The 57,671-nt window shown below is 71.0% G+C and carries 48 protein-coding genes and 1 pseudogene (2 of these 49 cut by a window edge); 26 read left to right on the top strand and 23 right to left on the bottom strand.

Features of this window, described 5'->3' with window-relative positions; all coding sequences use genetic code 11:
* Window positions 1-2,255, bottom strand: partial view of a M48 family metalloprotease gene (locus CLV68_RS27070; RefSeq protein ID WP_121393705.1) — the 5' portion only. 793 nt of this gene lie to the left of the window's left edge; 2,255 of the gene's 3,048 nt are visible here — the first part of the coding sequence; its start codon is at window positions 2,253-2,255; its stop codon lies beyond the left edge, outside the window.
* A gap of 88 nt (window positions 2,256-2,343) precedes the next feature.
* Window positions 2,344-2,784 (bottom strand): hypothetical protein, encoded by a 441-nt coding sequence (locus CLV68_RS27065; protein ID WP_121393704.1) that lies wholly within the window; start codon window positions 2,782-2,784, stop codon window positions 2,344-2,346.
* 506 nt (window positions 2,785-3,290) lie between these two features.
* Between CLV68_RS27065 and CLV68_RS27060 the strand changes: the two genes are divergently transcribed.
* The 5 genes from CLV68_RS27060 to CLV68_RS27040 all read left to right on the top strand — a co-directional run bounded on the left by CLV68_RS27060 (window position 3,291) and on the right by CLV68_RS27040 (window position 9,714).
* Window positions 3,291-5,126, top strand: coding sequence for a S8 family serine peptidase (locus tag CLV68_RS27060; RefSeq protein ID WP_121393703.1), 1,836 nt, complete (start codon window positions 3,291-3,293; stop codon window positions 5,124-5,126).
* Between the two features lie 547 nt (window positions 5,127-5,673).
* Window positions 5,674-6,120: a Fur family transcriptional regulator gene (locus CLV68_RS27055; protein ID WP_121393702.1), complete on the top strand. Its 447-nt coding sequence runs from the start codon at window positions 5,674-5,676 to the stop codon at window positions 6,118-6,120.
* A gap of 10 nt (window positions 6,121-6,130) precedes the next feature.
* Window positions 6,131-8,365: a catalase/peroxidase HPI gene (gene katG / locus CLV68_RS27050; protein ID WP_121393701.1), complete on the top strand. Its 2,235-nt coding sequence runs from the start codon at window positions 6,131-6,133 to the stop codon at window positions 8,363-8,365.
* Window positions 8,366-8,461: 96 nt separating this feature from the next.
* On the top strand, window positions 8,462-8,758 hold the full coding sequence (locus CLV68_RS27045; RefSeq protein WP_121393700.1) for a PspA/IM30 family protein: 297 nt from the start codon (window positions 8,462-8,464) through the stop codon (window positions 8,756-8,758).
* Window positions 8,759-9,315: 557 nt separating this feature from the next.
* Window positions 9,316-9,714: a hypothetical protein gene (locus CLV68_RS27040; RefSeq protein ID WP_121393699.1), complete on the top strand. Its 399-nt coding sequence runs from the start codon at window positions 9,316-9,318 to the stop codon at window positions 9,712-9,714.
* Window positions 9,715-9,916: 202 nt separating this feature from the next.
* Here the strand turns inward: CLV68_RS27040 and CLV68_RS35795 are convergent, their stop codons facing one another.
* A complete protein-coding gene (locus tag CLV68_RS35795; RefSeq protein WP_281274702.1) occupies window positions 9,917-11,974 on the bottom strand; it encodes an NB-ARC domain-containing protein in 2,058 nt (685 codons plus the stop codon).
* 1,144 nt (window positions 11,975-13,118) lie between these two features.
* Between CLV68_RS35795 and CLV68_RS34260 the strand changes: the two genes are divergently transcribed.
* The 4 genes from CLV68_RS34260 to CLV68_RS27015 all read left to right on the top strand — a co-directional run bounded on the left by CLV68_RS34260 (window position 13,119) and on the right by CLV68_RS27015 (window position 17,230).
* Window positions 13,119-14,324, top strand: a complete 1,206-nt coding sequence (locus CLV68_RS34260; RefSeq protein ID WP_170224606.1) for a hypothetical protein — start codon at window positions 13,119-13,121, stop codon at window positions 14,322-14,324.
* A gap of 270 nt (window positions 14,325-14,594) precedes the next feature.
* A complete protein-coding gene (locus CLV68_RS27025) occupies window positions 14,595-15,788 on the top strand; it encodes an MFS transporter (protein ID WP_121393698.1) in 1,194 nt (397 codons plus the stop codon).
* 241 nt (window positions 15,789-16,029) lie between these two features.
* Window positions 16,030-16,779: a methyltransferase gene (locus CLV68_RS27020; protein ID WP_121393697.1), complete on the top strand. Its 750-nt coding sequence runs from the start codon at window positions 16,030-16,032 to the stop codon at window positions 16,777-16,779.
* 43 nt (window positions 16,780-16,822) lie between these two features.
* Window positions 16,823-17,230 carry a RidA family protein gene (locus tag CLV68_RS27015; RefSeq protein ID WP_121393696.1) on the top strand — a complete coding sequence of 136 codons (408 nt, stop codon included), beginning with the start codon at window positions 16,823-16,825 and terminating at the stop codon, window positions 17,228-17,230.
* 68 nt (window positions 17,231-17,298) lie between these two features.
* On the opposite strand, the gene CLV68_RS27010 is transcribed toward CLV68_RS27015, so the two are convergent.
* Together CLV68_RS27010 and CLV68_RS27005 are read right to left on the bottom strand one after the other, a co-directional pair.
* Window positions 17,299-18,750 (bottom strand): NAD(P)/FAD-dependent oxidoreductase, encoded by a 1,452-nt coding sequence (locus CLV68_RS27010; protein WP_121393695.1) that lies wholly within the window; start codon window positions 18,748-18,750, stop codon window positions 17,299-17,301.
* A gap of 159 nt (window positions 18,751-18,909) precedes the next feature.
* Complete coding sequence (locus tag CLV68_RS27005; protein WP_121393694.1) at window positions 18,910-19,488, bottom strand: helix-turn-helix domain-containing protein; 579 nt, start codon at window positions 19,486-19,488, stop codon at window positions 18,910-18,912.
* A gap of 93 nt (window positions 19,489-19,581) precedes the next feature.
* Between CLV68_RS27005 and CLV68_RS27000 the strand changes: the two genes are divergently transcribed.
* A complete protein-coding gene (locus tag CLV68_RS27000) occupies window positions 19,582-20,505 on the top strand; it encodes an NAD(P)/FAD-dependent oxidoreductase (RefSeq protein WP_211346779.1) in 924 nt (307 codons plus the stop codon).
* A 587-nt stretch (window positions 20,506-21,092) separates the two neighbouring features.
* Here the strand turns inward: CLV68_RS27000 and CLV68_RS26995 are convergent.
* From CLV68_RS26995 to CLV68_RS26975, 5 genes are all read right to left on the bottom strand, one after another.
* Entirely contained in the window at window positions 21,093-21,557 is a 465-nt protein-coding gene (locus CLV68_RS26995) for a group II truncated hemoglobin (RefSeq protein WP_121393692.1), read from the bottom strand.
* A gap of 27 nt (window positions 21,558-21,584) precedes the next feature.
* Window positions 21,585-22,727 carry an acyl-CoA dehydrogenase family protein gene (locus tag CLV68_RS26990; protein WP_121393691.1) on the bottom strand — a complete coding sequence of 381 codons (1,143 nt, stop codon included), beginning with the start codon at window positions 22,725-22,727 and terminating at the stop codon, window positions 21,585-21,587.
* Window positions 22,728-22,741: 14 nt separating this feature from the next.
* Window positions 22,742-23,485, bottom strand: a complete 744-nt coding sequence (locus CLV68_RS26985) for a thioesterase II family protein (RefSeq protein WP_121393690.1) — start codon at window positions 23,483-23,485, stop codon at window positions 22,742-22,744.
* A gap of 3 nt (window positions 23,486-23,488) precedes the next feature.
* Window positions 23,489-25,069 (bottom strand): GMC family oxidoreductase, encoded by a 1,581-nt coding sequence (locus CLV68_RS26980; RefSeq protein ID WP_121393689.1) that lies wholly within the window; start codon window positions 25,067-25,069, stop codon window positions 23,489-23,491.
* Between the two features lie 73 nt (window positions 25,070-25,142).
* On the bottom strand, window positions 25,143-28,385 hold the full coding sequence (locus tag CLV68_RS26975; RefSeq protein ID WP_246010132.1) for a non-ribosomal peptide synthetase: 3,243 nt from the start codon (window positions 28,383-28,385) through the stop codon (window positions 25,143-25,145).
* Window positions 28,386-28,806: 421 nt separating this feature from the next.
* On the opposite strand from CLV68_RS26975, the gene CLV68_RS26970 reads away from it, so the two are divergent.
* Window positions 28,807-29,385: a flavoprotein gene (locus tag CLV68_RS26970; protein ID WP_121393687.1), complete on the top strand. Its 579-nt coding sequence runs from the start codon at window positions 28,807-28,809 to the stop codon at window positions 29,383-29,385.
* A gap of 241 nt (window positions 29,386-29,626) precedes the next feature.
* Here CLV68_RS26970 and CLV68_RS26965 read toward each other — a convergent pair whose 3' ends face one another.
* Window positions 29,627-30,616 carry a ParB/RepB/Spo0J family partition protein gene (locus tag CLV68_RS26965; RefSeq protein WP_211346778.1) on the bottom strand — a complete coding sequence of 330 codons (990 nt, stop codon included), beginning with the start codon at window positions 30,614-30,616 and terminating at the stop codon, window positions 29,627-29,629.
* A 105-nt stretch (window positions 30,617-30,721) separates the two neighbouring features.
* Window positions 30,722-31,741, bottom strand: a complete 1,020-nt coding sequence (locus CLV68_RS26960; protein WP_121393686.1) for an NAD(P)/FAD-dependent oxidoreductase — start codon at window positions 31,739-31,741, stop codon at window positions 30,722-30,724.
* 77 nt (window positions 31,742-31,818) lie between these two features.
* Between CLV68_RS26960 and CLV68_RS26955 the strand changes: the two genes are divergently transcribed.
* Entirely contained in the window at window positions 31,819-32,490 is a 672-nt protein-coding gene (locus CLV68_RS26955) for an ArsR/SmtB family transcription factor (RefSeq protein WP_121393685.1), read from the top strand.
* 371 nt (window positions 32,491-32,861) lie between these two features.
* Complete coding sequence (locus CLV68_RS26950) at window positions 32,862-34,343, top strand: alpha/beta hydrolase (protein WP_121393684.1); 1,482 nt, start codon at window positions 32,862-32,864, stop codon at window positions 34,341-34,343.
* A 44-nt stretch (window positions 34,344-34,387) separates the two neighbouring features.
* Here the strand turns inward: CLV68_RS26950 and CLV68_RS26945 are convergent, their stop codons facing one another.
* A complete protein-coding gene (locus CLV68_RS26945; RefSeq protein ID WP_121393683.1) occupies window positions 34,388-34,762 on the bottom strand; it encodes a DoxX family protein in 375 nt (124 codons plus the stop codon).
* Window positions 34,763-34,870: 108 nt separating this feature from the next.
* Between CLV68_RS26945 and CLV68_RS26940 the strand changes: the two genes are divergently transcribed.
* Window positions 34,871-35,341 (top strand): MarR family winged helix-turn-helix transcriptional regulator, encoded by a 471-nt coding sequence (locus CLV68_RS26940; protein ID WP_170224605.1) that lies wholly within the window; start codon window positions 34,871-34,873, stop codon window positions 35,339-35,341.
* A 672-nt stretch (window positions 35,342-36,013) separates the two neighbouring features.
* On the top strand, window positions 36,014-37,108 hold the full coding sequence (locus tag CLV68_RS26935; protein WP_121393682.1) for an AI-2E family transporter: 1,095 nt from the start codon (window positions 36,014-36,016) through the stop codon (window positions 37,106-37,108).
* A gap of 92 nt (window positions 37,109-37,200) precedes the next feature.
* Here CLV68_RS26935 and CLV68_RS34255 read toward each other — a convergent pair whose 3' ends face one another.
* On the bottom strand, window positions 37,201-37,848 hold the full coding sequence (locus CLV68_RS34255) for an SMI1/KNR4 family protein (protein ID WP_170224604.1): 648 nt from the start codon (window positions 37,846-37,848) through the stop codon (window positions 37,201-37,203).
* Window positions 37,849-37,907: 59 nt separating this feature from the next.
* On the opposite strand from CLV68_RS34255, the gene CLV68_RS26925 reads away from it, so the two are divergent.
* Window positions 37,908-38,813 carry a nucleoside-diphosphate kinase gene (locus tag CLV68_RS26925; RefSeq protein WP_121393680.1) on the top strand — a complete coding sequence of 302 codons (906 nt, stop codon included), beginning with the start codon at window positions 37,908-37,910 and terminating at the stop codon, window positions 38,811-38,813.
* Window positions 38,807-39,375, top strand: a pseudogene (locus CLV68_RS26920) (phosphopyruvate hydratase family protein); the annotation flags it as partial. The gene CLV68_RS26925 and the pseudogene CLV68_RS26920, both read left to right, overlap by 7 nt.
* Window positions 39,376-39,510: 135 nt before the next feature.
* Here the strand turns inward: CLV68_RS26920 and CLV68_RS26915 are convergent.
* Window positions 39,511-40,452, bottom strand: coding sequence for a helix-turn-helix domain-containing protein (locus CLV68_RS26915; protein WP_121393679.1), 942 nt, complete (start codon window positions 40,450-40,452; stop codon window positions 39,511-39,513).
* A gap of 91 nt (window positions 40,453-40,543) precedes the next feature.
* Here CLV68_RS26915 and CLV68_RS26910 point away from each other — a divergent pair, with 91 nt between their 5' ends.
* On the top strand, window positions 40,544-41,491 hold the full coding sequence (locus CLV68_RS26910) for an NAD(P)H-binding protein (RefSeq protein ID WP_170224611.1): 948 nt from the start codon (window positions 40,544-40,546) through the stop codon (window positions 41,489-41,491).
* Window positions 41,492-41,526: 35 nt separating this feature from the next.
* On the opposite strand, the gene CLV68_RS26905 is transcribed toward CLV68_RS26910, so the two are convergent.
* From CLV68_RS26905 to CLV68_RS26880, 6 genes are all read right to left on the bottom strand, one after another.
* Complete coding sequence (locus CLV68_RS26905; RefSeq protein ID WP_121393677.1) at window positions 41,527-42,738, bottom strand: multidrug effflux MFS transporter; 1,212 nt, start codon at window positions 42,736-42,738, stop codon at window positions 41,527-41,529.
* Window positions 42,735-43,718: an alpha/beta hydrolase gene (locus CLV68_RS26900; RefSeq protein ID WP_121393676.1), complete on the bottom strand. Its 984-nt coding sequence runs from the start codon at window positions 43,716-43,718 to the stop codon at window positions 42,735-42,737. The genes CLV68_RS26905 and CLV68_RS26900 overlap by 4 nt, the downstream gene beginning before the upstream one ends.
* The gene (locus CLV68_RS26895) at window positions 43,715-44,629 is read right to left on the bottom strand and encodes an alpha/beta hydrolase (RefSeq protein ID WP_425454883.1); all 915 of its coding nucleotides are present in this window, start codon (window positions 44,627-44,629) and stop codon (window positions 43,715-43,717) included. The genes CLV68_RS26900 and CLV68_RS26895 overlap by 4 nt, the downstream gene beginning before the upstream one ends.
* Window positions 44,630-44,718: 89 nt before the next feature.
* Window positions 44,719-45,672, bottom strand: coding sequence for an aldo/keto reductase (locus tag CLV68_RS26890; RefSeq protein ID WP_121393675.1), 954 nt, complete (start codon window positions 45,670-45,672; stop codon window positions 44,719-44,721).
* 19 nt (window positions 45,673-45,691) lie between these two features.
* The gene (locus tag CLV68_RS26885; RefSeq protein WP_121393674.1) at window positions 45,692-46,798 is read right to left on the bottom strand and encodes a zinc-binding dehydrogenase; all 1,107 of its coding nucleotides are present in this window, start codon (window positions 46,796-46,798) and stop codon (window positions 45,692-45,694) included.
* Between the two features lie 703 nt (window positions 46,799-47,501).
* The gene (locus CLV68_RS26880) at window positions 47,502-48,224 is read right to left on the bottom strand and encodes an SDR family NAD(P)-dependent oxidoreductase (protein ID WP_121393673.1); all 723 of its coding nucleotides are present in this window, start codon (window positions 48,222-48,224) and stop codon (window positions 47,502-47,504) included.
* 281 nt (window positions 48,225-48,505) lie between these two features.
* On the opposite strand from CLV68_RS26880, the gene CLV68_RS26875 reads away from it, so the two are divergent.
* The 7 genes from CLV68_RS26875 (at window position 48,506) to CLV68_RS26845 (ending at window position 56,354) form a co-directional block, all read left to right on the top strand.
* Window positions 48,506-49,483 (top strand): methyltransferase family protein, encoded by a 978-nt coding sequence (locus CLV68_RS26875; protein ID WP_121393672.1) that lies wholly within the window; start codon window positions 48,506-48,508, stop codon window positions 49,481-49,483.
* 231 nt (window positions 49,484-49,714) lie between these two features.
* Window positions 49,715-51,265 (top strand): ABC transporter substrate-binding protein, encoded by a 1,551-nt coding sequence (locus CLV68_RS26870; protein ID WP_121393671.1) that lies wholly within the window; start codon window positions 49,715-49,717, stop codon window positions 51,263-51,265.
* A gap of 62 nt (window positions 51,266-51,327) precedes the next feature.
* Window positions 51,328-52,269, top strand: coding sequence for an ABC transporter permease (locus CLV68_RS26865; protein ID WP_121393670.1), 942 nt, complete (start codon window positions 51,328-51,330; stop codon window positions 52,267-52,269).
* Entirely contained in the window at window positions 52,266-54,083 is a 1,818-nt protein-coding gene (locus CLV68_RS26860) for a dipeptide/oligopeptide/nickel ABC transporter permease/ATP-binding protein (protein WP_121393669.1), read from the top strand. Before CLV68_RS26865 ends, CLV68_RS26860 begins: the two co-directional genes overlap by 4 nt.
* Window positions 54,080-54,913 (top strand): ATP-binding cassette domain-containing protein, encoded by an 834-nt coding sequence (locus CLV68_RS26855; RefSeq protein ID WP_121393668.1) that lies wholly within the window; start codon window positions 54,080-54,082, stop codon window positions 54,911-54,913. The genes CLV68_RS26860 and CLV68_RS26855 overlap by 4 nt, the downstream gene beginning before the upstream one ends.
* A gap of 25 nt (window positions 54,914-54,938) precedes the next feature.
* Complete coding sequence (locus CLV68_RS26850) at window positions 54,939-55,529, top strand: TetR/AcrR family transcriptional regulator (protein WP_121393667.1); 591 nt, start codon at window positions 54,939-54,941, stop codon at window positions 55,527-55,529.
* A 99-nt stretch (window positions 55,530-55,628) separates the two neighbouring features.
* Window positions 55,629-56,354, top strand: a complete 726-nt coding sequence (locus CLV68_RS26845) for an alpha/beta fold hydrolase (protein WP_121393666.1) — start codon at window positions 55,629-55,631, stop codon at window positions 56,352-56,354.
* A gap of 50 nt (window positions 56,355-56,404) precedes the next feature.
* Here the strand turns inward: CLV68_RS26845 and CLV68_RS26840 are convergent, their stop codons facing one another.
* Together CLV68_RS26840 and CLV68_RS26835 are read right to left on the bottom strand one after the other, a co-directional pair.
* A complete protein-coding gene (locus tag CLV68_RS26840) occupies window positions 56,405-56,596 on the bottom strand; it encodes a hypothetical protein (protein ID WP_147460179.1) in 192 nt (63 codons plus the stop codon).
* A 59-nt stretch (window positions 56,597-56,655) separates the two neighbouring features.
* Window positions 56,656-57,147 carry a hypothetical protein gene (locus CLV68_RS26835; protein WP_121393664.1) on the bottom strand — a complete coding sequence of 164 codons (492 nt, stop codon included), beginning with the start codon at window positions 57,145-57,147 and terminating at the stop codon, window positions 56,656-56,658.
* A gap of 149 nt (window positions 57,148-57,296) precedes the next feature.
* On the opposite strand from CLV68_RS26835, the gene CLV68_RS26830 reads away from it, so the two are divergent.
* Window positions 57,297-57,671 carry the 5' portion of an RNA polymerase sigma factor gene (locus tag CLV68_RS26830; RefSeq protein ID WP_121393663.1) on the top strand. The gene runs 213 nt beyond the window's last position, so the window shows 375 of its 588 coding nt (coding positions 1-375); it begins with the start codon at window positions 57,297-57,299; its stop codon lies beyond the right edge, outside the window.

The raw sequence follows: 57,671 nt of genomic DNA, 5'->3' as shown, positions 1-57,671 counted from the left end.
TCCCCGCACCGCGCCACCTGCGCCGCCCGGTCGTCCTCGGCCATCCCGAAGAACGCCCGCGACTGCGCCTGCACGACGTCGTTGAGCAGCGCCACTCCCCCACCGTGCGACCAGATGAACAACGCCCGCTGCGGGTCGACAAGCCCGACCGTTGGCTGCGGCGGCAACAACGCCACAGCGGACGACGTGGTCACCGGGAACGGAACCACCACGACCGCGGTCAGCACGACAACAGGGACCAACACCACCCGCGACACCGACGCCGCCCACCAGGAGTTCCGCCCACCACCCCCCATCGCCACCGCCCGCGACCCAACCACCGAGCCAGACGACGACGCCATCCCGTCACGAGGGCCCACCCGACGCGACGCCGCTAGGCGTCCCGCCACGACCACCAGGGCCGCGGCGACGAGGGCGGTGAACGGCAGGATCCGCATCGGTTGCCTGGCCAGGACCGCGTCGACCCCGCCAGCCGACCAGTGCGCGCCCCAGATCGCCACGCACCCCGCCACGCCCGTCAACCAGGCCGCCACCACAGCCGCGACGACCCCGGCCCGGCGCGCCACCCACGCGGCCACGAGTTGGACGACGGCGATCGCCACCAGTTGCCACGCGGTCGCCACCAGCGGGTCCGAGCCGCCGATCGCGAACACGGCCAACGCCGCCACACCCATACCCGCCGCGCCCACGATGAACGCTGCCCGCGGCGGACGGCCCAGGAGCGCCGGTACGAGCCACACCAAGCCGAGCGCGATCGTCGCCAATGCCCGGTCCGCGTCCGCGAACAGCGCGACGGACGCGGCCCCGACGACCACCGCGTCCGCTCCCCCGCCCGCCAGGTCACCGAGCCGTTCGAACGCGGGGACGATCATCGAGTCCCACAGCCCGGCGTACCCGTACGCGTTGGGCAGCCACCCCAGACAGCTCCAGCACACAACGAATACCGCGAGGGCCACCGCGGCCCGGTGGACCTTGGTCCTGGCGAGCGACACGCACCAGGTGGCCCACGCGCACACCAGCACCGCCACGACCACGCCGACGGCCCGCAACACCAGGGTCAGCGGGGCGAAGTGGAGTCCCATCGGGTCGAGGACGACCATCGGCACGACCAGCCCGCCGAGTCCCAGCCCGAGGCCGATCCCCAACCCCGGCCACAGGAACGCCCGACCACCGCCCAGGCGCGCGTACTCAGCGCCCCGCCACGCCGCGACGCCCACAAGCACGGCGGCGCCCGCAGACCACACCAACCGCAGCACGGCAGGTCCGGCCGAGTCCGAGCGCAGCCACAGCCCGCCCAGCGCCATGCCCGCGGTGTTGACGACCACCTGCCAGGTCAGGCCGCCGAGGAAGAACGCCAGGAACCCGGGCCGCAGGAGTACGCGCGGGTCCTGGGTGACCGCGAGCCGGGCCGCGCGGCTGGGGTGCGAGGTGAACCGGGGTGACCGGACGTCCGGCAGCGTCCGGAAGGGGTCGTCGTCGCCGGTCCACTCGACCACCAGCACGTCGGCGTGGTGCTCGCGGACCCGCAGCACCGAGGCCCGCGCTGCGTGGGCGAGCACGACGAGGAGCGGGGACCACACGAGCAGCGTCCACAGCCCCGGGTCCGGCGCCACGATCTGCGACCACACCAGGCTGACGGTGAACGGCAGCACCGCGACCAGCAGCACGGCCCGCCAGACCGCGATGGTGGCGTAGGTGATCGGCACGTCGCGGTGGCGCAGGTGGGCGAGTTCGTGCAGCACGACGGCGTCGAACGCGGGTCGGTCGCGGTCGTGCAGCAGCACCAGCCCCACGTCCAGGCCCACCACGGGCCTGCGGTGGGTGCCGAACGCGACCCCGCCCGCCCTGGTGCTGCCGGGGTCGAGCCGGAACTCGGGCAGCGCGGCCAGCCCGGCCTTGCGGGTGAGCCCGGTCAGGGTCGGTTCGAGGCGCGCCCACAGCGCGGGCACGTCCCGCAGCAGCACGAGCCGCCCGCGCCTGATCCGCCAGACCGGCTGGACGACGTAGAACAGCCACGTCACCACCGCGAGCAGCGCCAGGATCCCGCCGAGCCACAGCAGTTGGCCGCCGCGCAGGGCGTGGAGGCAGTCGTAGTACGCCTGCCACTTCGCCTCATCGGGCTCGACCCGCACCGAGGCGTCCGGGTACACGCCGCTGACCACCTGGCAGCGCAGCCTGGCCAGCCCGTGGTCCGCGCCCGCGATGGACGAGAAGTGGTCGGCCACGTACGCGGCGATCGCCACCGCGATCCCCACCAGCGTCAGGAACCGGAACGTCGTGCCCGCCGGAACACCCCCGGACGGAGCAGGCCCGGGGTCCGTTCTCGCGGGGTCCCCTGCGCCCTCAGGCGGTGTCGTCACGGTCGAGTTCCGCGATGACGACGTCGGCGATCCGGTCGGCCTCCTCCTGCGAGCGGCCCAGTTCCAGCGCGCGGTCGACCACGACCCGGCGGACCTCGGCGGCGGCGTCCTGGTCGCGGCGGAAGACCTTGCGGACCAACTGGACGGTCCCCTTGGCCAGCGACTCGCCCGCCTTGTCCAGCAGGTGCTGGTACACCGAGGCGCCCACGGCGAGGGCGACCGGCGTCACCATGGTCACGACCGTGCCGATCCCGGATCCCAGCAGCGGCGGGCGGCCGCCGTCACGGGCGAGCAGCCGGTCGGGGTCGCGCAGGAACTCCTGCCCGACGACGTCCACCACGACCGCCTCGTCGGGCGCCACCTCGGCCACCACCGCCCGCGCCGTCACCAGCACGAACTCGTCGAACCCAGCGTTGTGTCCCACTCGACTCCCCCTCCGAGAAGACAGCATCGTGGCGCACTCCCGCACTCCCGGTCATTCCGCCGAAGCGGTGACGCCCGTCCACCCGCGTCCGCCCGCCTGATACTCCGTTCGGGGCGGCCCGGTTCCCCGTCCGCCCGCGCGGGCCATCGATACACCTGTCCCCATTCCGGCGCGGTATTTCACAACCAGCCCCGCCAACCGCCATCGGGACGCCGCCGGAGAAGCGAGGTCGGGAATCCGCCAGGCCCGAGAGAAACTCAGCAATAGCATCCGAGATAGTGCCCGTGGGCCATTGCGTAGCACTGGGTACCGTTTGTCGAAACGCTAGGTAGGGATATCCGTACCCACCTCCGAACCATGCGTCGACCTGGGGCTTTACCAACTGTTTTAACTGTGGAAAGCCGGTTCTTGTTCACAGCGTGAATGTGCTCGTAGGGTTTGCGCGGGGTCCGGCCGTCCCACGTTGCCGACCCCACCACCCTGCGAAGTGAGGAATTCGGCTGCTCATGAGAAAAACAACACTGAAGGTGGTCGCCGTCGCGGCCGCCGCTTCGGGGATCGCCGCGTACTTCCTGTCCCCAGGTGCGTCGGCGTCCGAGGCCCAGCAGGTGTCGATCGTGAACGCGAGCTCTGCGGACGCGGTGGCCGGGCGCTACATCGTGGTGTTCAAGAACCAGGGCCAGGGCGCGCAGGCGGTCAGCGCGTCGGCCGCGTCGATGACCCGCCAGTACGGCGGTCAGGTCCGCCACACCTACGACGCCGTGCTCAACGGGTACGCCGCGTCGATGTCCGCGGAGGAAGCGGCCAAGGTCGCCAAGGACCCGAACGTGTCCTACGTGCAGCAGGTGACCAAGTACGCCGCTGTCGACACGCAGACCAACCCGCCGAACTGGGGCGATGACCGGATCGACCAGCGCGACCTGCCGCTCAACAGCGCGTACACCTACCCGACCAACCCCGGTCAGGGCGCTCGGGTGTACGTGATGGACTCCGGCATCAACGCGAGCCACACCGACTTCACCGGCCGCATCGCCCAGGGCTACGACTTCGTTGACGGCGACAGCACCCCGCAGGACTGCCACGGCCACGGCACGCACGTCGCCGGTACCGCGGCGGGCACCTCTTACGGCGTGGCGAAGAAGGCGACCATCGTCGCGCTGCGCGTGCTCGACTGCTCGGGCAGCGCCACCGACGACGACCTGATCGCGGCCATGAACTGGGTCAAGACCAACGCGGTGAAGCCCGCGGTCGTCAACTACAGCATCGGCTGCCGTTCGCGCTGCACCAACCAGACCATCGACAACGCCGTCAAGGCCGTTGTGGACAGTGGTGTGCAGTGGGTGCAGGCGGCGGGTAACTCCAACGACGACGCCTGCTACTACAGCCCGCAGCGACTGCCCGCGGCGATCACCGTCGGCAACAGCACCAAGACCGACACCCGCCGCAGCGACAGCAACTACGGCACCTGCCTCGACATCTGGGCGCCGGGCGACAACATCGTCTCGGCCTCGTACAGCAGCAACACCGGTAGCGCAACCATGTCCGGCACCTCGATGGCCTCCCCGCACGTCGCGGGCGCCGCTGCGGTGTACCTGGCGAAGAACACCTCGGCCACCTCGGCGCAGGTGCGCGACGCCCTGGTGAACAACGGCTCCACCGGCAAGCTGACCGGCATCAACACCGGTTCGCCGAACGTGTTGCTCTACACCGGTTTCCTCAACACCGACACCCCGACCGGGGTCACGGTCGCCAACCCGGGCAACAAGACCGCCACCGTCGGCCAGGCGTTCACCCTGGACAACTCGGCCACCGGCGGCACCTCCCCCTACACCTGGACCGCGACCGGCCTGCCCGCGGGCCTGTCCATCGCGTCCTCGACCGGCCGCGTCTCCGGCACCCCGACCGCCGCGGCCACCGCGAACGTCACCGTGACCGCGACCGACGCCGCCAACAAGTCCGGCTCGGCCACCTTCACCATCACCGTCTCCACCACCGGCGGCTGCGGCCCGGTCACCAACGGCACCGACGTCGCCATCCCGGACAACGCCACGGTGGAGAGCCCGGTCACCGTCTCCGGCTGCACCGGCAACGCCTCCGCCACCGCCACCGTCGCGGTCAACATCGCCCACACCTACATCGGCGACCTCGTCGTCACCCTCGTCGCCCCGGACGGCAGCACCTACGTCCTGCACAACCGAGCAGGCGGCTCCGCCGACAACATCATCAAGACCTACACCGTCAACCTCTCCAGCGAGCCCCGCAACGGCACCTGGAAACTCCGAGTCTCCGACGCCTACGTCAACGACACCGGCAAGATCGACACCTGGACCCTCACCACGTGAGTTCCCCCAGATCCGCGGCCTGACCCCGGAAGGTCCGACACAGACACTTCGGAGTAGACCGCACCCCGTGAGCGCCCGGCGAGTCCCCTCGCCGGGCGCTCACGGCATTCCAGCCCACCTCGGTGCCCCCGGCCCCGCCCGATCGCACCCGACCTGGCAGTCACCGCGAGATCACCCCACACCCCTCACGCACACGTTCCCCCTCTTCCCGGCCCAACCCTCTTAGCCCACCCAAACCTCTTGCGCGCGCACGCGCCTATTGACCCCTGCTCAGCCCCCACCCACTCCGGGGGGCGTCCCTGTGCCAGTGTATCGGTACCCCCCGACAGGCGATCGTGAAACCGGCCCCCCGAAGATCCACATGTGGACAACTTCCGTCCCTGAACCGGGTGAACCTCCAGATCTGCACCACATCTCGACGTGTCGATGTCCAGCCCGGCCGGGGCCACAGAGCCCCGCCGCGACCAAGTCGCCCACGCCACCGTGTCGACACGATGACCGGCAGTGTTAACTTGATTAATTCCAGAAAGACCGGAAGACTGGCCGCGTGCCCACCGCCCCCGAGTTCCGGCAGCTGCTGCGCGACGTGTCGTTGCGGGTCACCGGGCCGCGGGTGGCGGTGTTGTCGGCGGTGCACGGGAACCCGCACGCGGACACGGACTCGATCATCGGGGTCGTGCGTGCGGAGCTCGGCGCGGTGTCGCACCAGGCCGTGTACGACGTGCTGCGGGCCTTGACCGCCGCGGGGCTGGTGCGCCGCATCGAGCCGCCGGGGTCGGTGGCCCGCTACGAGGCCAGGGTCGGCGACAACCACCACCACGTCGTGTGCCGGTCCTGCGGCGCGATCGCCGATGTCGACTGCGCCGTCGGGTTCGCCCCGTGCCTCACCGCCTCCGACGCCCACGGCTTCACCATCGACGAGGCCGAGGTCGTCTACCGGGGACTGTGCCCCCGCTGCTCCACCACGACAACCACACCACCTTTCCCGTCCTGAGAGGATTCGCGTGTCCGAAAGCCCGAACGCCCGCGTTGGTGACATGAATGAGGAGAGCGCAGGCGGGTGCCCGGTCTCCGCGGGGCGGTTCAACCACCCGACCGAGGGTGGCACCAACCACACCTGGTGGCCCAACCAGCTGAACCTGGCCATCCTGCGCAAGCACTCCGCCGTCGCCGACCCGTTCGGCGGCGAGTTCGACTACGCCGCCGAGTTCCAGACCGTGGACCTCGACGAGCTGGCCGCTGACGTCGACGCGGTCCTCACCACCTCCCAGGACTGGTGGCCAGCCGACTTCGGCCACTACGGCCCGTTCATGATCCGGATGGCCTGGCACAGCGCGGGCACCTACCGGGTCCAGGACGGCCGCGGCGGTGCTGGCGCGGGCATGCAGCGCTTCGCCCCGCTCAACAGCTGGCCGGACAACGGCAACCTGGACAAGGCGCGCCGCCTGCTGTGGCCGGTCAAGCAGAAATGGGGCCGCAAGGTCTCCTGGGCCGACCTGATGATCTTCACCGGCAACCGCGCGCTGGAGACCATGGGCTTCACCACCTTCGGCTTCGCCGGTGGCCGCGCCGACGTGTGGGAGCCCGACCAGGACGTCTACTGGGGCCCGGAGCGCACCTGGCTCGGCGACGAGCGCTACTCCGGTGACCGCGACCTGGAGAACCCGCTCGCCGCGGTCCAGATGGGACTCATCTACGTCAACCCCGAGGGCCCCAACGGCAACCCGGACCCGCTGGCCGCCGCGCGCGACATCCGCGACACCTTCGGCCGGATGGCGATGAACGACGAGGAGACCGTCGCGCTCATCGCGGGCGGCCACACCTTCGGCAAGGCGCACGGCGCGGCCGACCCCGACCAGCACGTCGGCGCGGAGCCCGAGGGCGCGGCGCTGGAGGAGCAGGGCTTCGGCTGGAGCAACAGCTTCGGTTCCGGCAAGGGCCGCGACGCGATCACCAGTGGCCTCGAGGTCACCTGGACCGCGACGCCGACCCGCTGGAGCAACAGCTTCTTCGAGAACCTGTTCGCCTACGAGTGGGAGCTCACCAAGAGCCCCGCTGGCGCGCACCAGTGGCAGCCCAAGGACGGCGCGGGCGCCAACACCGTGCCCGACCCGGAGTCCGGTGAGCTGACCCGCCCGCCGACAATGCTGACCACGGACCTGTCGCTGCGGTTCGACCCGATCTACGAGCCGATCTCGCGGCGCTTCCTGGAGAACCCGGAGCAGTTCGCCGACGCGTTCGCCCGCGCCTGGTTCAAGCTGACCCACCGCGACATGGGCCCGATCCAGCGCTACCTGGGCCCGCAGGTGCCGCAGGAGGCGCTGATCTGGCAGGACCGCGTACCGGTGCTCGACCACGAGCTCGTCTCCGCCGAGGACATCGCGGCCCTCAAGCGCGAGATCCTCGACTCGGGCCTGACCGTCGGCCAGCTCGTGCGCACCGCGTGGGCGTCGGCGTCGACCTTCCGAGGCAGCGACAAGCGCGGTGGCGCCAACGGTGCCCGCCTGCGCCTTGAGCCGCAGCGCGGCTGGGAGGTCAACGAGCCCGACGCGCTGGCGGGTGTGCTGAGCACCCTGGAGGGCATCCAGGAGCGCTTCAACGGCGCGCAGACCGGCGGCAAGAAGGTCTCGCTGGCCGACCTGGTCGTCCTCGGTGGCAACGCCGCGGTCGAGCAGGCCGCCAAGGCCGCTGGCCGCGACGTCACCGTGCCGTTCACCCCGGGCCGCACCGACGCGACCGCGGCGCAGACCGACGCCGAGTCGTTCGCCCCGCTGGAGCCGACCGCGGACGGCTTCCGCAACTACCTCGGCAAGGGCCACCGCCTGCCCGCCGAGTACCTGCTGGTGGACCGGGCGAACCTGCTCACCCTGAGCGCGCCGGAGCTGACCGTCCTGGTCGGCGGCCTGCGCGTGCTGGGCGCCAACCACCGCGGTTCCACGGCCGGTGTCCTCACCGACCGCCCGGAGACGCTGACCAACGACTTCTTCGTGAACCTGCTCGACATGGGCACGCAGTGGAAGCCGACCACCTCGGACGCGGACGCCTTCGAGGGCCGCGACCGGGCGAGCGGCGAGGTCAGGTGGACCGGTTCCCGGGTCGACCTGCTGTTCGGCTCGAACTCCGAGCTGCGCGCGGTCGCCGAGGTCTACGCCAGCGCCGACGCGGGTGACAAGTTCGTCACCGACTTCGTCGCCGCCTGGACCAAGGTCACCGACCTGGACCGCTTCGACGTCGCGTAACCGAACGCCCAGCGCGCCCGGTCCCCGTCGCGGGACCGGGCGCGCTGTCGTTCGCGCCTATGCTGGCCGGTGTCCCCCGAGCGGAGAGAGCACCCGATGAGCACACCCCAGCCGGACAACCAGGACGTCGTCGACGCCGAGGTGGTCGAGGTCGTCGACAGCCCCGCTCCCCCGCTCGCCCCCCAGGACTACACCGACGCGGGCGTCCCGACCTTCGACTACGTCCGCGACCGCATCGAGTCCCGTGCCGCCACCGCCACCGGCTCCACCGACCTCGCCGGCCTGGGCGGCACCGGCCCCACCACCGAGTCCCTCGACGACCAGCTGGCCGAACGCGAGGAAGCAGGCCGCGCCCGCCTCGCCGAGATCCGCAAGGCCATGGGCCTGGAGTAGCTCAGACCCGGCGGACCGCGGTCCGCCGGAGCTTGGGCCACAGCACACAAGCGGCCATTCCGCCACGGCAGGATCATGCCACCAGCCGATTCCGGTGACGATGGCAGAAAGCTGCTGTCGCCCGGAATCCCCTGTCGTAGGGCGATAGGGAAATGCCGGTCACCTAACCGCCAACCGGGTGAGAACAGCAATCGAATTCGGACCCGCGCACCGGATTCGGCGACCGGCGCAATCGGACATCCGGTGTGGTCCGCGGGGAAATCCATAGCGGCCGAATGGGCCAGGCGGCCGCGAGGTGCCGCAGGGTGGCACGGAGCACAGTCGGCACTGTGGGTGATCGGGGCGGGTGCGCTGTTCGGTCCCGGCGCACCGTCGGTGGGGGTGATGTTGTTGCTGATCAAAGGGTTTCTGGTCGGGTGGCGCTGCGGGGTGGGGTCACGCTGGGTGTGTGGCGGTGACTGGCAAACATTCCATTTGGGTCTGGGGCGGTCGGTTAACGTCGAGGGCGCAGTGCGGAAATCAGGCCGATCAAACGTTGTGACGACTGGAGGACACCCATGTCCGCAGGTTCTCGGATCGCCGCTGTCGCCGTGGTGGGCGCTGCTGCCGCGGTGGCGCTGGCCGCGCCCGCGTCGGCCTCGACCGACTGGCCGGTGCCGACCGCTTACGTGTTCACCTTTCCCACGCTCGACGAGTGCGTGACCGCCGGGGTGCGGGCGGAGGACGGGAACGTCTTCACCTTCGCCGGGTTCACCTGCAGGCCGGGTATCGCGGGGTACGACCTGATCGGCGAGCCCACCGGGGGCACGTTCACCGACTCCTACCTGTTCACCACCGCCACCCTGACCGAGTGCCAGACCGCGGGCGCCAACGGCGAGGCCGCCTCACCCGCCGCGTGGGGCAGCTACACCTGCCGGTCCGGGTTCACCGGCTACGACCTGCTCGTCAGCAGCTGAGGACGGCCGGGGTCCCCGCGGGTCGCTCGCGGGGACCCCGGTTCGCGTCGCCCGGTTCGCGTCGGGTCAGGTCGCACCGCACCGCGCCGGGCCAGTTCCGGTCAGGTCAAGTCCGGTCGCGACAGCCCGGATCGCGGTTGGTCGGGGCCGCGGCGAGTTCGGTCGCGGTGGGTCAGGTCGCGAGGGGGCGGGTCGCGGCGGGTCAGGTGGTGGTGGGTTCGGTGAGCAGTCGGGCGGCCTTGGGGCTGCCCATGCGCTCGTACGCGGTCGCGGCGGCGCGGCGGTGGGACTCGGCGGCGGCGTGGTCGCCCGTGGCGCGGGCGGTGGTGGCGCGCAGCAGGTGGATCTCGGCCCGCAGCGCGCTGTTGTCGAGTTGGTCGGCCAGGAGTTCGGCGTCGGCGAGGGCGCGGTCGGCCGCGGCGTGGTCGTGGTTCGCGGCGTGGACGGCGGCGGTAGCCAGGATGGACTTGGCCAGGACGCTCTTGGCGTCCGCGGCGGTGGCCAGGCGCGCCGCCTCGGCGAAGGTGTCGAGCGCCTCGGTCGTGCGACCCAGGCCGACGAGGGCACGGCCGACGAAGAGCGTCTGCATCGCGGTGCCGCGCTTGCGGCCCAACGCGATGTTGATGTCGCGGGCGGTGCCGAACCAGTGCAGCGCGTCGTCGAACCGGCCGGTGCGCAGGGCGAGGTTGCCGGTGAAGTCGTAGGTCGACGCACGGAGACGATCGGTGTCGGCCAGGGCGCGGGCCTGGCCGAGCTCGGCCGCGGCGTCGTCGTAGCGCTCGAGTTCCTGGTACGCCTTGGCAAGCAGGCAGCGGCAACGGGACTCGGCGGCGACGTGACCGTCCACTGTGGCGGCCTCGACGGCGAGGCGGCCCGCCTCCACCCAGGACGCCAACGGGCGGCGGGAGTCGTAGTACGCGAAGGTGGCCTCGAAGAGCTGCCACACGATCGCGTGCCACCCCTTCTCGGTGCAGGCGCGCATGGCGGCGGCGATGTTGCCGTGTTCACGCTCGAACCACGCGAGCGCGGACCGGGGGCTCATCGGGAGGTCGGCGCCGCCGAGGAGGAGCTCGGGGTCGTACACGCGCAAGCGTTCGCGCCCGGTGGCGGCGACGTCCGCGGCGGTGGCGCCGAGCTGCCACCAACCGACGGCACGCCGCAGGAGCGCCTCACGCTCCACATCGGACGTCTCGGCGTCGGCGACCCGCAGGGCGTGCGCCCGGACCAGGCGGTGCATGGCGTAGCGGTCGTCGGCGCGTTCCTCGACCAACGCGGCGGCGTTGAGCCGTTCGAGGGTGTCCCGCAGCTCGGCCACGGGCGACTCGACCATCGCGGCGAGCACCTCCAGCCCGAAGTCGTGGCTCACCAGCAGCCCGAGTGCTTTGTAGACGGTCCGGGCGTTGTCGGGGAGGTCGGCGTAGGCCGCGTCGAACACCGCGTTGACCCCACCGAACACCCGGTCAGCGTCGACACCGCGGAGTCCGTCGACCAGTCGCCGCACTGTCCACTTCGGATGGACAGCGAGGCGCGCGCCCACCACCCGCACGGCGAGTGGCAGCAGGCCGCACAGCTGGACCAACTCGACCGCCGCGTCGACCTCGCGGTCGACCCTGCCGTCCGCGCACACCCCGCGCAGCAGGTCGAGCGCGTCGGGGATCGCCAACGGTTCCAACAGGACCGGGACCGCGCCGTCGGCGTGCAGGTCCTCCAGGGTGGTGTTGCTCGCGACCAGCACCAGCCCCGCCGCGGAGTTGGGCAGCAGCGCCTCGACCTGCCCGGCGTCGGTGACATCGTCGAGCACGGTGATGAGCCGCGTCTTGGCCGTCAGCGACTGGAAGAGGTCGCGGCGCTCCTGGAAAGTGGTCGGCATCAACGGATCCGGGACACCGAGCGCCTTGAGCAACCGCCCCAGCGCCTCCGCGGGCGACTGCCCCTCAGCCCCGAAACTCGCGTGCAGCGCCCCATCCGGGAACTCCGCCGCCAACACCGACGCCACCTGCCGCACCAACGCCGTCTTGCCGACCCCCGGCATCCCCCGAACCGCCACCACGACAGGCCGCCCCGGCCGCGGCTCCGCACCGATCAACGACCGAACCGCAGCCAGGTGCTCGACCCGATCGACGAACGCCGCAGGCCCAGCAGGCACCAACGCCGGAACCGCCGCGGGCAACTGCACCGGCAAGAACGTCACCGACCCGATGTCCCGAGCCTGCACAACCTGCCCAGCCACCCCGGCGAGCACATTCCGCACCTCGTCCACAACCCCACCCCCACGCCCCGACCCGGAGCCTCACGGTACTGCACCCCCCTCCCCCACCACCGCCGATCACACCTCTTCCCCCCGCACCGCCGCGCGTCGCCACACGCGAGGCATCCCGACTCCTGCCAGCTCGCGGCTCCCGACCGGGCCCATAGCTCCCCTAGCCGTACGTCCCCCGGACAACCCGGCTCCCGGTCCGCACGTTCCCAGTTCCCGGCACCTGCGACTCCCTGGCCCCACGACCGCCGGATCTTGACTCCCGCAACTCCCGGGTCCCCACGACTCACTGGTCTCGCGGCTCCTGGCTCCTGGCTCACGCACGGCTTGTCCCCACAGCTCCCGCCTCTCCGCCCCGCCCGGCTCCCGGCTCCCGGCTCCCGGCTCCCGGCTCCCGGCTCCCGGCTCCCGGCTCCCGGCGAGGATCACCCGGTTCAGCGACACAAGTTATCCACATGTCGATCTTGAAACCCCCCTGCTCAAGATCCACTGTCGGGGGGTACCGGTAGACTGGGACCTGGGACGCCCCCCGGTGAGGGTGGGGGCTGGGCCGGGTAGGGACCGCGCGCGCGAAGTGGCTGGCGTGGGGTTAGAGAGCGAAGGCGAGCTAGCGCGAGATCGCGGCCTAGAGGGCGTGAGGAGAGCAAGAGCGCAGCCCCTCACCGACGCGAATTGGCTCACCGTGGTCAACCTCCGCCCGTGCGGCCCTCTAGGGCGGCAGAAGAACGCAGCCGAACCTCCGACCCGCGGGGTTGCTACGGTGCGGCAAAGGCGTACCGGTGGGGGATGGGGCTGGACGGTGACCGGCGTGTGGGAGACGGTTCGGGGGGAGCGGCGGGTTTTAGTTGTGGTGCGGACTCCGGCGGCGTGGGGGCGGTTGGGGGATGTGTTGCCGAGTTTGTTGGGGGATCTGAGGGTCCAGGTGGTGTTCACCGTCGATGAGGGGTCGGTGTTCGCGGGTGGCCTAGGGGATCGGCTTCGGGCGGCGGGGGCGGTCGTGGTGCCGTGGGGGCAGGCTTGCCGGGAGAAGTTTGACTTGGCGTTGGCGGCTAGTGACAACGGCGAGTTACACCTCCTCAATGCCCCACTGGTCCTTATGCCGCACGGCGCCGGTTATCACCGGCGGGCGGCGGCGGATCCAACGGCGGTGTCAGGGTTAGCCGGACTAGTCAAGAACGGCCGCGTTGTCCCGCACACTGTCGTTGTCGCGCACGAGCGGCAGGTGGCGGCGCTCAAGTCGGTCGACCCGCGCGTGCGCGCCGTGCTCACCGCCGACCCCTGTCTCGACCGGATCACCGCCAGCGCCACCCACCGCCACCGCTACCGCCGGGCCTTCGACGCCGATGGCAGGCGCATGGTGCTGCTCTGCTCGACCTGGGGGCCGCACTCCCTCTTCGGGACGGATCCCCGCCTCGCCGAACGGCTGGTCTCCTCCCTCCCCGCCGACGAGTACCGCGTCGCGATGACGCTGCACCCCAACGTCTGGCAGCGGCACGGTCCGCTCCAGGTCCGCGCGTGGTTGCGCCAGGCCAGCACCGCCGGGCTCGCGCTGGTCCCGCCGGGGCACGACTGGCGGCAGGCGATGGTCGCGGCCGACGTCGTCATCTCCGACCACGGCTCGCTGACCAGCTACGCCGCCGCCGCGGGCAAACCGGTCCTCCTGGCGGCCGACGGTGGCCCCGAGGTCGTCGCCCCGCCCCTGTCCCGCCTGCTGGCCTCGCTGCCCCGCCTCCCGCCGGACGGGCTGCTCGACACCGTCCCCACCCCGGTCGCCGCGTCGACGGTGGCCACGATCTTCCACCGGCCCGGCACCGCGGCCGCCACCATGAACACCCTGTTCTACCGGATCATGGACCTCCCGCTGCCCGATCCTCGCCCCGCGGAGCCGATTCCCCTGGGGGAGGTCGAACTCAGCGACCCCACGCACTACCGCACCACCGTCCGCGACGCCAGCACCAGCGCCACCGACGCCCGCCTCACCATCCGGCGCACCACCGCGCGCGACGGTGACCCCGGCGGCTCGCTCAGTGCCGCCGACACCACCCCGGACATCGCGCTCCTCGAGTCGGCCTCGGCCATCTGGGCCGATTTCCCCTTCCACAGCAGGGAAAGCGCCACGGCGCACATCAGGTCCTTGCTCTCCCGCCTGCCCGGCGCCAGACTGGCCACCGCGAAGACCCCCGACGGCACGGTCGTCGCCGCGTTGCGCGACGGCTCGCTGATCTCCGCTACGACGACGACCACCTTGTCGGCCACCACCGCCGCGCTGCACTGGTGGTCCACCCAGGCGGGGCGCCCCCGGCGGATCGAAGTGGACGCGGGCGCGGCGTCCGGTGGCGTCGAACCGCGCTAGCCGTCCCGCTTTTGGCAACAAGACTTGTCGGTCCTCGCGCGCCGTCCCCACACTGGGGCCTCGGAGCCGCCCGGCACGACGGGCGGCGACCGGCACACCCCGTGGTCGACGAATCCCGTTGGCGCGCGGGGAAAGCCGCACTCACCGCACCGATCCGAGGAAACGCCAAATGCGCACACGAGCCAGCGAAGTGGCCGCGCGGAAACCCGACGAGTCCCCCACCCCGCACCCGACCGACGTCCCCGCCGCCCCGAGTCGGGGTGCCCGCCGATGAGCGCCGACACGACGACCCCCGTCGAGGTCGCGGGCAAGCGGCTGCCGCTCGGGGTGTACCTGCTCGCGTTCAGCCTGCTCGCCATGGGCAGCGCGGAGTTCCTGGTGGCCGGGGTGCTGCCCGCGATCGCCGACGACCTGGGCATCTCGCTGTCCGCGGCCGGGGCGCTGATCACGGCGTTCGCCATCGCGGTGGTGATCGGTGGGCCGCCGATGGCCGTGCTGACGCTGCGGTGGCCGCGGCGGACGACGCTCGTGGTCACGCAACTGGTGTTCGCGGGCGCGGTCGCGGTCAGCCTGCTGACCGACGACTACGCGGTGATCCTGGTGGCGCGCTTCGTCTGCGGCATCGCCTACGCAGGGTTCTGGGCGGTCGCGGCGGTCACCGCGATCAGCCTGGTGCCACCGGAGAAGACCGCGCGCGCCTCGGGTGTCGTGGTCAGCGGGCTCAGCGTCGCGATGATCGCGGGCGGCCCGGCCAGCGCGCTGCTGAGCCACTTCACCGGCTGGCGCGGTGGGTTCTGGGCGGTGTTCGCGCTCACCCTCATCGGCGCGGCGCTGACCATCGCGGCCGTGCCCGCCACCAAGCCCGCGGCGGAACCCAGTGTGCGGCAGGAACTCCGGGCGATGAAGCAGACCCGGTTGGTCGCGGTGTACGCCGCGACCCTGCTGAGCACCGCCGCCTACATGATCACCTACAACTACCTGGCGCCGCTGCTGACCGACGTCACCGGGCTCGACTCGGCGTGGGTGCCGCCGATCCTGACGCTGTTCGGCATCGGCGCGTTCGTCGGGATCTCCATCGGCGGTCGGATCTCCGACGTGCGGCCGTTCCACGCGCTGCTGATCGGCGCGGTCGGCATCGGGGTGTGCTCGGTCGCGCTGGCGGTGCTGGCGGAGTACGACCTGGCGGTCATCGTGATCGTGGCGCTGATGGGTGTCGCCGGTTTCGTGTTGAACCCGGCGATCTACGGGCGGGTGTTCACCCTCGCCCACGCCGCACCGACGCTGGCCGGTTCCACGGCGGTGTCGATGTTCCAGCTCGGCATCAGCCTGGTGCCGATCCTCGCGGGCGTGGCGCTGAGCGCGGGCGCGAGCCTGACGGCGATCCCGTGGATCGGCGCGGGACTGGCGGTGCTGACCATCCCGGCGATCCTGGTGGACCAGACCATCACGCGTCGACAGCCGTAGCCCGGTCGGCGGCGAACACGGCCCGGAGACCCCCTGTCCGGGCCGTGTTCGCGCGTCCCGGGCCGTTGCCGTTCCCGGGACGATCATTGACACCCCCAACCGCCCGTGTGACGATCCATTCCGGAGTCAGCCGAGAACCGTTCGGCCACAACGACTCCGACCCACCACTGCTTCGCCGTGCGCCGCGGCACCTGCCGCGAGAGCCCCGCTCAGCTGGTCCCCACGAGGGAGGAACGAGCCTATGTTCAACGAGCTCGGATATGAACTGGGAAGTTGGACGCTGTCGCGCATCGAGGACCCCGACACCCCGTTGCAGAGCACCTTCTCCCTGCTGGGGATGGAGTGGGACCTGCTGCCCGAGGTGTTCCCCCCGTACACCGACCCGGGGCCGGGGCTGTTCGCCTCGTGGGTCCCCTACGTTGCCGGGCAACGGTTCCTGGAGATGGGCTGCGGCGCGGGTGTGTCCGCCGTGCTCGCCGCCCGCGCGGGCTGTGCGCAGGTGGTGGCACTCGACATCAACCCCGCCGCGGCCAAGAACGCCGCCCGCAACGCCGAGCGGCACGGGGTCGACGACCGGGTGACGGCGGCGACCAGCGACCTGTTCGAGGCGCTGGAGCCGACCGAGACCTTCGACGTGATCTTCTGGAACAGCCCGTTCATCGAGGCGCCGGAGGACCGGCAGTACGGCAAGCACATCGAGCGGGCCGTCCTCGACCCCGGTTACGGCCTGCAGCGGCGGTTCTTCCGCGACGCGGGCGCGCACCTGGTCGACGGCGGCAAGGTCTACCTGGGCACCAGTGAGGTGATGGGCAATCCGGAGAAGATGCTGCGTGCTGCCACCGACGCCGGGTTCGAGGGTCGCGTGTACCGCTCTGCGGCAGTCGATCTGCCCGCGGCCGACTTCGACCAGTCCGCGGCGGTCAGGGCCAACACCAACCAACACGGGATGATGGGGATGGACTTCACGATGTACGAGTTCGACCGGAAGTGACCTTCCCCCCGCACCACAAGCGAGATCCGAGAGAGGGAGAGAAGTGACTGTCGAGTTCTTCGACCCGCCGGACCTGCCCGAGCCCTACGGCTGGCGCCAGCTGTCGGTCGGCACCGGTTCCAGGCTGGTGTTCCTCAGTGGACAGACCGCGCGCACGCCGAGCGGCGACCTGGTCGGCCCCGGGGACCTGGCGGCGCAGACCGAGCAGGCGTACCTCAACGTCGCCAGGGGGCTGGCCGCCGTCGGCGGCAGCTTCGACAACGTGGCGCGGCTCAACATCTACGCGGTGGACTGGTCGCTGTCCAAGTGGGACGAGGTGACCGCCGGGGTGAAGCGGGCCGCGGACCGACTCGGGATCGACCTGGTCCGGCCGACGACGCTGATCGGGGTGGCGACCCTGGCCGAGCCCGAGTTCCTCATCGAGGTCGAGGCGACCGCGGTCCTGACCTGATCCACCCTCCACAAGCGACGATGTCCTCGCCCCGGCCCGGGCGAGGACATCGTCGCTTGTACCGCGGTTCACCAAAGCTGGCGGGTCCGCGCGTAGTACTCCCGCAGCAGCTTGAGCAGGTCCGGGTCGAACCGCGAGGTGAAGACCAGTTCGGCGGGCGGGGTGATCTCCGGGTCGATCTCGGCGACCCACGCCTCGATCGCGGGCCGCAGGTCCATCCCGATCCAGCGGTGCCAGTCGACCGGCAGCGTCCAGTCCTGCTCTGGGCCGATGGCGAACTGCTCGATGAAGGTGTTGCTGACGATCTGCTCGCGGGTCATCGACTGGATCGGCTTGCGGATCGGGGTGAACAGGTCGAAGTCGTGCGCGGCGGGCTCGCCGAGGATCCTGGCCGCCATCTCGGTGGCCACCAGCGGCGAGAGGTGCAGACCGTCCCGGTAGGTGCCCGTCATGATCCACAGCCCTGCCATGCCACCCGCGCCGAGCAGCGGGAAGCCGTCGACGGAGATGGGCCGGTTGCCGACCTGGACCTTCTGGATCGGGCTCTCCCACAGGCCCATCCGGATCTGGCGGTGCGCGCACTGCAGCAGGAACACCAGGTCCCGCATGTCGGCGACCTCGCGCGGGCGGGTGGACACGACGTTGGTCGCTCCGATGTAGACCTCACCGTCGCCGCGCGGGACCAGGTGCAGGCCGCAGGCGAAGGACCGGTTCGGCGTGCGGATCACGCTGCTCGGAGCGGTGCCGTCGAACGTTCGCATGAGGACGGAAACGCCGTAGCCGCTGACCAGCGGCGGCATCCGGTCGCCGACGGGCAGTTGGTCGAGCAGGGTCTGGGTGCGGGAGCCCGCGGCGAGGGTCACCTGGCCCGCGGTCAGCTTCTCGCCGTCGGTCAGCGTCACACCGGTCACCCGGTCGCCGCTGTGGTCCACTGTGGCGGCTTCGGAGTCGATGATCGTGCCGCCCGCCGCGGTGAAGGCGTTCTGCAGCCGCAGGACCAGCGCGACAGTGTTCACCGCGTGCTCACCGGGGATGTGGAAAGCCCGCAGCGGGCGGGAGATCGGCTCGGCGTCGACCCAGTCCAGGTCCAGCGGATCGACGTCGGTGAACGGTTGGTCGTAGCGGGTCAGTTCCTCGCGGATGGCGCGGAAGTTGGTGTCGTCGATCTCGGCCATGCCGATGGCGTTGAGGATGACGGTCGTGCCGTCCGCGGTGACGACCTCCTCCGCCGCGCCGTCACCGAGTCCGTCGAGCCACTCCGGCCACATCCCGGTGGCGCGGATTCCCAGTTCCAGCTTGGTCCGGCCCGCGTCGCTGGCCACCAGCGTCGTGGTCACCTCGCCGAAGCAGCCGAGCATCGCCCCGGCCGCCGAGGTGCCCGCGTAGGGGCGGTGCGGTTCGCCGAGCACGGCCACGTCCTGCCCGCGCCTGGCCAGTTCCAGCCCGAGCGACAGACCCAGCACCCCGTTCCCGACGACGATCACGTCAAAGCTCTTCTTGGGCACACCGGTGGAACTCATGGGGGTTCCCATCCTCTTCGAAGGAAACCGCACAGCGAATAGGTGGAATGGCGCACAACGGGTTCTCGCGCATTCCGTGCGGTACCTAGATAATGACACCGAAGCGGACAGCGGACAATGCGCGTCCCGGAAACGGCAACGCGCTCGACTATTCGGCGGCTATTCCGGTTTCACCCGCATGTGGATGCGCTCGCCCTGCGGGCCGAGAATGTTGAGCACCTCGACCGCGCCGTCGCCGGTGCTGCCGAACCAGTGCGGCAACCGGGTGTCGAACTCGGCCGCCTCGCCCGCTTCCAGCACCATGTCCTGCTCGCCGAGCACCAGCCGCAGCCGACCGGAGACGACGTAGAGCCATTCGTAGCCGTCGTGCGTGCACAGTTCCGGGGTGCTGCGGTCGGGCGGGATGATGGTCTTGAAGGTGTGCAGCGGGCTCGGCTGGCGGGTGAGCGCGAGGACGACGCTGCCGTCGACCCGCCTCGGTGTCGGCCGGATGCGCGGGTCGGCGACCTCGGGGCCGCCGATCAGCTCGTCGAGCGGGATCCGGTACGCGCGCACGATGGGCAGCAGCAGTTCCAGGCTCGGCCTGCGCTGCCCGACCTCCAGCCGGGACAGGGTGCTCTTGGAGATCCCGGTCAGCTCCGAGAGCGCGGACAGGCTCAGCCCGCGCTGCGACCGCAGCCGCTTGAGCCGGGGACCGACCCCGGCGAGCGCGAAGGCGATGTCGTCGATCGGGGCCATGGCGCCATGAGACCAGCATGTCCCGGAAACGGCAACTATCGTTGCCCATCCCGCACCGATCGGGTCACCATGGCGGCGGAGGTGATCACAGGGATGACTACGCACGACTACGACACCGTGGTGATCGGTGCTGGCGCGGCCGGGCTCACCGCGGCCCTGCTGCTGGCCAGGGCCAGGCGCCGGGTGGCGGTGGTGGACAACGGCCGCCCCCGCAACGCCCCGGCCGCCCACATGCACGGTTTCCTGTCCAGGGACGGCATCGCGCCCCCGGTGTTCTCAGACGTCGCCCGCGCCGAGGTCCTCGGCTACGGCGCCACGCTGATCGACGCGTCGGTGTCCGAGGTGGCCGAGGGCTTCACGGCCACTTTGGACACCGGACAGGTGCTGGGCGCCAGAAGCCTGGTGGTGGCAACAGGTCTGCGCGACGAACTACCGGACATCCCCGGCGTCCACGACCGCTGGGGCCGCGACGTCGTCCACTGCCCCTACTGCCACGGCTACGAAGTCCGCGACCGCCCCCTCGGCGTACTCGGCACCAGCCCCGGCGCGGTCTTCCACGCCCAGATGCTGCGCCAGTGGTCAGCGGACGTGGTGCTGTTCGCCCACACCCTGGACCTGACCGCCGAGGACCACGCACAGCTACGCGCCAGGGGAATCCAGGTCGTCGACGGAGTCGTCCGATCGGTGGTGGTAGTCGACGACGCGGTGCGCGGGGTGGAACTGACCGACGGCACCCAGATCGCCCGCTCCACCGTCTTCGTAGTGCCCCGCATGGTCCCCCGCGACTCGCTGCTCACCGGTCTCGGCTGCACAGTGGGCCCGGATGGCTGGGTCGCGGTCGACCGCGCGGGCCAGACGAGCGTGCCGGGGGTCTTCGCAGCGGGGAACGTGATCGACCCGCGCGCCCAGGTGATCACGGCAGCGGGAATGGGCTCCGCAGCGGGCTTCGCCATCAACATCGCCCTGGTACAGGACGACATCACCACCGCCATCACCGCTACCGCCCACGCCACCTAACCCCACCCCCCAATCGGGGCTGAGAACGTTGCCCCCAACGCGCCCCTCCCAGGCGTTGGCCCACACCCGGCCTTCTACAACGTTGGCCGACCACGCGCTCCTCGGAGTCACCGGTCCCAACTGGTCGAGACTTTGCGACGTTGGCCCTACCGCGCCCCTCTAAGGCGTTGGCCGAACCGCGCTCCTCGGATCCGCTGGTGCCAAGCCGGCTCGATGGGGCGGACTTGTTTTGTGCGGGGGAGGACTGCCCGTAGCGTCGTTCGCGGACAGGGCCATGCTCTTCGGCCCCTGCTTTGCGGTCCTGCCACGGGTAGTTCAGGGGCCCCGCGCAAAACAAGTTCGCCACATCGAGCAAAGCTCGAAACTCGCGCCAGGCCAATGCCGAAGGCGAGGCGTCAATCGTCGACGCCGCAGGCGAGACCGAGAGCCGCATCCCCCCAGCTCAAGATCAAACCGCCCACAGCAGCCCCCGATATACAGCTTACCGAGCACCACCGACAGAACGCGCCGAGCGAGCCGCCCCCTGTGGATGGCTCACCGCCCTGTGGACAACCCACCCCCAGCAACAACAACAGCAACCTCACCCCTCACTCCTCCACAGGCGGCGACTCCCCCCACCCCCACACCTTCAACGACTCCCTCTCCGGCGGCTTGCTCCCCCGCCGAGAATTGGCCATGGCCCCCCGCGACCCCCACTCCATATAAGCCACGAACGCCGACCGGAACGCCCGGTCCGAAGGCAACCCCACCTCATCAGCCGCCTCCAGGATCAGCCGCACCCACCGCTCCCGCTGCTCGGGCTGGATATCACGGCCCCGGTGCTTGGACAGCAACCGCGGAAACCCTCCATGCTCGGACGTGTAGAGCCGAGGGCCGCCGAAGACCTCGCCCAGCATGATGGCGACGTCCTTCGGGTGGTCGGCGGTCATGTGGCGGAACATGGGGGCCAGCAGGTCGTCGGCGAGGACCTTCTTGTAGAAAGCCTCGGTGAGGCGTTCCAGCGCCTCGGCGCCGCCTGCCCATTCGTAGAGGGTGGGGGTTGGGTCTGGCATCGGGGTGCCCTTTCCTGGGTGGGTGGCTCACAAACCGAGGGAGACGCCGATCATTTCCTTCATGATCTCGGTGGTGCCGCCGTAGATGGTCTGGACGCGGCTGTTGGCCCATTCCTTGGCGATGGGGCTTTCCTTGAGGTAGCCGCTGCCGCCGTAGAGCTGGAGGCAGCGGTCGGCGACGCGGACCTGGAGTTCGGTGGTCCACCACTTGACCTTGGCGGCGTCGGTCACCGTGAGGCGGCGGGCGTTGAGCTCGGTCACGCAGTGGTTGAGGAAGACGCGGGCCAGGGTGATCTCGGTGTCGAGGGTGGCCAGCAGGAACCGGTTGTGCTGGAAGCTGCCGATCGGCTGCCCGAACGCCGTGCGGGTGGTCGCGTACGCCAGGGTCTCGGCGAGCATCTTCTCCGCGGTCGCGACGGCCACCGTGGCGATGCACAGCCGTTCCCGGGGCATGCCCGCCATCAGGTACCCCTGCCCGGCGTTCTCCTTGCCGATCAGGTTCACTGCCGGGACGCGGCAGTCGTCGAAGAACAGCTCGCTGGTGTCGCTGGCCTGCCACCCCAGCTTCTCCAGCTTGCGGCCGCGGGTGAACCCCGGCGTGTCCCGCTCCACCACCAGCAGGCTGATCCCCTGACCGCCGCGCGCGGTCGGGGTCTTCGCCGCCACCATCACGAGGTCCGCGTTCTCCCCGTTGGTGATGAACGTCTTCTGCCCGTTGAGGACGAACCAGTCCCCGTCGCGCACGGCTGTGGTCCGGATCCCCATCAGGTCGGACCCGGCGTCGGGCTCCGTCATCGCGATCGCGGCGACCAGCTCACCGGCGCACACTCCAGGCAGCCACCGGTCCCGTTGCTCCGCGGTGGTCCGAGTGGCCAAATAGGACGCGATGATGTCGTTGTGCGCCACGAACCCCGGTGCCGTCACCCGGGAGCGGACCAGCTCCTCGATGAACACCGCCACGTACCGGAAGTCGGTCACCCCCGCCCCGCCGTGCTCCACCGGCACGCCGAGGCCCAACAGCCCGGCCTTGCCCGCCTTTCGCCACACCTCCCGGCCGATGATGCCGTCCCGCTCCCACTCGTCGTGGTACGGAACCGCCTCTCTGGCGAGGAAAACCCGGCACAGGTCGCGGAACTCCTCGTGCGCCGACTCGTAGACGTTGTGCTCCACCGCAGGTTCCTCCCTCAGCGCCGGACGAGGTGTTCGTTGAGCTGGTGGTGCGCGATCCGCGACGTGTGCGCCGGGTCGGTGAAGGCGGCGAAGTGCCCGCCGGGGATCTCGACCTGGCGGCTCTGCGCGCTGCTGTGCGCGCCCCACCGCCGCATCTGCTCCGGGGTGGCGTAGACGTCGTCGCGCGCGGCGATGGTGGTCAGCGGGAACCCGACCACCAGCGCTTCGTCCACGTGGAACTGTCGCCGGATCGCGTAGTCCTCGCGCATCAGCCGCACCAGGTAGCCCGCCATCGCCTTGCTGGCCAGCAGTTCCGGCGCGGTCCCGCCGTCGGCGCGGATCTTGTCGAGCAGTTCGCCGTCGGTGAGCGTGGTCGTCTCGTCGCCCGGGGGTTGCAGCGCGGGCGGCAGCGCGGCGGAGATGATGGACCGCACCGGGGGTCTACCGACGACACGGGCGACCGCGTCGGCGACCGCCAGGCTCAGCATCGCGCCGAAGCTGTGCCCGAAGGTGCCGTAGCGCAGGTCGCTGACCTGGTCCCACGCCTGCACCAGGTCGGCGGCGACGTGGTTGGCCATCGACGCCACCAGGTCGCGGTAGTCGGTGATCCTGGCCTCCCGGTTGCGGGTGCCGCGGCCGGGGTGGTCGATGCCGATGACCCGCACCGACGCGGTCTGGAACGCCTGCCACGAGCGGTAGATCGACGAGGTCGCGCCCGCGTAGGGCACGCAGTACAGGCGCACGGGTTGCGGCGGCACGGGTCACTCCCCCAGTCCGCTGGCGATCTTCTCCGCCAGCATGATGGTGGTCAGGTTCGTCGGGGCGCTGGGCATGGTGGGGAACACCGAGGCGTCGACGACCCGCAGGTCGCGGACCCCGTGCACCCGGCACCGCTGGTCCACAACGGACATCGGGTCGCTCGCCGGTCCCATCCTGGCCGAGCCGATCGCGTGCCACCCGGGGCTCATGACGTTGCGGACCGCGCTGCGCAGCACGGTGTCGTCGGCGACCATGGCGTCGTTCCACAGCTGCACCTCGGTCAGCCGCTCGGCGAACCGCTCCGACCGCAGGATCCGCCACGCCGTGCGGACCCCGTGGGCGAGGCGGTCGACGTCGTCGTCGACCGAGCCGAAGCCCAGCTCGATGACCGGCGAGGTGCCGGGGTCGGCGTCGGGCAGCAGGACCCGGCCGCGGGAGGCGGGTCGCAGCAGCATCACCGAGATGCCGACCACCATCGGCCACCCGAGCCGGTTGACGAACCCGGGGATGGTCGAGGTCTGCACGTTGTTGAGCAGCCACACCTGCAGGTCGGCCGCCCGGCCGTCGCTGGACACCCTGGCCGCGACCTGCCGCCACGGGATCCCGGGCGTGCACAGGCCGTCGCGCGGCTTGGCCCAGATGACGACCGACGGGTGGTCGACCAGGTTCTCGCCGACGCCGGGCAGGTCGACCACCGGGGTGACGCCGAGGTCGGCGCAGGTGTCGGCCGGTCCGATGCCGGAGCGCAGCAGGATCGCCGGTGAGCCGATGGCACCGGCGCTGAGCACCACGTTCCTGGCCGTGACCCGCACGGTCCTGTTGTCCTGCACCAGTTCCACGCCGGTCACCCGCTGCCCGTCGAGCAGCAGCCTGGTCACCCGGCAGCCGGTCCTGATCTCCAGGTTCGGCAGGTCCCGCACCGGCGCGAGGTAGCCGCTCGCGGTGTCGACCCGCTCGGTGCCGACCGTGTTGGCGGGCACCGCGCCGACCCCGACGTCCACGCCCGCGTTGAGGTCTGCCAGATCAGGCACGCCCATCCGGCGGCACTCGTCCCAGAACGCGAGGTCCAATTCGTGCAACTGGTCGCGCCGGGGTCTGCGGATCGGGATCGGGCCGCGGACGCCGTGGTCACCACCGGGGAAGTCGGTGTCGCGCTCGACCATCTTGTAGAACGGCAGCACCCGGTCCCACGACCACTCCGGGTTCCCCATCGCCACCCAGTCCGCGAAGTCCCCCGGCAACGCCCGCATCGCGACCGCGCCGTTCACCGCCGACGACCCCCCGACCACCTTCCCCAGCCGATAGGGGAACCGCCCCCACAACGCCCGCGACCGCGCCACACCTGCCCCGACCGTCGCATGCTCCCGGACCCGCCCGCGCAGGTTGGCCTGGTAGTCCCAGTTGAACCCCTCCAGGATCAACCTCGTCCCGTCCCGCAACGGGTTGACCACCTCCCGATCCACCGGCTGGTCGACCCCGGCCTCCACCAACAACACCCGATGCCCCCGCACCGCCAACCGCGCCGCCACCACCGCCCCAGCCGACCCGGCACCGACGATCACGTGCTCCCACTCGGCACTCATGAACCCCACCCCCCGGGCAAGCCCAAACCCGCTCCGATACTCCGAACTCCCTGACGACACTCCCGGTCGGTGGTCATGAGGCGGTGTCGCGCAGGGAGCCGATGACGGCGGCGAAGTCGGTGATGGTGGCGTTGGTGAACAGGGCCTCGATGACCTCCTGCTCGGCGGCGGAGCTGATGTTGAAGGCGGTGCGGAGGTGGCCGATGATGCCGACCGCGTGCAGGGAGTCGCCGCCGACGTCGAAGAAGCCGTCCTCGGCGCCGAAGTCGGTGTGGCCCAGTTGGCGGGACCAGATCTCCAGCAGGTCGCGTTCCACGTCGGAGCGGGGTTGCACGCGCTGCTCCGGCGACGGGCTGTCCTGCCACGGCGCGGGGAGGGCCTTGTGGTCGATCTTGCCGTTGGGGGTGAGCGGGAGCGCGGCGATGGTCACGAAGTGGTTGGGGACCATGTAGCTGGGCAGTTGCTCGGCGAGCGCGGCGCGCAGCACGGCGGGGTCGGTGCTCTCGGAGCCGTCGACCACGAGGTACGCGGCGAGTTGGCGCTGTTTGCTGTGCGGGTGCGTCGGGGCGGCCACCAGGGCCTGGCGGACGCCGGGGTGCCTGCTCAGCGCGGCCTCGATCTCGCCGAGTTCGACCCGGTAGCCGTTGATCTTGACCTGGAAGTCGTCGCGGCCGAGGATCTCGATGTCGCCGCCGGGCAGGTAGCGGCCGAGGTCGCCGGTGCGGTAGAGCCGTTCGCCGGTGCCGGGGTGGATGACGAATCGCTCGGCGGTGCGCACCGGGTCGGCCCAGTAGCCGTCCGCGACGCCGACCCCGCCGATGTGGATCTCGCCTGCGACCCACGTCGGGCACGGCTCGAAGCGCTTGTCCAGCACGTGCAGCGTCTGGTTGGCCAGCGGCTTGCCGTACGGGATGCTCGGCCATTCCGGTGGCACCACGCCGATCGGGTTGAACACCGACCAGATGGACCCCTCGGTGGCGCCGCCGAGGCTGACCAGGTTCAACTCCGGGAAGTGCCGGTGGACCTGCTCCGGCAGCGTCGTGGGGATCCAGTCGCCGCTGAGCAGGGCCAGCCGCAGCCGGGTGGCGGGGGTGGTGTCGCCGAGGGACTCGACCCAGATCCGCATCGGCGCGGGCACGCTGTTCCAGATGGTCACCCCGTGCCGGTCGATCAGCTCCGACCAGTGCGTCAGGTCGCTGGCCCGCTCCGGCGCGGGGACCACGACGGCGCCGCCCGCACCGAGGACGCCGAAGATGTCGTACACCGACAGGTCGAAACCCGTGGGCGCCAGGGCGAGCACCCGGTCGTCGCGGCCGACGCCGAAGCGCAGGTTGATGTCCTGGACAGTGTTCCCCGCGCTGCGGTGGGAGATCATCACGCCCTTGGGCTCGCCGGTGGAGCCGGAGGTGAAGATCACGTACGCCAGGTCGTCGTGGTCCTGCCTGCTGTCAACGAGATCCGCGCTGTGCCGGAGGGTGGCCTCGTCGCCGAGCGTGATGAGTTCGACCCCTTCTGGCCAGGCCAACCGGTCGCGCAGGTCGGGTTCGGTGACGACCGCGAGCACCCGGCAGCGTTCCAGCAGCGCCAACCGCCGCTGTTCGGGCAGTTCCGGGTCGATCGACACGTACGCCGCGCCGGAGTGCAGCACCCCGAGCAGCGCGGACACGAGGTCGGGTCCCGGCCGCATCGACACCGCGATGACCGTGTTTGGTTCAGCACCACAGCATTCGCGCAGCCTGCGGGCCAGCCGGTGCGCGGGTTCGGTGAGCTGCCGGTAGGTGACCTCGGCGCCATCGGCGATCACCGCGACGGCGTCGGGGGTGCGGCGCGCGGCGGTGGCGACCAGTTCGTGCAGCAGGACCGGGGGGATGTCGGTGTCGGTCGCGTTGGCACGGGCGCGTTCGTCTGCCTGCGCGACGGGCAGCGGGACCACAGCCGCGGTGCTGTCCCAGGCCGCGGGGTCGTCGACCAGGCGGTCGAGGAATGTGCGGTACGCGTGGAACATCGCGTCGAGGACCCCGGGCGCGAACAGGCCGGTGACCGAGTTCCAGGTGACGGCCACACCGCCGTCCTGGTCGACGACCTGGTTCTCCAGCCAGATCTGCGGCGTCTGGCTGGCGCTGTGCACGACCTCGCCGAAGCCGCGCAACGCTTCCGCGCCGCAGCCGAGCATGTCGGAGAACACGACCGGCATCGACGCGGCCCGGCCGTCGCCCTGCCTGCGGGTCAGCTCGCGCAGCACCCGGATACCGCCGAAGGCCGCGTTGGCCTGGTCGTCGCGCAACCTGCGCTGCACGGCGACTGCGCGCTCGTGGAAGGTCGTGCCCTCCCCCGCCCGCACGGTGAACAGGCTGGGCGAGAGGAAGTCGCCGAGCAGGTCGTCGACGTCCGGGTGCAGCGGGTGCCGGTCGAGTCGGCTGAGCGCGACGGTGAACTCCTGGCGTTTCGACCAGGTCCGCAGCACCTCGCAGTAGGCGGCGAGCAGCAGCGCGGACGGGGTGATGCCGTGGCTCTCTGCGGCCGCGGTCACGGCGGCCCACCGCGGTCGCGTGATCACCGTGGCGCGGCGGCCGAAGCTGGGCCTGCCAATGCGTTCCGGCGCGGTCGCCAACGGGAGTTCGGGGGCGGCGGGGATCTCGTCGAGGCGCGAGAGCCAGTACTTCTCGGCCCAGCGCCCGGCCGTCGTGGCGGCCAGTTCTTGTTCGGCGAGAACGTAATCGCGGAAGGTGAGGTCGATCGACCGCGGTTCGGCGGCGGGGTTGTCGTAGCGGTCGCGCCACTGGCGCAACATCAGGAAGAACCCACGGGCGTCGACGAACAGCAGGTCCATGCTCACGTGCAACCGGAACTCGCGTTCGGTGAGCCGGGTGGCGCGGATGTCGAACAACGGCCACCGGTCGACCGGCAGCACCTGGTCCGCCAGTTCGGCGCGGATCGCGGCGACGGCGGCGGACCGGGCGGCGGGCGGTTCGGCGCGCAGGTCGGTGCAGTGGATGGTGTAGCGCGGAACCTGTTCCAGGACACGCTGTTCGCCGCCGGGGTCGACCACCGCGCGGAGCATGTCGTGGTGGGCGATGACCTCGTTGAGCGCCTCGGTGAGCCGGGCCAGGTCCAGTCCCGGGCTGTCGAACTCGTAGCAGAAGTGGCTCGACACCCCGCCGAGTTCCAGGCCCCGGTTGCGGCCGATCAGGTAGGCGTACTGGATGTCGGTGAGTGGGAACGGCCGGTGCCGCCGGTCCGGTCGCGGCTCGGCGCGGGGCAGGTCGGAGCGGGGGGCCGCCGCCGGGCTGCCCGGGACCTCCGCCAGGTCGGTCACGTGATCATCCACTGTGGTCGCACCTCTCCTTCGCGCGGCACACCCGCGCCGCGCGCCCCGGTACGGCGCGCGAACGGTGGTGGGAGAACGGGAATCGCGCGATCGGACCGCGGCTGGACCGGTCCGATCGGCAGCCCGGAGCGGGCCGTCATCGACTGCTTCGCATAAGACCAGCGGCTCACGACGGCTGTCAAGCGATCACCTATTCCGCCGATTTCCGGTCCGCGGCTCCCGACTCGGCGAACGTGCGCTTGCGCGCGCCGGAATTCGGCTGTTCGGCGGGTTCGACAATGGCGGTCGGGCCATTCGACTGGCGCTTTCCGCTGGTCCGGGAAAATGGCGATGGCCGACCTGGGCCAATCGAGTGAGCGGCGGATTCGGCGGCGTTGAACGCATTCGGGATTGCCTGCACGATGCGGCCATGAGCGACACTGCCCCGCGCCAGAACGGTCCCAGGATCCTCGTCGGCGCCACCGGATCGATCGCGGTGACGACGCTGCCCACCTACCTCGCGGCCCTGCGCGCCCACCTCGGCGGCACGTGCACGGTGCTGATGACGCACTCCGCCACCGCGTTCCTGCCCGCCGCCACCGTGGCCATCCACGCCGACCGGGTGATCAGCGGCGAGTCCCCAGCCGACTGGCCCACCGACAAGCCCTCCCGGCTGGCCGCCGAGCACGACCTGTGCGTCGTCCTGCCCGCCACCGCCCACATCCTCGCCGCCGCCGCGACCGGCGCCGCCCCCAACCGGCTGGCCACGGTCATCCTCTCGGCCCGCTACCCCACCGTCTTCTTCCCCTCCATGGGCGCCGCCATGTGGGAGAAGCCCGCCGTCCGCCGCAACATCACCCAACTGCGCGCCGACGGCCACCACATCCCCGACCCGGTGTGGCACGACGCCTACGACGTGGCCACGAAGAGCATCTCCCACCACCCGACCATGCCCACCCCCGCCGACGTCGCCAAGATCATCGGCGAGCTCCTGTCCCAGCAGGCGTGACCTCCCTGCCGCGGCACCGAACCCCGGTGCCGCGGTAGGACGACGTGCTACGTCCTGGAAGCCGACCCCCACGCCTGCCGCACCGTGCCGCTCGTGTCCAAGGTGATCGCGTCGCCGCCTGCCAAGGCAGACACCCGGATCATGCCCGGCGCCACCCCATCGGCCAGTCCTGACCTGGCATCCAGTGCGAGCGTCGGCGGCCGCCTCGGGCGTCGCCACGGTGTCCAAGCCGGGCCGGGGGTCACGGCACCAGTTGGTCGGTGCGGCGGCTGGGGGTGCCCTGGTCGAACCAGACGGCGAGTTCTTGCCAGGTCTCGGCGCAGGCGTGGGCGAGTTCGGCGACGACGCCGCGGCAGTGCTCGGGGACGGCGTCGAGCAAGCCCTTGCGGTCCTGGTCGGTGAGGGCGTGGATGCTGAGCAGGCGGATCAACGCGCGGCCCATCTCGCTGAAGCGCAGCGACGGGTCCTGGCGCAGGCGCGAGAGCAGGTCGGGCGGCGGGTCGCGCAGGGTGTCGACGACCAGGGCGGTGCTCGGCGGGTACTCCTCGCGCTGCCGCTGCTTGGGCGGGACCGGGTCCTCGCCCCTGGCCAGCCGGTCGCGGACGTCGCGGACGGTGCTCAGCGAGATGCCCGCCGCGGTGGCGACCTGGCGCAGGGACGTCGACGGGTCCTCGCGCAGCATCAGGCAGGCCATCCGGCGGCCGTCGGCGCTGCTCAGCGGTCGGACCCGGCCGTCGCGGCCGATCCGGGTGCGCGACTGCGGGGCATCAGCAGTCGCGCACCGGCGGATCACCGCGACCGTCCTGGCGGCCAGGCCGGTCGCCGAGGCGATGGCCCGGTCCGACCACCTCGGGTGCGATGCGATGATCCGCATGGCCGCGACCCTGCGGTCGGCGAGCGAGAGCGGCAGCCCGTGCGCGACGTTGGCCCGCACGCCGAGCACGAACGCCTCCGCCTCGTCCCCGTCGAAGTAGCGCACCCGGACGGTGTCCTCGCCGCAGATCACCGCGGCGCGCAGCCGGTGCATGCCGTCGATGACCCGCATGGTCGCCCGGTGCACCAGCACCGGCGGCAGGACGTCGGCCGACTCGGCGAGCAGCCGCACGTGGTCGCTGTCCTCACCGGCCAGCCGCGGCGAGTCCGACGGCCGCAGCACGCTGATCGGCACGGTCACCGGCGGGCTCTGCTCCCACCAGTCCTCCGGTAAGGCCCGGTCCGCGCCGGAATCCACCAGCTGAGAGTTCTCGCCACCGTGCCCCAATTGAACAACCCCCAGGATGGTCGGTTCAACATTGATTCGGCAGTGCGCGCTCTATTCGGCTGTTGCGCCGTGCGATCAGAATCCGTGGCGGCGGTCGCCGAGGACGATCTCGGCGACCTCGCGTTCCAGTTCGGCGGTGAACCCGTTCGCGCGCGCCCGGTTCCGGTGGGCCGCGACGGCGGACCCGGTCCGGTCGAGCACGATGCTCTGGTGAATGGCCATCGCGGCGGCCGTGCCCATTCCCGCGGCGGTGATGACCTGGGCGCGGGGGTTGACGACGTTGCCCGCGGCCCAGATCCCCGGCACGCTCGTGGCACCGGATCCGTCGACAACCAGGAAGCCGTTGGGGTCGGTGTCGCAACCGAGCGCGTCCAGCACCCGCGTGTTGGGCACGAACCTCGGCGCGACGAACACCGCCGACCGGGGCGTGCTACCGCCCTCGGTCTCGACGCCGCGCAGCACGCCATCGGCCACGACCAACGCGCTCACCGCGCCCGGCATCGTGCGGATCCCCATGGCCGCCAACTGTTCCCGCTCGTCGTCGGACAGTGCGTGGGTATGCTCGAAGAGGACGACGTCGTCGGACCACTGGCGGAGCATCAGCGCCTGGTGCGTCGAGCCGGGGCCGGTCGCCAGCACGCCGAGCGGTCGGTCGCGCACCTCGTGGCCGTGGCAGTACGGGCACTGCAGGACGTCGCGGCCCCACCGCTGGGCGACACCGGCGACCTCCGGCAGTTCGTCGTGCATGCCGGTGGTGACCAGCAGTCGTGGCGCGCGCATCTCGACGCCGTCCGAGCGGCGGACCACGAAGCCGGGCCGCACGTCCTCGATCGCCGCGTCGACCAGCTCGCCGCCGTAGGCGGTCACCTCGGCGCGGCCGCGGTCGACCAGCTCGGCGGGCGGCATGCCGTCCCTGGTGAGGAAGCCGTGCATGTGCGCGGCGGGGGCGTTGCGCGGCGCACCCGCGTCGACCACCGACACCGCCAGCCCGGCCCTGGCCAGCAGCAACGCCCCGCTGAGCCCCGCGGCACCGCCGCCGAGCACGAGGACGTCCCGCTCTACCACACCGTGGACCTCGCGGTCACCCGATCCCATGATTTCCCCTCGTGCTTGGCCGTCCTCCCCGCCGGAGACTACAGTATTCCAAGGAACACGGGAACTGGAGTGAAGCCTTGCGGGACAACCAATCGAGGCCGGACCTGTTCGAGGAGCTGGCGCGCGTCGGCAAGGCGCTGGGCAACGGGAAGCGGCTGGAGCTCATCGACCTGCTCGCCCAGGGCGCGCGCGGGGTGGTCGAACTGGCGAACGAGGCGGGCCTGACCGTCACCACGACCTCGGCGCACCTGCAGACCCTCAAGCACGCGGGCCTGGTCACCGGCAACCGCGACGGCACCACGATCCGCTACCGCATCGCCAGCGGCGGGGTGGCCGCGCTCTACAGCCGACTGCTGGAGGTGGCCGCCGCCCAACTGGCCGATGTGGACATCGCCGCGCGCCGCTACCTCGGCCCGGACGACACCGAGGCCATCGACCGCACCGAACTGCTGCGCCGCGTCGGCGCGGGCGAGGCCATCGTGGTGGACGTCCGCCCGGCGATGGAGTTCACCGCGGGCCACATCCCCGGCGCGCTCTCCATCCCCCTCGACGAACTCCGCTCCCGCCTCGACGAACTCCCCTCGGAGCTCGAGGTGGTCGCCTACTGCCGAGGCATCTACTGCACCTTCTCCCACGACGCCGTCCGCCTCCTCACCGCCACCGGCCGCCGAGCCGTCCGCCTGGCCGACGGCATCCTCGAATGGCAGGTCGCCGGCAACCCGGTCACCACGGACGAGGCCACCCGCTAGTCCTTTTCGGACCTATCCCCGCCTGCCCACCTCGGCCGTCACGATCCCGCTCGACGCGGTGGCGGGTGGTGGCATGAGCATCGAGTGGCGCGATAGGCATTGGGTGGGACGTCGGGCATCGAGTGCGGGCAATGGCGGGCTCGACGCGTCCGGAGTCAGCCGGGCGGCACAGGAGGAGCAATCAGGGAACCTCTTGATGAGTGAGGCTTTTGTTGCACCGCAGCGGAGTCTGACCATCCTTTCCGGACTGTTTGGTGCGCTCTGCGCAACGGGAATCGGGAAAAGTGGGCCATTGGGACGATTGTGCGCTGATCCGGACTGCTGAACACTTCCGGTGCCCGGCTGGGCAGCGGTGGTTGAGGAGGCGGGCTGTGGGATCGGTGTCCCGGGTGGTCGGCGGGCTGGTCGCGGTGGTCGGGCTGGTGGTGGGGCTGGGGCCGGTGGCCTCGGCGGCGCAGGCCGGGGTGGGTGGGGGTGTCCAGTGGCGGCCTTGTGCCGAGCTGCCCGAGGTCGAGTGCGGGACGATTCGGGTTCCGGTGGATTGGCGGAATCCGGGCGGGGCGCGGTTCGACCTGGCGCTGGCCAGGCGGAAGGCCGTGAAGCCGGACAAGCGGGTCGGGAGCCTGGTGATCCACCCGGGTGGGCCGGGGCCGTCCGGGGTGGAGTTCGCGTTCGCGGCGCCGTCGTGGTTCAGCCAGGACATCCAGGACCGGTTCGACATCATCGGGTTCGACCCGCGCGGTGTCGGGCGGAGTAGCCCGATCGTGTGCTCGTCGGACCTGCTCGCCGCACGGCCGTCGACCTACCCGACCACGCAGGCCGGGTTCGACGCGATCGGGCGGTACAACCGGAAACTCGCCGCGGACTGCCGCGCGCGCAGCGGCCCGATCTACGACCACGCCGACTCGCTCGCCGTAGTCGACGACGTGGACGCGATCCGCCGGGCACTGGGCGAGCGGAAGATCAGCTACTACGGCGTCTCCTACGGCACCCTCGTCGGCCAGCTCTACGCCGAGCGCTACGGCCGCAACCTGCGCGCGATGGTCAACGACTCCAACCTCGACCACAGCGTCGACGCGAAGAGCTTCATCGAGACCACCGCGAGCGCGGGCGCCGACTCGTTCCGCGAGTTCGAGAAGTGGTGCGGCGCCAACGAGAACTGCGCCCTGCGCGGCCGTGACGTCGGCGCCTTCCTCGACGACCTGGTGGCCCGCGCCGACCGCGGCGAGATCACCGAACCCGGCGACCCCACGCGCAAGGTGAGCACGAGCCAGATCCTCCAGTACACCCTGTGGTCGCTCTACGATCCCAGTTGGACACAACTCTCCCACTGGCTGCTCGCCCTTTCCAGCACCACGGCGAAAGCGCTTGCCGCCAGCCAGGTCGAGCCCAACCCCTTCCTCCCGGTCTTCTGCCAGGACTGGCAGATCCGGCCCCGGTCGCTGCGCGAGTACACCGCTCTGCTGGACCGGTCGCGGGAGCTGTCGCCGCACCTGTCCCGCGCGTTCCTCAGCCACGACATCGTGCACGGCTGCGTCGGCCTGCCGGACGCCACCAATCCGCAACGCCGACCCCGCCTCGACGACGCGCCCACCATCCTGATGCTGAACAACCTGCACGACCCGTCCACCGGCTACGACTGGGCCCGGTCGTTGCACCGCAAGACCCGCGACAAGACCGTCCTGCTGACCTACGAGGGCTGGGGCCACATCTCCTACATCCGCACCGACTGCGTGCGCAAGGCCGCCGACCGGTACCTGATCACCCTGCGCGCCCCCGCCGAGGGAACCCGGTGCGCGCCCGCGGAGTCGCCCGAACTCCCGATCCCCGCGGTGGCCGTCGCGGCCCGATGACCCCGGAAGCCCTCTCGCCCGCCGGGTGGGAGGGCTTCCGCGCGTCAGAACGCGTACGGGCCGAAGCGCCCCCACGCGACGAACACCGCGATGGCCAGCAGCACCACGTTCACCCCGATCGACGAGTACTCCCGCCTGCGGACGTGCACGGCGACGGCGCCCACCATGGCCACCGCGAGCCCGGTCGCGGCGATCGGGACCAGCACGGGGGCGATGTCGACGAGCGCGGGCAGCACCAGCCCGAGCGCGCCCAGGGCCTCGATCGCGCCGATGGCCTTCACCGTGCCCGCGCCGAAGTCCTCGACCCAGCCAAGACCGGACTCGGCCAGCTTGGCCTTGGGCTGAGCGACCTTCAGCAGCCCCGCCGCGAGGAAGGCGGCCGCGAGCAAGGACGCGGCGATCCACAGTACGACGTTCACGACGACTCCAAGTGGCCTGGGTTGGCTTGCACCGTGAAGTGAAAGGTAGACCTTGTGACTTCACGGCGCAAGCAACTCGGTTCAACCGTGAAGTGTTAGGCTGGTCGCGTGGCCGACGACACCCGGTGGCTCGACGACGACGAGCACGAGACCTGGATGGCGCTGGCCACCCTGGTGGTACGGCTGCCCGCCGCGCTCGACCGGCAGCTGCAACGCGACTCCGGCCTGTCGCACTTCGAGTACCAGGTGCTGGCCGGGCTGTCCCACGCGCCGGAGCGGACCCTGCGGATGAGCGTGCTCGCGAGCTTCGCCGAGGGGCAACTACCCCGGCTGTCCCAGGTCGCCGCCCGCCTGGAGAAGCGCGGCTGGCTGACCCGCGCACCCGATCCCACCGACGGCCGCTACACCCTCGCGACCCTCACCGACGAGGGCATGGCCGCCCTGGTCGACAGCGCCCCCGGCCACGTCGACACGGTCCGCCGCGTGGTGTTCGACAGCCTCACCAAGCCGCAGGTCCGCCAACTCCGCGACATCGCCCGCCGCATCAACCAGGCCACCGGCGACAGCACCCCCTGCTGACCTGGCGCGCGGCCCTGGAGACCCCGCCGTCCGCCAGCGCCGGTCATCCCGTCGCGCACGCGTTCACGCCCGAGGGTGGCCTTCGAACGCTTGTTCCCAGCCGTCGCCGCAGTGGCCGGTGGCCTACTCGATCGTCGCGTTCGCCCCGATCTCCGCTTCGAACGCTTGCTCTCGGCCGTCGCCGCGATGGCGGCGGCCTACTCGATCGTCGCGTTCGCCCCGGTTGCCCGCTTCGAACCCCCGGACACGATTCCGCATCCCCGGCCCCCACCACCCCCGCGCACCCGTCGCCGACCAAGATCAACTCCGCGACCGGGGCCCACCCTCCCGGGTCCGGGGTCCCATTTCTGACGATATCGGGATCGGCTGGGTGTCAATAGGGGCTGCGCGCGGGCTGTGGATGGCTCGGGGGTTGTGGACAACCAGCGCCGGGAGTCGACCGGGCTGGACCAGGTGGTCACCGGGCGGCAGGTCTGGTCACGGTCAGAGCAGGGGCGTCACCGCGTCCTACTTCCGCTCGCGCACGCTGCCCTGGCTGGCGGAGGCGACTGTCGCCGCAACGTGTCGATCACCGTCCGCGCGCAGCCGATGGGCGGGTGTTCAGCCGAGCATCACCCGAACACGGCGGAGTTGTTGCCTGCGGATCGGCGGGGCGGGTGCTTAGGTGGTCGCGTGGGTGACACCGTGAACGCGGGCAAGGCGAGGGCGGCGTTGCGCTCCTCGGCGCGGACCAGTCTCGACGTGCTGCTGGTGCTGCTGCTGTCGGGGGTGGTGCTGTGGCTGCTCGGCTGGATGTGGTCGGTCATCTGGCCGGTGGTGATCGCGCTGCTGATCACCACGCTCACCTGGCCGCTCGCCCGGTTCCTGCGGGTGCGCGGCTGGCACCCCGCGCTGGCGGCCTCGGCGGTGACCGCGCTGTTCCTGCTGGTCGCGGCCGGGACGGTGGCGCTGATCGCGGTCCCGGTCGCCTCGCAGTCCGGTGACCTGGTCGACGGGGTGGTCGACGGCATCCAGCAGCTGCGCGAGTGGGCCTCCGGGCCGCCGCTCAACATCCGCGACGACCAGGTGACCAGCGCGCTCGACGCGGGCGTCGCCCGGTTGCAGGGCAGCGTCGGGAGCATCGTCAACGCGACCGTGACCGGCGTCGGGACGGTCGCCAACGGGCTGGTGACCGCCGTGCTCGCGGTGTTCCTGATGTTCTACTTCCTCAAGGACGGCCCCCGCTTCCTGCCGTGGCTCGCCCGGCAGCTGCCCGGCCGCCTCGCGCTGGACGTCCCGGTCGTGGCCACCCGCTGCTGGGACACCCTCGGCTCGTTCGTGCGCTCCCAGGCGTTCGTCGGCCTGCTCGACGCGGTGTTCATCGGCATCGGCCTGTGGATCATGGGCGTCCCGCTGGTGCTCCCGCTCGCGGTGCTGACCTTCGTCGCGGCCTTCGTCCCGATCGTCGGTGCCCTGTTCGCCGGCTTCGTCGCCGTGCTGATCGCCCTGGTGTCCAACGGCCCGACCGACGCCCTGATCGTCCTGGGCATCATCATCGCCGTGCAACAGCTGGAGGGCAACGTCTTCCAGCCCATGCTGCAGAGCCGCAGCCTCGGCCTGCACGCCGCGGTGGTCCTCCTCGCGGTCACCCTCGGCGGCACCCTGGCGGGCATCGCGGGCAGCCTGCTGGCCGTCCCGGTCGCCGCCATCGCCGCCGTGATCTGGCGCCACCTGCGCGAACGCCTCACAGACCCCGAGCCGATGCCCGTCGATCCCGAGGCGGCCTGACCGGCGCTTGTTGTCCACGATGGACACTTGGCCACCGTCGAACCGGGGAACTGCCTGCTGTCTCAGGGATCCGCGTGACGTGGCGGGTGGTGCTAGGTGGTGCGGAAGGTGATCGTGGTGCCGTTGGGGAGGTCTTTGATCTGGGCGGCGACGGCCGCCCTCGTGCGCATTCCTGTCGCGGAGTCGCTGGGGAACAGGTTGTCCACTTCGTACTTGCCGCCGACAAAGAAAGGGATCTTGGGGAGTAGGCGGGTATCGGAAGGGAGGGCGCCGTGGTGTTCTTGCCAGGCTTGGGCGAGGGGGTAGCCGGTGTGGTAGGCGGGGTCGTCGAAGAGGGTTGTGGCCCAGGCGGCCAGGGTGGTGGCGAAGTGGGTCGTGGTGCCGGTCTCCGGGTCGAACAGGAGCACCGCGTCGCCTGTGGCGGGGAGGGCGAACTGGGAGCCGAAGACGTCCTCCGCGAAGAAGAGGTAGCCGTCGGCCAGGTCGGCGTACTCGGAGCGCCAGTGGGTGGGTGAGTTCCACGCGACCAGGTCGGCCGGGTGGTCGGTCGGCTCGGCCGCGATGCCGAAGAGGTGGAAGGCGGACACGAAGGCGTAGCAGCCGTTGCGGACGAGGAGCAGGTCGGCGAGTTCGGCGCCGACCGGACCCCACTCCCCCAGCACCTCGTGCACGGTGTCGCGCGGCGGCGCGGGCCAGGTGGCGGGGCTGGAGAGGTCGAGGAGCTTGGCGAGGTGGTCCACGGCAGCCACGATACCCAAAGGTCCACAGAGGATCTTCGAGGTGTGGGAAGATCGCGGGCATGGTGTGGGAGTTGGATCCGGCGGAGCGGCTCGACGGGGTGCCGAGCGAGGACGAGTGGGCCTGGCTGACCGTCGTGCCGGGGAAGCCGCAGGTGTTCGGGCGGGATCTCCACTTCCGCGAGGGGTGGGCGGACTTCGTCGACGCGTTCGGGGAGGGCGTGGTCGGGGCGGTGAGCGGGTTGGCTTTGCTGACGGTGAAGCCGGACGCGGTGGTGGGGCGGCGGTTGCGGCGGACGGTGGATTACCTTGCGGGGAACGGGTTTGTGCCGGTGGGGGCGGTGCGGTTCGGGTACACGAGGCATTCCGCGCGGGAGGTGTGGCGGTACGACTGGGATGTGTACCCGGTCGACCGGCTGCGGTTCTCGTCGCTGTGGTACGCGGCCAATGACGTGATGCTGGTGGTGGCGCGGGATGTTCGGCCGACACCGGGGGTGCCCGCGGCGGTGCGATTGGGGGCGTTGAAAGGGGTGACCGATCCGGCGCTGAACCAGTGGCACCACCTGCGGACGGTGCTCCGGCCGCCGAACCGGGTGCTCAACTTCGTGCACGTCGCCGACGAGCCCGCCGATGTCGTGCGCGAGTTGGCCATCTTCCTCGACCGCCCCGAACTGACGCGACTCCTCGGCACCATCCGGGAAAGCGCGGACCGCACCGAGCAGGTCCACGCGACGATCGCCGAACTGGAGGCCGACTACCCCGCGCACGACCTGGACGTCGAAGCCGCTCTCGACCGGATGGCCCCGGCGATAGGCGCAGAAGCACAGGGCAGGCTCAGCGAGCTAATAGCCAGCAATAGCAAGATCCGCTGGGACGAGTTCACCGCACTGGTACCGCAGAACGCCGTCGACCTCTGGGATGTGATCGTGGTCGCGTCCTTCGTGGTGCCGAGGGAACGGCCGGTGTAGCCCTGCGCACACAAGCCGGCCAGACGCGGGGAGCTGCCAGGATCGCCGACGCGCTCACCGGCCTGGACGCGCAGGCGCAGTCCGAGGTCGATCGGGTCATGGTCGAGCTGGACGGCACGCCGAACAAGGCGCGGCTGGGCGCCAACGCCACCCTGGGGGTCTCGCTCGCGGTGGCCAAGGCGGCCGCGGCCGCGCACCGGCAACCGTTGTACCGCTACGTCGGCGGCGTCCACGCGCACCTGTTGCCGAGGCCGATGATGAACATCATCAACGGTGGCGCGCACGCGGAAAACGCGCTCGACTTCCAGGAGTTCATGATCGCCCCGGTCGGTGCGGAGGACTTCGCCGCCGATTCCCCATCGTGTCCATTGAGGACGCCATGGCGCAGGACGACCTCGCGGGCTGGAAGCTGGTCACCGAGGCGCTGGGCGCGCACACCCAGCTCGTTGGCGACGATGTCTTCTGCACCAACGCTTCCCTGCTGACCCAGGGCATCGACGACGGCATCGCGAACTCGATCCTGGTGAAAGTCAACCAGCTGATCCGGATCGAGGAAGAACTGGGCTCCCAGGCCGTCTACGCGGGCGGCCGCTCCCTGAGCACCAGCCGCTGACACTCCCCCGGCCGGTGCGGACCACCGCACCGGCCGGGACAGCCGCCGAAGAAGGCTTCCGCGTGACGTGGCAGCACCCGCGGGTCAGGCTGTTGAGCGCGGCCGGAAGGTGCGGCGGTAGGTGTCGGGTGGGACACCGAGGGTTCGGGTGAAGTGGCGGCGCAGGGTGGTGGGGGTGCCGAGGGCGGTGGCGGTGGCGATGGACTCGATGGTCTTGTCCGTGGTCTCGAGAAGGTGTTGGGCGAGTCGGACGCGTTGAGCCAGGAGCCATTGGAGCGGGGTGGTGCCGGTGGCGGCGTGGAAGTGGCGGGTGAGGGTGCGGGTGCTGAGGTTGGCTCGGCGGGCCAGGTCCTCCACCGTGAGGGGTTGGTCGAGGCGTTCGGAGATCCAGGGCAGGAGCGCGATGAGCGGGTGGGTGTCGTCGGCGGGCACCGGTGTGGTGACGAACTGGGCTTGGCCGCCCGCGCGGTGCGGCGGGACGACCAGGCGGCGGGCGAGGGTGTTGGCGACGGCGGCGCCGTGGTCGGAGCGGACGAGGTGCAGGCAGAGGTCCATCGCGGCGGCCTTGCCCGCTGAGGTGAGGACGGTGCCGTTGTCGACGTAGAGGACGTCGGGGTCGACCGCCACCAGCGGGTACCGGGCGGCCAGTTCGGCCGTGTGCGCCCAGTGGGTCGTGGCGCGGCGGCCGTCCAGCAGACCGGCGGCGGCCAGGACGAACGCCCCCGTGCACAGCGACGCCACCCGCGCACCCGCGTCATGGGCCGCGCGCACCGCCTCGACCAGGTCGAGAGGCGGGTCGACGTCGACATCGGTCCACCCGGGGACGATCACAAGATCGGCGTGGATCAGCTGGTCGAGGCCGTGGTCGGGCACCAGGTGGAACCGCCCGAGCCGCACCGGTCCAGGGCCGCAGACCGCGAAGTCGTACCACGGGTCGACCACCCCGGCGGCGCCGAAGACCTCGTGCGCCAGGGCCAGCTCGAAGTGCAGCATGCCGTCGGTGGCGGCCAGCGCGACAGTGGGCATGTCCGAAAGTGTACGCATCGTGTCGTTCCGGACACTGGTCCGAGCCGCGCCCGGCCCCCAGGATGTCCACAGTGGATCACCAGAGGGAGAGCTGATGAAGGTCGCGGTGTACGGGGCGTACGGCCACACCGGCCGGTTCGTGGTCGCGGAGCTGCACAAGCGCGGCTACGACCCGATCCCCTCCGGCCGCGACCCGGACAAGCTGGCCGCGCTGGGCCGAGACACCCGCCCAGCCGCCATCGACGACCCCGCCGCACTCGACCGGGCCCTCGACGGCGCCGCGGCGGTGATCAACTGCGCCGGTCCGTTCGCGCTCACCGCTGGGCCAGTCAGGAGGGCGGCAGGGCGCGCGGGCATCCCCTACCTCGACATCGCCGCCGAGATCGAGGCGAACGTCGACACGTTCGCCCAGGTCACGACCACAACGGTCATCCCGGCGATGGCGTTCTTCGGCGGTCTCGGCGACCTGCTGGCCACCGCCGCGATGGCCGACTGGACGAGCGCCGACGAGATCGACATCGCTTACGGCCTCACGAGTTGGCACCCCACCCCCGGCACCCTGACCGCGGGCGCGATCTCCCGGCAGCGGCGGGACGGCCGCCGTGTCCGCTACACCGGCGGCAGGCTCGAGTACCACGACGACACCCCGTCGACCCGGCTGTGGCCGTTCCCGGCGGGGCCACGCGAGGTGATCGGCGAGTTCAGCATGGCCGACATCGTCACCATCCCCAGCCACCTGGCCGTCCCCGAGGTGCGCACCCACATGGCGACGACCGCGGCGCTGGACTTGTCGGCAGCACAGGAGAGGACGACCGCCGAGACCTTCGTGGTCGACGTGAGAGTGCGCAAGGGCGAGGAAGAGCGCCGCATGGTCGCAAGTGGACAGGACATCTACGCCGTCAGCGCGCCACTAGCCGTGGAGGCCGTGTACCGCGTCCTCACTGGACAGACCAAGACCACCGGCGTCGCCGCACCCGGCAAGATCTTCGACGCCCTCGACTTCCTGCGAGCCCTGTCCCCCACCATCACCCTGGGATAGGACAAGCCCGGCCGACCACCGGGTCGGCCGGGCTTTCACACACCAGGTGGCACCGGCGCGGCGACCGTGACCCCCACCGGCTGGCGGCGCAACCGCGGCAACACGACCAACCACACCAGAACCGCCGAACACCCGTACGCCACGGCGATGGTCAGGCTCATCGACAACGGCGTGGTCCCGCCCAACGACACCAAGGGCGCCACCAGCGGACCGATGGCGAACCCGGACGTGCCCAGCAACGCCGCCGCCGAACCCGCCCGATCGCGGTGGTCGGCCAAGGCGAGCGCCGACCCGTTGGACTGCGTGCCGCCGCCGACGAGCATCATCAGCGCCAGCGGGACGAGCAGCGCGACCATCCCCGCGTCGAACAGCACAGTGACCAGCATGGCGATGGCGCCGACCGCCGTGGCGACCGTGCAGATCACGTACATCCGCGCGGGCCCGACCTTGCGCACCACCACCCGGTTGATCTGCGCGCCGATCACCGACATGACCGCGTTCGCCGCGAAGCAGACGCTGAACAGCTGCGGCGAGAGCGAGTAGCTGTCCTGCAGCACGAAGCTGATCGACGCCAGGTAGGTGAAGAACGCCGTTCCGCCGAACGCGCCGACGACCAGGAAGCTGAGGAACAGCCGGTCCCGCACGAGGACGGTGAACCCCATCTCGCCGCCGGGAGCGTGTCGTGCCTCCGGCGGCAGGCTCTCCGGCAAGGCGGTCAACGCGAGCACGAACAGCGCGACCCCGATCGCGGCGAGGACGGCGAAGATCCCCCGCCACCCCATGATCGGCGCCAGTTGCCCGCCGACCACCGGGGCCACGATCGGTGCCAGCGCGCCGACCGTCGTCAGCATCACCAGCAGCCGCACCAGGTCCACGCCCTCGGTGAGGTCGCGGGCGACGGCGAGCGCGATCACGATGCCCGCCGACCCGCACAGCCCCTGGAAGAACCGGGCAGCCAGCAGCAGTTCGATCGACGGGGTGATCGCGCACACCAGCGACAGCACCGCGAACAGCCCGACGCCGATCAGCAGCGGTCTGCGCCTGCCGAACCGGTCGCTGAGCGGCCCGACCGCCAGCTGCCCGAGCGCCAGGCCGAGCATGCACGCCGACATGGTGGCCTGGGCGAGGCTGGAGCTGGTACCGAGCTCCGCCGCGAGCTGGGGCAGCGCGGGCATGTAGAGGTCCATCGAGATCGGACCGAACATCTCCAGCAGCCCCAGCACGACGGCGACGCGGCGCAGGCTCACGGCGACCGCAGGATCCGCCGCAGCCAGGACAGCCTGGCCGCGACCGCGGCGCGGGAGACCTCGGCGTCCGGGGAGAACCCGGAGAAGCCGTGGTACCCGCCCGCCCAGACGTGCAGCTCGGCCTGCCCGCCGGTGGCCCAGATCCGCAGCGCGTACTCGGTCGCCTCGTCGCGGAAGATCTCCGCGGCGCCGACGTCGATGAACGCGGGCGGCAGGTTCGACAGGTCCGCCATCCTGGCCGGGACCTGGTACGGGGACGCCGCGTCGGTGAACCGCTTCGCGCCGAGGATGGCGTCCCAGGCGGTGTCGTTGTTGTTGCGGTCCCAGGCGCCGCGCCCGTCGTACTGGCGGGTGGACACGCTGGTGTTGCGGTCGTCGAGCATCGGGCAGAGCAGGACCTGACCGGCGATGCGCGGCCCGCCCCGGTCGCGGGCCAGCAGCGAGACCCCGGCGGAGAGGCCGCCGCCCGCGCTGGCGCCGGTGACGATGATCCGGTCGGGGTCGACCCCGAGCTCCTCGGCGTGCTCGGCGAGCCACACCAGGCCCGCGTAGCAGTCCTCGACGGCGGCGGGCGCCGGGTGCTCGGGGGCGAGCCGGTACTCCACCGACACCCCGACCGCGCCGAAGGCCAGCACGTCGGCGACGAGGCCGTCGATGCCGAAGCTCCGGTTGCCCAGGACCATGCCGCCGCCGTGGATGCTGTAGATGGCGGGCGCGCCGGTGACGCCGCCGCGGGGGCGCACGATGGTCAGCTCGATGTCCGGCGCGCCCGCCGGGCCGGGCACGACGCGTTCCTCCAGGTCGACCGGGTGGTCGCCGACCATGACCTCGACCGGCGGGAGGATGGTGGCGAAGTGGTCGCGGTTGACCAGGATGGTGTCGGCGCGCAGCGGGATCCGCTCGACCATGTCGAGGAACGCGGCGAGACCGGCTTCCAGCTCGGGGTCGTACGGGACCGGCTGGTAGCTCTCGGCGCTCATCTGCCCAGTCCCAGCACGCGGCGGAACCAGGAGTCGCGGGTCTCCAGGGCGACCTTGCTGACCGGCCACTCGGGCACGTACATGTCGAAGCCGTGGAACGCGCCGCTCCACACGTGCAGCTCGGCCTGGCCGCCTGTCGCCCAGATGCGCAGCGCGTACTGGGTGTCCTCGTCGCGGAACGGCTCGGCGCTGCCCACCTCGATGAACGCGGGCGGCAGACCGGACAGGTCGGTGGCGCGGGTGGGCGCGGCGTACGGGGACACCGCGTCGGTGCCGACCGCGTCGCCGAGCAGTGACCGCCAGCCCGCCAGGTTGGACTCGCGGGTCCAGGTGCCGATGCCGCGGTACTGGTGGCTGGCGACGGTGGTGTTGGTGTCGTCGATCATCGGGCACAGCAGCAGCTGACCGGCGAGCGCGGGGCCACCCCGGTCCCTGGCCAGCAGCGCGACGCCCGCGGACAGGCCGCCGCCCGCGCTGCCGCCCATGACGACGATCCGGTCGGGGTCGACGCCCAGCTCGGCGGCGTTGTCGGCCATCCACACGAGCCCGGCGTAGCAGTCCTCGACCGGCGCGGGGTGCGGGTGCTCGGGGGCCAGCCGGTACTCGACGTTGACGGCGACGACACCCAGCTCCAGCACGAGCGCCAGCAGCCTGCCGACGTCCATGTTGCGGTGGCCGACCATCATGCCGCCGCCGTGGATGTTGTAGAGGCCGGGCACGGTGCCGACCAGGCCGCGCGGGGAGATGATGGTGATCTCGAGGTCCGGCGCGCCGTCCGGGCCGGGGATGGTGCGCTCGACGACGTCGACCGGGGCGTCACCGACGGCCTCGGCGGCGGGCGGGAACATCGCGGCCATGCCCGCGCGCATCCCGGGGATGGTCTCCGGGGTGAACGGCGGGGCGTCCGGCATGACGATCTGGGCGAGCGCGCCCTCGATGTCCGGGTCGAACGGGACAGGGGTGTTGGTCACGGCGGAGTCCTCGCTCGTGGGGTCGGTGATCACGGGCCCTCCGGGTCCACCACGCCGCGGTCGAACCAGAACGGCTCGACGAGCGCGCGCAGCTCCTCGCGGCCGACCTGCTCGACGAGGTCGACGGCGGCCAGGTTGTCGGCGAGCTGCGACTGCTTGGTCGCGCCGAACAGGGTGGTGACGTTGGCCGGGTGGGTCAGGGTGAACGCGACGGCGAGGCGGGCGGCGCTGGTGCCCAGCTTGGCGGCGACCTCGGCGACGGCGGGGGCGTTGTCGCGGATCTTGGCCTGGACGCCACCGGGGTCGCGGCCGACCTCGCGGCCGGTGGTGGAGCCCGCGAGCAGACCGCCTTCGAGCACGTCGGACGCCTGCATGCTGAAGCCGTCGGCGAACAGCGCGGCGAACGGCTCGCCGTCCGGGATGGAGCGACGGCCGATGCTGTACTTGAGCTGCGCGATCTCCGGCCCGTCGACCCCGCGCTCGGCGGCGATCTCCTGGAGGCGGCGGATGTTGGTCGCCGACCAGTTGTTGACGCCCCAGGCGCGGATGAGCCCGGCCTTCTTGAGGGTGGCGAGGTCGTCGACGAGGTCTTCCAGGACGATGTCGTCGCGCCGGATGTCACCGAGGATGACCAGGTCGGCGACGTCGAAGCCGCCGCGCAGGAAGGCGTTCTCCAGCTGCGGGCGGAAGCCCTCGTCGCCGAAGCCCTCCAGCCACAGCTTCGCCGAGACGAGGTACTCCTCGCGGGGGATGCCGGAGGCGCGCATCATCGCGCTCCAGATGACGTCGGTGAACACCGGCGGCATGCCGGGGAAGCCGTAGACGCCGACGTCGAAGAGGTTGATCCCGGCGGCGACGGCGGTGCGGACCATCGCGACGGCGTCGGCGAAGTCCATCCGGTCGTAGGTGTGCCAGGAGCCGATCGAGAGGGAGGAGACCTCCAGCTCGGAGTTCCCGAGGCGGCGGCGGGGGAGGACGGACACGGTGGGTGCTCCTACGGGGTCAGGGGAGACGGGGGTCGATGACGGCCTTGACCTCGTCGAGCCGGTGCATGGCCTCGATCCGGTCGGAGGCGGCCGAGAGGCCGACCGGGGTGCCGAAGAGCCGGTCCCAGGGGAACCGGTCGGCGAAGGCGCCGAAGAACTCGATCGCCCGGTGGTAGTCGGAGATGTCGCCGTTGAGCGAGCCGGAGATGGTGAGTTCCTTGCCCATCACGGTGCCCAGCGGCAGCGGCGCGGAGACCGGCCCGGTGGTGCCGACGATGACGACCTGACCGCGCTGCGCGGCCATCGCCACCGCCTCGGGGCCGACGGTGGGGGCGCCCGCGAAGTCGAGCACCAGGTCGGCGCCGTGGCCGCCGGTGAGCTCGCGGACCCGCTCGACGATGCCGTCGGACCCCAGCGAGATGTCGACGACCGCGTCGGCCCCGAACTCACCGGCCAGGGTCAACCGGGACTCGGGCGCGCCGACGGTGATGACCTTCGCCGCCCCGGAGATGTGCGCGACCGCGGTCGCGAAGATCCCGAGCGCCCCGGACCCCTGCACGACGACCTGCTTGCCGGTAAGTCCACCGACGTAGCTGAACGCCCTGAGCACGGTCTTCGCCGCACACCCGGCCATGGCGGCCCAGGTGCTGGGGACGGCGTCGGGAAGGAGCAACTTGGCGGCGCGGGGGACGACGTAGGCGTACTCCGACAGGCCCGCGGTGGCATACGGGGGCACGTCGGAGCGCTGCAGGAACCCGTAGCCGCGCTTCGAGCAGGCAACCGGCTCGCGCAGCACGACACAGCCGTAACACTCACCGCAGGTGGACTCCGACCACCCGATCCGCTGCCCCACGGCGATCTCCCGCCCGAGCGCGTCCCGGGTGCCCGCGCCGACGGCGACGACCTCGCCGACCATCTCGTGGCCGAGGACCATGGGCAGCATGCCGGGGAAGCTCATCTTCCCCGACCAGATCTCCACATCCGTACCGCACAGGGTGGCGCACGAGACCCGCACCAACGCGGCCCCCGGCTCCACCTCTGACGGCAGCGGAAGTTCGGTGAGGTGCAGCGGCTTGCCGTGCTCGATCAGCACCGCCGCGCGGGTGGAGGTGGGGACGGTCATCGCACTCCTTCCGATACCCGGGAGGCACACACCGGCCACCCAGTGTTGGTTAGTCTACGTCTGTCGATAAAAAAGTCGAGAGGCTCGCCACAGCGGGTTTGGAGCGGGGCCAACGGTCGCTGGGGGTCATCCCGAACGGCCGCTGGGGGTTATCCACAGGGGGGCGAGCTATCCACAGGGGGCGAGTTGGGGCTTCAGAGGCTTGGGGGGATCTCGGTAGGCTGTGTATCGGGGGCTGCTGCGGCGGGTTTGATCTTGAGCTGAGGGACTGGCGGCTCTCGGTCTCGCCTGCGGCGTCGACGGACAGACCTCGCCTTCGGCATTGGCCAGAGCGCGAGTTACGAGCTTTGCTCGATGCGGCGAACTCGTTTTGCGCGGGGCCCCGACAGCACCCGTGGCAGGACCGCAAAGCAGGGGCCGAAAAGCATGGCCCTGTCCGCGAACGACGCTACGGGCACTGCTCCCCCACACAAAACAAGTCCGCCCCATCGAGCCTGCCTGGCACCAGCGGATCCGAGGAGCGGTTTCGGACCAACGTCTGGGAGGGGCACGTTGGGGCCAACGTCTGTGAGGGCCGGGTGGTTGGCCAACGTTGTTCGCGGGCGTGGTGGGGCCACCATGGTTGGGCCAGTGATCGCGAAGGCCCCCTGGATTGGTCGGGGGCGTCGGCCGACCCAGGGGGCGAGGAAAAAAGGGGGTTCGTCTACACCAGTAGCTGGCCGCCGTCGACGGGGAGGCTGATGCCGGTGATGTGGGTGGCGGAGGCGCTGGCCAGGAAGACGGCGGCGGCGGCCACCTGGTCGACCGGGGCCAACTGGCGGAGCGGGATGCGGCTCACCCACGCCTCCCGAGCAGGGGAGCCTTCCGGCAAACCAAGCGCCAGCATCGGGGTCAGAACTGGCCCAGGAGCCACGGCGTTCACCCGGATGCCGTGCGGGGCCAGTTCGATGGCCGCCCACCTGGTCAGCGCGTCCACGGCGGCCTTGCTGCTCTCGTAGCCGCCCATGCCGGGGGTGGGTTGGCGGCCGCCGATGGAGGACAGGTTGACGATGGCGCCGCCCTGGCCCCTGGCGACCATGCGGCGGGCTACGTGCTGGGTGATGAGGAAGGTGCCGTGGACGTTGACCTGGAGGATCTTGAGCAGGTCGGCGGCAGGCAGTTCCAGCAGCGCGCCGTGCACGGTGAGGATGCCCGCGTTGTTGACGAGCACGTCCACCTCGCCGACCTCGGCCAGGGCGGCGGTGATCGAGGGCTCGTCGGTGATGTCGAGGGTCACGCCGCGCACGCCCAGGTCGGCGGCGGCCTCCTCGACGCCTGCGAGGTCGGCGATGACGACGTCATCACCCAGGGCGGAGAACGCGGTGGCGATCGCGCGGCCGATGCCGCCCGCTCCCCCGGTGACCAGGACGGTGCGCGCAGAAGTCATCGTGGGTTCCTCTCGACTGACCGGACCATGAATATACGTGCGTAGACATTTGCCCCGGTCACGCCGGTGCCGGACCGACTACCGGCTGTTGTTCGCCAACGGGCGATATTCCGCACGTGACCGGGACGTTACGCAACCTTGACATCTTGTTACCTCGCCGGGCACCAAAGACCCTTGACTGCCGGGCTGGCGTTTTTAGTCTACGTACATAGACTAACCACTCTCCCCGTCAGCGCACCAGGCTCGGGCGAACCCACCACCCCCTTTGCGAGGAGCAGTCCATGACCGCACCCACCCCTGACCGCATCGTCGACATCGCGATCGGCTACATGGGCGCCAAGCAGTTGTTCGCCGCGTCGCGGATCGGGCTGTTCCCGGCGCTGGCCGACGGCCCGCGCACCGCCGCGGAGCTCGCCGAGACCACTGGCGTCAGCGAGCGGATGGTCCGCATCCTGGCCGACGCGATGAACGGCAAGGGCCTGCTCGACCGCGTCGACGGCAAGTACTCCCTTGCCGACGACTCCGCCGCGTTCCTCGCGGGCGGTGGCGACGTCGACCTCGCGCCGTTCCTCACCTTCCTCAACGACATCAGCTACGGCCACTGGCTGCAGTTCGACAAGAGCGTCGACACCACCACGCCGGGCGAGCTGCAGATGGACGAGGCCCGCTGGGGCACCTTCATGGCGGGCGTCATGCGCTACAACGCGCTGCACGCGGCGATGCTGGCCCGCGGCTTCGACTTCACCTCCTACAAGTCGATGCTCGACCTGGGCGGCCTGTCCCCCGAGTTCGCCCTCGGCGCGCTGCGGGCCAACGCCGAACTGACCGTCAAGTTCGTCTTCGCGCCCGACTTCGAGCAGGCCATCGTCGACGCCGTCGCGGCGGCGGGCTTCGCCGACCGCGCGACCGTCGAGCCCGCCCCCACCGAGACCGCCGCACCCGGCGGTGACCACGACATCGTCATGGTCAACCACGTCATCCACCGCTTCACCGCCGAGCAGAACCAGGTGATCCTGGCCAACGCGCGCGCGGCGGCCAGCGACGGCGCGACCCTGCTGCTGCTCGACTTCTTCCTCGACGACGACGAGCGCCAGCGCGCGATCGACGGCCTGCACGCGGGCGAGTACTTCGTCATCGACGGAACAGTGGTCTACCCCGAGGCCGAGGTCCGCGGCTGGCTGGCGGCGACCGGCTGGGCGGCCCGCGAGGTCATCGCCCTGCCCGGCAGCCCCCGGGTACTCATCGCACAAGCGGTCTGACCTGGCGTTATCCCCTCGGCCCGGCAGTTGTCCACCGCCAGCGGCCGGGAAAGCCCGAGAATTTTCAACGTCGGTAGACCATTGATTTATTTGCCGACGACCGTAGACTATCCCGCACCACAGTGAGCCAGGTCTCACTTCTTGATCCGCATGTTTCGCAAGGCGAGGACGGCTTCGCGGCAGCGGCGCGGGACCCCCGTGAGCTAGTCCCCCCACCCGAGAGAAGGCTCCATGACGAGGACACGGACAGCGGCACTGGTCGCTATCGCTGTCGCGGCGGCGACCGCGCTCGCCGGTTGTACCGGCAACGCGGGCGGCACCGCGGGCGGCACGACCGGCGGCAACGGCGGCGGCCAGGAGATCACCGAGCTCAAGGCGGGCGTCTTCCTCGACGTCACGTCCTGGGACCCGGCCAGCGCCGACATCGGCTTCGACGGCCCGTACATGTCCGCCGTCTACGACCCGCTGGTCGCACTGGACAACAGCGGCAAACCGGTGCCCGCGCTGGCCACCAAGTGGGAGTGGTCGGCCGACCGGCTGACCCTCACCGCCGACCTGCGCACCGGCGTCACCTTCGAGGACGGCCAGAAGTTCGACGCGGCCGCCGCGGTGGCCAACATCGACCACCTGAAGAAGGGCGTGCGCTCCGGCCAGGCATACCTCAACGTCTCCGGCGCCACCGCCAAGGACGAGGACACCATCGAGATCAAGCTGACCAAGCGCGACGACTCGCTGCTGTACTTCATGGGCCTCGGCCGCAGCTGGATGGCCTCCCCGGCGGCGATCTCGGCCGGTTCGCTGGCCAACGGCCCGGTCGGGTCCGGCCCGTACACCTTCGACAAGGCCAACTCCGCGCCGCAGTCGCAGTACATCTTCGCCAAGAAGGCGAACCACTGGGACGCCGCGACCTACCCGTTCCCGTCGGTGAAGCTGTTCCCGATCATCGACCAGACCGCGAGCTTCAACGCGATGCTCTCCGGCCAGCTCAACATGCAGTTCGCCAACGCGGCGAACCTGGCCAAGGCCAAGGAGAACGGCTGGAACATCGCCTCCAAGCCGTCCTCGTGGGTCGGCGTGCAGTTCGCCGACCGCACCGGCACGCAGGTCAAGGCGCTCGGTGAGCAGAAGGTGCGCCAGGCCATCAGCTACGCGTTCGACTCCGCGGGCATCCTGCAGGCGGTCGGCAACGGCTCCGGCACCGCGACCAACCAGCTGTGGCCGGTCGACGGCGGCGTCTACGACAAGTCGATGGACACCAAGTACAAGACCGACATGGCCAAGGCCAAGTCGCTGCTGGCCGAGGCGGGCTACCCGGACGGCTTCAGCGTCAAGATGCCGATGTCGCCGATCTTCGCCGCCTGGCAGCCCGCGGCGAACCAGACCTTCGGCGAGCTGGGCATCAAGGTCGAGTGGGTCGACATGGCGATGCCGGACTACCAGAAGAACGCCCCGACCTACCCGATGTTCCTCGCCGTGATCGCCATGAGCGGCAACGACATGGCGACGCTGAGCGACCAGGTCACCACCGCGCAGTGGTACAACCCGAACCCGTCGGTGGACAAGTTCCCCGAGGTCAAGGCCCTGGTCGACCAGGTGGAGAACGCCGATGAGGGCGCGGCGCAGACCGAGCTGCTCAAGAAGCTCAACACCAAGCTCGTCGACCTGGCCTGGTGGAGCGTGTGGTACCAGGCGGACAACACCTACTTCAGCGTCAAGGGCATCAAGGTGCAGCCGGTCACCGGCATGATGTTCCCGACCCTGCGGTTCATCCAGCGCGGCTGACGCGCCCGTGCTCCGGCAGGTCCGTCCCGAGTGGACGGACCTGCCGGTGAGGAGCCGAGACAATGCTTTCCTTCATCGCCAAACGCCTGCTGTCGGGCATCCTGCTGCTGGTCGTCGTGTGCAGCGGCACCTTCTTCCTCGCCTTCGTCGCCATCGGGGACCCCACCCCCGGCCTGCTCGGCAACAGCGCCACCGCCGCCCAGCAGGCGGCGCTGCGCGCCAAGATCGGCTACGACCGGCCGGTGCTGACCCAGTTCTGGGACTGGATCTCGCACGCCGCCACCGGTGACTTCGGCACCTCGTGGCGCAGCTTCCAGCCCGTGGGCGACCAGCTCGCGCTGCGGGTACCGGTGACGCTGTCGGTGGTCGTGTTCGCGACCGTGCTCGCGGCCGTCATCGGTGTCGCGGTCGGCATCGCCTGCGGCCTGCGCCCCGGCGGCCTGCTCGACCGCGGCCTCAAGCTGGCCTCGGTGGTGCTCTTCGCGCTGCCCGGCTTCTGGGTCAGCCTCGTGCTGGTCACCTGGTTCGCCATCGAGCTGCGCTGGTTCCCCGCCGTCGGCTACGTCTCCCCCGAGGTGTCGGTCGGCGAGTGGCTGAGCTCGATCACGCTGCCGTCGGTGTCGCTGGCGCTCGGCGCGATCGTCATGGTCGGCGAGCAGCTGCGCAACGGCTTCCTGCAGGTCAACAACCAGGACTTCGTGCGGACCCTGCGGGCACGCGGGCTGTCCAAGCGGCGGGTCACCACGCACGTGCTGCGCAACGCGTCCCCGTCCGCGCTGACCGTGCTGGCGCTGATGTTCGTCGGCCTGCTCGGCGGCGCCATCGTCGTGGAGATCGTGTTCAACCTGCCCGGCATCGGCAGCCTCACCCAGTCCGCCTCGCAGATCGGGGACATCCCGGTGCTGCTCGGGCTGACCGCCGTGACCGTGGTGTTCGTCGTCCTCGTCAACTTCCTCCTCGACCTCGTGCTCGGGTGGGTCAACCCGAAGGTGCGCGAGCGATGACCACAGCCCCGTTCCCCACCACCCTGGCGCCCGTGCGGCGGATCTCGCTGCTGCGCCGCTACCTGCGCCGACCGCTCGGCGTGGTCGCGCTGGTGGTGCTGCTGCTCCTGGTCGCCGCCGCGGTCCTGGCGCCGTGGCTGGCGCCGTTCGACCCGAACTTCGTCACCTTCAAGATCGTGCACGCCGAACCGGGCAACGGGCACCTGCTCGGCGGCGACTCCGCGGGCCGCGACATCCTCAGCAGGCTGCTCTACGGCGCGCGGACCACGCTCTACGGCGCGGTGATCACCTGCGTCGCCGGTCTGGTGCTCGGTGTCCCCGCTGGCGTGAGCGCGGGCTACTTCGGCGGGGCCACCGACCGGATCTGCTCGTGGCTCAGCGACGCGCTCCAGTCGATCCCCGGCATGATCGTGCTGCTGGTGGTCGCGGCGGGCACCGGCCAGTCGTTCCCGGTCCTGATGGTCGCCCTCGGCGTGTTCATGGCGCCCGGCTACTACCGGATCAGCCGGGCGCGGGCGATGGCGGTGCGCAAGGAGCCCTACATCGACGCCGCCCGCGTCGCCGGGGTGACCAACCCGCGGATCCTGCGCACGCACATGATGCGCGCGGTGTACGCGCCGATCGTGGTGCAGACGGCGCTGACCGCGGGCATCGCGATCGGCATGCAGGCGGGCCTGCAGTTCCTCGGCATCGGTTCGGCGTCCACGCCGAGCTGGGGCCAGATGATGAACGACGGCTTCAACACCATGCTCACCTACCCGAAGATCCTGCTCTGGCCCTCGATCGCGCTCGGCATCACCATCGCGGCGCTGGCGTTCATCGGGTCGACGCTGGCCGACCTGATCAGCATCCGGGCCGAGCAGCCGAGCAAGCGGTCCAAGGCGCGCGTGCGGCAGGAGCTGGCGGCGCCGTCCGCCGCGGAGCTGTCCAACCGTGGGGCGAGCGGGTCGCACGAACACGCGCTGGAGGACTGCGCTCTACGGGTGGAGAACCTGCGGGTCGGGTACGCCACCCAGGGCGGGGTCAAGGAAGTCGTGTGCGGGGTGTCGCTGGACGCGGCGCCCGGCGAGGTGCTCGGGATCGTGGGCGAGTCGGGGTCGGGCAAGACGCAGACCAGCTTCGCCGTGCTCGACCTGCTGCCCTCCGGTGGTACGGCGGTCGCGGACGGGATCTGGATCAGCGGGCGCGAGGTCAGCAAGCTGTCCTCGGCCGAGCGGGCCGCGCTGCTGGGGCGGTCCATCGGGTACGTGCCGCAGGAGCCGCTGTCCAACCTGGACCCGTGCTACACGATCGAGCACCAGCTGGTCGAGCCGCTGCGGTACGTGCACGGGCTCTCCAAGGCCGACGCGCGCGCCAGGGCCAGGGAGGTGCTGGTCCGGGTGGGCATCACGGACCCGGAGCGGGTGCTCGGGTCGTACCCGCACCAGATCTCCGGCGGTATGGCCCAGCGCGTGCTGATCGCGGGGGCGGTGTCGGGCAGGCCGTCGGTGCTGGTCGCCGACGAGCCGACCACCGCGCTGGACGTGACGGTGCAGGCCGAGGTGCTGGAGCTGCTGCGGGAACTGCAGCAGGAGTACGGCATGGCGCTGGTGATCGTGACGCACAACTTCGGTGTGGTCGCCGACATCTGCGACCGGGTCGTGGTGATGAAGGACGGTCGGATCGTGGAGACCGGGCGGGTGGAGCAGATCTTCCGCGCCCCGGCGCACCCGTACACCGCCGAGCTGATCAGCGCCTCGCTCGACGACGTCGAGGGACGCGACGAACTGGACCGCGCCCTCGCGCACGCGGGCGGAGAGGACGACGCACGATGACCGCAGATTTCGCGCCGCTGTTGTCGGTGCAGGACCTGGTTGTCGACTACCGGCTCGCCCGCAAGGTCCGGTTCCGCGCGCTCAAGGGGGTCTCGATCTCGGTCGGGGCCGGGGAGTGCGTGGGACTGGTCGGCGAGAGCGGGTCCGGCAAGTCCACTCTGGGCAGGGCACTGCTGGGGCTGACGCCGGTGGAGTCGGGCCGGATCACCTTCGACGGGCAGGACATCACGCACACGCGCGGTGCGGCCCGTCGGCGGCTGGCCAACGACATCCAGGTGGTGTTCCAGGACCCCTACGGCTCGCTGGACCCGACGATGACCGTCGGCGAGGTCCTGGCCCAGCCGCTGCAAGTCGCTGGTACGACCCGGGCCCAGGCCCGCGCCACGGTCGCCGAGATGCTGGACCGGGTGCGGCTGCCAGCGGACTCGGTGCACCGGTACCCGAGCGAGTTCTCCGGCGGGCAGCGGCAGCGCATCGCCATCGCGCGGGCGCTGGTGCGCAAGCCCCGGCTGATCGTGTGCGACGAGCCGGTGAGCGCGCTGGACCTGACGACGCAGGCGACGATCCTGGAGCTGTTCATCGACCTGCAGCGCGAGACCGGGGTGTCGTACCTGTTCGTCTCGCACGACCTCGGGGTCGTCCGCCGGGTGTGCCACCGCGTGTCGGTGATGTACCACGGCGAGATCGTCGAGTCAGGACCGACGCAGACCGTCACCCACGAACCGTCCCACCCGTACACCCGGCGGCTGCTGCTGGCAGCACCCGTCGCCGACCCGGCACGCCAAGCAGAACGCCGGGCCGCCTGGCTCGGCCTTCGCGACTCGGCGTGACACCGAGCTCAACCGGAGCACCACCATGCCGAAGGTCATCGACCATGATCAGCGGCGCCGGGAGATCGTCGAGGTCGCCAAGCGGCTGATCGCCGCTGGCGGCTTCGAGGCAGCCACGATGCGCAGCATCGTCACCGCGGCCGGTTTCGCCAATGGCGCCCTCAAGCACTACTTCGCGAACAAGGACGGCATCATCGCGGCCACCTTCGAGAGCGTGCTGCGCGAGACCGACACCCGGGTGTCCACACTGGACCCCTCGGCGACCCCGGCCGACGCGCTGCGCGGTTTCGTCGAGGCGGCGATGCCGCTCGACGAGCACCGGATCACCTCGGCGCGGGTGCTGCTGGTGCTGTGGGAGCACTCGGTCGCCAACCCGGACCTCGCCAGGCAGTACCGAGAACTCCTCACCGCCTGGCGAGCCGAGCTGACCCGCCGCATCGCCGCCGCCTGCACCCAGGGCCGAACCCCGGAGTCCCCCACGGTCGGCACCCTCGCCGACGAGATCATCTCCGTCACCATCGGCGCCAACGTGGCCAGCCTCATGCACCCCGTCGGCGACCTGGTCGACCGCTACAGCGACTACGTGGACAGCGTCCTGACCCGCATCGCCGCATAGCCCTTCCCGCCCCGCCGTGCCCGCCATCTCCTGGGCGCGGCGGGGCTTTCCCTTGCCCAACCGCTTGAGACGATCGCCGTTTGTGTCTACGCTCGTAGAATGACCAGTGTCGTCGCCTTGCCGACCACCCGCACCGCGCCCACCGCCGGGGTTTCCGGCCCGCCTGTCGTGCTCGTGCACGGGTTCGCGAGCAGTGCGGACCTCGACTGGCCCGCCGAGCGGTGGGCTGACGTCCTGACCGAGGCGGGGCGGGAGACCGTTGTGGTGCACCTGCCTGGGCACGCGGGCGGTCCGGCTGTCGGATCCCCCGACGAGGTGACCAGCGCGCACTTGATCGCGCGGTTGGCCGAGGGGATCGGCGCCGGGGAGGTCGACCTGGTGGGGTACTCGCTCGGGGCCCGGCTGGCGTGGGACCTGGCAGGGGTGATCCCGGTGCGCAGGCTCGTGCTCGGCGGTCTGAGCCCGATGGAGCCGTTCGCCGCGGTCGACCTCGCGGTCGCCAGGGCCGCCGCCGCGGGAGGGCCTCAGCCGCAGGACATGCTCACCGGGATCATCACCCACCTGGTGACCACCCCCGGCCAGGACACCGCGTCCCTGCTCAACCTCGTCGAGGGCCTCGCCCGCGAACCGTTCGACCCCACCGCGGGCGCCCCCCAGGTCCCCACCCTGTTCCTCGCGGGCCAGGAGGACCCGATGGCCCAGGGCATCGACCACCTCGCCGCCCAGGTCCCCGACTCCCAGCTCCAGCACGTCCCCGGCGACCACGTCGGCGCCCTGGCCAGCCCCGAGTTCCGCACCGCGGTCCTCGCCTTCCTCGGCCTCTGACAACGGGACCCTTCCGAACTCCGCCAACGGGGCCCTGACGCCGCCGCGCGTCACCCCCGCTGGACCCGGTCGACGGTCACCGTCAACCCACCCCAGGCGAAGAACAGCAGATCCCCGCACTCCGCGAGCGCCTGCCACGACTGCCCGGGTCCCCCGTCCACCGACACCGTGAGCCAGGCACCCTCCGCGACGACCCGCACCCGGTGCTTGACCGGAAATCCGCAGTCGACCATCACGAGCAAGCACGACTCGTACTACGAGATGGGCCTGAAGTTCCCCGGTAGCCGGTACGCGACCGACGTCAGCTTCGACTCTGGGTCCCGGAGCCGGACGCGCGGAGGTAGCCGTGGGAGGCGCCGAACCGCTGTGACCTGGCCGCGTCGAGATAGGTGGGTCCCGCCGCTGCCGGTGCCTGCACGGTCTGGGTGACCGCGGTGCCCGCCACCTCGATGTCACGCTTCGGCGCGGCGGGCAGCGTCGGGGCCGGTCGGGTGGCCGGGAGCGGTGCGGTCGTGGTGACCAGCGCGGAGGACGTCGGCGGCTGGGTGCTCGGCGTCGAACCGGGTTCCTGGCTCGGCACCGGAGACGAGCTCGGCCCGGCGGGCGCGCCGCGGTCTTCCCAGTTGTCGTAGATCTTGTAGGCCGCGAACCCGATCAGCAGCGCGGAGACGACCCCGAACAGGGTCCACACCCGCCACGGCCGCGCCCACGGCGGCGGCTTGGTCCAGTTGCCCAGCACCCCGGCCACGAGTCCGAGCGCGGCGACAACGACCGCGAGTACCCACGCGGGCACGAGTCCTCCCGTCACAGGCCCCGACCGGCGAGGCGCCAGCGTACCCGGTACGGATCAAGGCCGGTGGCCGGTGGCGCGGCCGTGAAACCATCCCGAGACCTGCGGTGTACCCGGAGGGGTGGTGGCTGTGGCGAGGGGCGGGCGGTGCCGTGGACGACGATGGTGGGTTGGTGGTGCGGTCGGTCGCGGGTGAGTTGGGGGCGTTCGAGGTGTTGGTGCGGCGCTACCACGGGGTGGCCTGCCGGGTGGCGGCGTTGGCCGGGGCGGGGGCGGACTGCGAGGACGTGGTGCAGGAGGCGTTCGTGCGGGCCTTCGACCACCTGGCGGGGTTCCGGGTCGGGGAGCCGTTCCGGCCGTGGCTGCTGCGGATCGTGGTGAACCAGGCGCGCAACCTGCACCGGACGCGCACGCGGCGGGACCGGGTGACCGGGCGGGTGGCGGTGCTGCGGGAGTCGGTGGACGAGGTGGTCGGGTCCGGGGACCCGCACCGGACGGCGGAGGCGGCGGAGCGGAGCCGGGTGCTG

It is taken from the genome of Actinokineospora cianjurensis (assembly GCF_003663795.1).
In the GTDB taxonomy this organism is placed as follows: Bacteria; Actinomycetota; Actinomycetes; order Mycobacteriales; family Pseudonocardiaceae; genus Actinokineospora; species Actinokineospora terrae.
Note: the sequence above shows the minus strand (reverse complement) of the source record. Positions and strands in the feature narration are given on the sequence as shown.

Excerpts from the sequence above, each read along its gene's own strand:
- CLV68_RS26980 (WP_121393689.1), bottom strand. The coding sequence starts at position 25,069 with ATGAGTGCCGAGTGGGAGCACGTGATCGTCGGTGCCGGGTCGGCTGGG.
- CLV68_RS26970 (WP_121393687.1), top strand. The coding sequence starts at position 28,807 with ATGAGCGACACTGCCCCGCGCCAGAACGGTCCCAGGATCCTCGTCGGC.
- CLV68_RS27060 (WP_121393703.1), top strand. The coding sequence starts at position 3,291 with ATGAGAAAAACAACACTGAAGGTGGTCGCCGTCGCGGCCGCCGCTTCG.
- CLV68_RS27010 (WP_121393695.1), bottom strand. The coding sequence starts at position 18,750 with ATGAGTTCCACCGGTGTGCCCAAGAAGAGCTTTGACGTGATCGTCGTC.
- CLV68_RS26995 (WP_121393692.1), bottom strand. The coding sequence starts at position 21,557 with ATGCCAGACCCAACCCCCACCCTCTACGAATGGGCAGGCGGCGCCGAG.
- CLV68_RS27020 (WP_121393697.1), top strand. The coding sequence starts at position 16,030 with ATGTTCAACGAGCTCGGATATGAACTGGGAAGTTGGACGCTGTCGCGC.
- CLV68_RS26875 (WP_121393672.1), top strand. The coding sequence starts at position 48,506 with ATGACCGCACCCACCCCTGACCGCATCGTCGACATCGCGATCGGCTAC.
- CLV68_RS26865 (WP_121393670.1), top strand. The coding sequence starts at position 51,328 with ATGCTTTCCTTCATCGCCAAACGCCTGCTGTCGGGCATCCTGCTGCTG.
- CLV68_RS26895 (WP_425454883.1), bottom strand. The coding sequence starts at position 44,629 with ATGCCGGACGCCCCGCCGTTCACCCCGGAGACCATCCCCGGGATGCGC.
- CLV68_RS27005 (WP_121393694.1), bottom strand. The coding sequence starts at position 19,488 with ATGGCCCCGATCGACGACATCGCCTTCGCGCTCGCCGGGGTCGGTCCC.
- CLV68_RS27040 (WP_121393699.1), top strand. The coding sequence starts at position 9,316 with ATGTCCGCAGGTTCTCGGATCGCCGCTGTCGCCGTGGTGGGCGCTGCT.
- CLV68_RS26925 (WP_121393680.1), top strand. The coding sequence starts at position 37,908 with ATGGTGTGGGAGTTGGATCCGGCGGAGCGGCTCGACGGGGTGCCGAGC.
- CLV68_RS26855 (WP_121393668.1), top strand. The coding sequence starts at position 54,080 with ATGACCGCAGATTTCGCGCCGCTGTTGTCGGTGCAGGACCTGGTTGTC.
- CLV68_RS26860 (WP_121393669.1), top strand. The coding sequence starts at position 52,266 with ATGACCACAGCCCCGTTCCCCACCACCCTGGCGCCCGTGCGGCGGATC.
- CLV68_RS26885 (WP_121393674.1), bottom strand. The coding sequence starts at position 46,798 with ATGACCGTCCCCACCTCCACCCGCGCGGCGGTGCTGATCGAGCACGGC.
- CLV68_RS26900 (WP_121393676.1), bottom strand. The coding sequence starts at position 43,718 with ATGAGCGCCGAGAGCTACCAGCCGGTCCCGTACGACCCCGAGCTGGAA.
- CLV68_RS26960 (WP_121393686.1), bottom strand. The coding sequence starts at position 31,741 with ATGGGATCGGGTGACCGCGAGGTCCACGGTGTGGTAGAGCGGGACGTC.
- CLV68_RS27045 (WP_121393700.1), top strand. The coding sequence starts at position 8,462 with ATGAGCACACCCCAGCCGGACAACCAGGACGTCGTCGACGCCGAGGTG.
- CLV68_RS27000 (WP_211346779.1), top strand. The coding sequence starts at position 19,582 with ATGACTACGCACGACTACGACACCGTGGTGATCGGTGCTGGCGCGGCC.
- CLV68_RS26915 (WP_121393679.1), bottom strand. The coding sequence starts at position 40,452 with ATGCCCACTGTCGCGCTGGCCGCCACCGACGGCATGCTGCACTTCGAG.
- CLV68_RS26870 (WP_121393671.1), top strand. The coding sequence starts at position 49,715 with ATGACGAGGACACGGACAGCGGCACTGGTCGCTATCGCTGTCGCGGCG.
- CLV68_RS27025 (WP_121393698.1), top strand. The coding sequence starts at position 14,595 with ATGAGCGCCGACACGACGACCCCCGTCGAGGTCGCGGGCAAGCGGCTG.
- CLV68_RS26845 (WP_121393666.1), top strand. The coding sequence starts at position 55,629 with ATGACCAGTGTCGTCGCCTTGCCGACCACCCGCACCGCGCCCACCGCC.
- CLV68_RS26850 (WP_121393667.1), top strand. The coding sequence starts at position 54,939 with ATGCCGAAGGTCATCGACCATGATCAGCGGCGCCGGGAGATCGTCGAG.
- CLV68_RS26880 (WP_121393673.1), bottom strand. The coding sequence starts at position 48,224 with ATGACTTCTGCGCGCACCGTCCTGGTCACCGGGGGAGCGGGCGGCATC.